The organism is Streptomyces sp. NPDC102441, assembly GCF_044765585.1.
In the GTDB taxonomy this organism is placed as follows: Bacteria; Actinomycetota; Actinomycetes; order Streptomycetales; family Streptomycetaceae; genus Streptomyces.
In genome coordinates this window covers 55,580-113,250 of the sequence record NZ_JBIWKH010000003.1, presented here as the reverse complement: position 1 = coordinate 113,250, position 57,671 = coordinate 55,580, and the positions used below count along the sequence as shown (strand labels likewise).

The 57,671-nt window shown below is 70.4% G+C and carries 47 protein-coding genes and 3 pseudogenes (1 of these 50 cut by a window edge); 36 read left to right on the top strand and 14 right to left on the bottom strand.

Translation table 11 applies throughout. The features are described 5' to 3' along the window. The 10 genes from ACIREO_RS06740 to ACIREO_RS06695 form a co-directional block, all read left to right on the top strand. On the top strand, positions 1-1,458 hold the 3' portion of the coding sequence (locus ACIREO_RS06740) for an aldehyde dehydrogenase (protein WP_404106029.1). Its footprint begins 36 nt before the window's first position; 1,458 of the gene's 1,494 nt are visible here — the last part of the coding sequence; its start codon lies beyond the left edge, outside the window; the stop codon is at positions 1,456-1,458. Positions 1,459-1,482: 24 nt separating this feature from the next. Beyond that, positions 1,483-2,694, top strand: coding sequence for a thiolase family protein (locus ACIREO_RS06735; protein WP_404106027.1), 1,212 nt, complete (start codon positions 1,483-1,485; stop codon positions 2,692-2,694). Continuing rightward, positions 2,687-3,634 (top strand): alpha/beta fold hydrolase, encoded by a 948-nt coding sequence (locus tag ACIREO_RS06730; RefSeq protein WP_404106024.1) that lies wholly within the window; start codon positions 2,687-2,689, stop codon positions 3,632-3,634. The genes ACIREO_RS06735 and ACIREO_RS06730 overlap by 8 nt, the downstream gene beginning before the upstream one ends. Then, positions 3,631-5,592 (top strand): 2-oxoacid:acceptor oxidoreductase subunit alpha, encoded by a 1,962-nt coding sequence (locus ACIREO_RS06725; protein ID WP_404106022.1) that lies wholly within the window; start codon positions 3,631-3,633, stop codon positions 5,590-5,592. The genes ACIREO_RS06730 and ACIREO_RS06725 overlap by 4 nt, the downstream gene beginning before the upstream one ends. Positions 5,593-5,614: 22 nt before the next feature. Continuing rightward, complete coding sequence (locus ACIREO_RS06720) at positions 5,615-6,676, top strand: 2-oxoacid:ferredoxin oxidoreductase subunit beta (RefSeq protein ID WP_404106020.1); 1,062 nt, start codon at positions 5,615-5,617, stop codon at positions 6,674-6,676. 14 nt (positions 6,677-6,690) lie between these two features. Beyond that, a complete protein-coding gene (locus ACIREO_RS06715; protein WP_404106018.1) occupies positions 6,691-7,281 on the top strand; it encodes a flavin reductase family protein in 591 nt (196 codons plus the stop codon). A gap of 3 nt (positions 7,282-7,284) precedes the next feature. Further along, the gene (locus ACIREO_RS06710; RefSeq protein ID WP_404106016.1) at positions 7,285-8,463 is read left to right on the top strand and encodes an acyl-CoA dehydrogenase family protein; all 1,179 of its coding nucleotides are present in this window, start codon (positions 7,285-7,287) and stop codon (positions 8,461-8,463) included. 14 nt (positions 8,464-8,477) lie between these two features. Beyond that, on the top strand, positions 8,478-9,392 hold the full coding sequence (locus tag ACIREO_RS06705) for an LLM class F420-dependent oxidoreductase (RefSeq protein ID WP_404106014.1): 915 nt from the start codon (positions 8,478-8,480) through the stop codon (positions 9,390-9,392). Positions 9,393-9,463: 71 nt separating this feature from the next. Continuing rightward, a complete protein-coding gene (locus ACIREO_RS06700) occupies positions 9,464-11,041 on the top strand; it encodes a class I adenylate-forming enzyme family protein (protein ID WP_404106011.1) in 1,578 nt (525 codons plus the stop codon). Positions 11,042-11,139: 98 nt separating this feature from the next. Then, complete coding sequence (locus tag ACIREO_RS06695; protein WP_404106008.1) at positions 11,140-12,462, top strand: TetR/AcrR family transcriptional regulator; 1,323 nt, start codon at positions 11,140-11,142, stop codon at positions 12,460-12,462. Positions 12,463-12,494: 32 nt separating this feature from the next. Here the strand turns inward: ACIREO_RS06695 and ACIREO_RS06690 are convergent, their stop codons facing one another. Beyond that, the gene (locus ACIREO_RS06690) at positions 12,495-14,633 is read right to left on the bottom strand and encodes an acyl-CoA dehydrogenase (RefSeq protein WP_404106005.1); all 2,139 of its coding nucleotides are present in this window, start codon (positions 14,631-14,633) and stop codon (positions 12,495-12,497) included. A gap of 316 nt (positions 14,634-14,949) precedes the next feature. Here ACIREO_RS06690 and ACIREO_RS06685 point away from each other — a divergent pair, with 316 nt between their 5' ends. Next, complete coding sequence (locus tag ACIREO_RS06685; RefSeq protein ID WP_404106003.1) at positions 14,950-16,335, top strand: MFS transporter; 1,386 nt, start codon at positions 14,950-14,952, stop codon at positions 16,333-16,335. 57 nt (positions 16,336-16,392) lie between these two features. Continuing rightward, positions 16,393-17,532 carry a CaiB/BaiF CoA transferase family protein gene (locus ACIREO_RS06680; protein WP_404106000.1) on the top strand — a complete coding sequence of 380 codons (1,140 nt, stop codon included), beginning with the start codon at positions 16,393-16,395 and terminating at the stop codon, positions 17,530-17,532. Between the two features lie 64 nt (positions 17,533-17,596). On the opposite strand, the gene ACIREO_RS06675 is transcribed toward ACIREO_RS06680, so the two are convergent. Beyond that, positions 17,597-18,370, bottom strand: a complete 774-nt coding sequence (locus ACIREO_RS06675) for an aldolase/citrate lyase family protein (protein WP_404105998.1) — start codon at positions 18,368-18,370, stop codon at positions 17,597-17,599. A 250-nt stretch (positions 18,371-18,620) separates the two neighbouring features. Here ACIREO_RS06675 and ACIREO_RS06670 point away from each other — a divergent pair, with 250 nt between their 5' ends. The 9 genes from ACIREO_RS06670 to ACIREO_RS06630 all read left to right on the top strand — a co-directional run bounded on the left by ACIREO_RS06670 (position 18,621) and on the right by ACIREO_RS06630 (position 26,158). Further along, the gene (locus ACIREO_RS06670) at positions 18,621-19,190 is read left to right on the top strand and encodes a DoxX family protein (RefSeq protein WP_404105995.1); all 570 of its coding nucleotides are present in this window, start codon (positions 18,621-18,623) and stop codon (positions 19,188-19,190) included. 217 nt (positions 19,191-19,407) lie between these two features. Then, on the top strand, positions 19,408-20,037 hold the full coding sequence (locus ACIREO_RS06665; RefSeq protein ID WP_404105992.1) for a TetR/AcrR family transcriptional regulator: 630 nt from the start codon (positions 19,408-19,410) through the stop codon (positions 20,035-20,037). 104 nt (positions 20,038-20,141) lie between these two features. Continuing rightward, positions 20,142-21,476, top strand: coding sequence for an SRPBCC family protein (locus tag ACIREO_RS06660; RefSeq protein WP_404105989.1), 1,335 nt, complete (start codon positions 20,142-20,144; stop codon positions 21,474-21,476). A 1-nt stretch (position 21,477) separates the two neighbouring features. Beyond that, complete coding sequence (locus tag ACIREO_RS06655; RefSeq protein WP_404105986.1) at positions 21,478-21,816, top strand: 2Fe-2S iron-sulfur cluster-binding protein; 339 nt, start codon at positions 21,478-21,480, stop codon at positions 21,814-21,816. 40 nt (positions 21,817-21,856) lie between these two features. Further along, on the top strand, positions 21,857-23,509 hold the full coding sequence (locus ACIREO_RS06650) for an FAD-binding protein (RefSeq protein ID WP_404105983.1): 1,653 nt from the start codon (positions 21,857-21,859) through the stop codon (positions 23,507-23,509). After that, complete coding sequence (locus ACIREO_RS06645) at positions 23,506-24,534, top strand: thiamine pyrophosphate-dependent dehydrogenase E1 component subunit alpha (protein WP_404105980.1); 1,029 nt, start codon at positions 23,506-23,508, stop codon at positions 24,532-24,534. Before ACIREO_RS06650 ends, ACIREO_RS06645 begins: the two co-directional genes overlap by 4 nt. Next, complete coding sequence (locus tag ACIREO_RS06640; protein WP_404105977.1) at positions 24,531-25,535, top strand: alpha-ketoacid dehydrogenase subunit beta; 1,005 nt, start codon at positions 24,531-24,533, stop codon at positions 25,533-25,535. Before ACIREO_RS06645 ends, ACIREO_RS06640 begins: the two co-directional genes overlap by 4 nt. 12 nt (positions 25,536-25,547) lie before the next feature. Then, the gene (locus ACIREO_RS06635) at positions 25,548-25,778 is read left to right on the top strand and encodes a biotin/lipoyl-containing protein (protein WP_404105974.1); all 231 of its coding nucleotides are present in this window, start codon (positions 25,548-25,550) and stop codon (positions 25,776-25,778) included. Between the two features lie 50 nt (positions 25,779-25,828). Beyond that, positions 25,829-26,158 carry a hypothetical protein gene (locus tag ACIREO_RS06630; protein ID WP_404105971.1) on the top strand — a complete coding sequence of 110 codons (330 nt, stop codon included), beginning with the start codon at positions 25,829-25,831 and terminating at the stop codon, positions 26,156-26,158. 13 nt (positions 26,159-26,171) lie between these two features. Here ACIREO_RS06630 and ACIREO_RS06625 read toward each other — a convergent pair whose 3' ends face one another. The 4 genes from ACIREO_RS06625 to ACIREO_RS06610 all read right to left on the bottom strand — a co-directional run bounded on the left by ACIREO_RS06625 (position 26,172) and on the right by ACIREO_RS06610 (position 30,618). Continuing rightward, positions 26,172-27,554, bottom strand: a complete 1,383-nt coding sequence (locus tag ACIREO_RS06625) for an amidohydrolase family protein (RefSeq protein WP_404105968.1) — start codon at positions 27,552-27,554, stop codon at positions 26,172-26,174. After that, positions 27,551-28,825 (bottom strand): CoA transferase, encoded by a 1,275-nt coding sequence (locus tag ACIREO_RS06620; RefSeq protein ID WP_404105966.1) that lies wholly within the window; start codon positions 28,823-28,825, stop codon positions 27,551-27,553. Before ACIREO_RS06620 ends, ACIREO_RS06625 begins: the two co-directional genes overlap by 4 nt. Continuing rightward, positions 28,809-29,852 carry an enoyl-CoA hydratase/isomerase family protein gene (locus tag ACIREO_RS06615; RefSeq protein WP_404105963.1) on the bottom strand — a complete coding sequence of 348 codons (1,044 nt, stop codon included), beginning with the start codon at positions 29,850-29,852 and terminating at the stop codon, positions 28,809-28,811. Before ACIREO_RS06615 ends, ACIREO_RS06620 begins: the two co-directional genes overlap by 17 nt. Positions 29,853-29,979: 127 nt before the next feature. Continuing rightward, complete coding sequence (locus ACIREO_RS06610; RefSeq protein WP_404105960.1) at positions 29,980-30,618, bottom strand: TetR family transcriptional regulator; 639 nt, start codon at positions 30,616-30,618, stop codon at positions 29,980-29,982. A gap of 160 nt (positions 30,619-30,778) precedes the next feature. Between ACIREO_RS06610 and ACIREO_RS06605 the strand changes: the two genes are divergently transcribed. Continuing rightward, positions 30,779-32,263: an aldehyde dehydrogenase family protein gene (locus ACIREO_RS06605; protein WP_404105957.1), complete on the top strand. Its 1,485-nt coding sequence runs from the start codon at positions 30,779-30,781 to the stop codon at positions 32,261-32,263. 70 nt (positions 32,264-32,333) lie between these two features. Next, the gene (locus tag ACIREO_RS06600; protein ID WP_404105955.1) at positions 32,334-33,086 is read left to right on the top strand and encodes an SDR family oxidoreductase; all 753 of its coding nucleotides are present in this window, start codon (positions 32,334-32,336) and stop codon (positions 33,084-33,086) included. A 263-nt stretch (positions 33,087-33,349) separates the two neighbouring features. Here the strand turns inward: ACIREO_RS06600 and ACIREO_RS06595 are convergent, their stop codons facing one another. After that, positions 33,350-34,825: an aldehyde dehydrogenase family protein gene (locus tag ACIREO_RS06595; RefSeq protein ID WP_404105952.1), complete on the bottom strand. Its 1,476-nt coding sequence runs from the start codon at positions 34,823-34,825 to the stop codon at positions 33,350-33,352. Between the two features lie 196 nt (positions 34,826-35,021). Beyond that, entirely contained in the window at positions 35,022-35,774 is a 753-nt protein-coding gene (locus tag ACIREO_RS06590; protein WP_404105949.1) for an SDR family oxidoreductase, read from the bottom strand. Positions 35,775-36,025: 251 nt separating this feature from the next. On the opposite strand from ACIREO_RS06590, the gene ACIREO_RS06585 reads away from it, so the two are divergent. The 6 genes and pseudogenes from ACIREO_RS06585 to ACIREO_RS06560 form a co-directional block, all read left to right on the top strand. Next, a complete protein-coding gene (locus tag ACIREO_RS06585; RefSeq protein WP_404105946.1) occupies positions 36,026-36,667 on the top strand; it encodes a TetR/AcrR family transcriptional regulator in 642 nt (213 codons plus the stop codon). Between the two features lie 17 nt (positions 36,668-36,684). After that, positions 36,685-36,815, top strand: a pseudogene (locus tag ACIREO_RS06580) (transposase); the annotation flags it as partial. Then, positions 36,769-37,194 carry a carbohydrate-binding protein gene (locus ACIREO_RS06575; protein ID WP_404106760.1) on the top strand — a complete coding sequence of 142 codons (426 nt, stop codon included), beginning with the start codon at positions 36,769-36,771 and terminating at the stop codon, positions 37,192-37,194. The pseudogene ACIREO_RS06580 and the gene ACIREO_RS06575, both read left to right, overlap by 47 nt. A 6-nt stretch (positions 37,195-37,200) precedes the next feature. Next, complete coding sequence (locus tag ACIREO_RS06570) at positions 37,201-37,428, top strand: ricin-type beta-trefoil lectin domain protein (RefSeq protein WP_404105942.1); 228 nt, start codon at positions 37,201-37,203, stop codon at positions 37,426-37,428. Positions 37,429-37,894: 466 nt separating this feature from the next. Further along, on the top strand, positions 37,895-38,488 hold the full coding sequence (locus tag ACIREO_RS06565) for an isochorismatase family protein (protein ID WP_404105939.1): 594 nt from the start codon (positions 37,895-37,897) through the stop codon (positions 38,486-38,488). A 203-nt stretch (positions 38,489-38,691) separates the two neighbouring features. Beyond that, a pseudogene (locus tag ACIREO_RS06560) lies at positions 38,692-38,904 on the top strand (discoidin domain-containing protein); the annotation flags it as partial. Between the two features lie 130 nt (positions 38,905-39,034). Here ACIREO_RS06560 and ACIREO_RS06555 read toward each other — a convergent pair. After that, positions 39,035-40,360: an ROK family protein gene (locus ACIREO_RS06555; protein WP_404105936.1), complete on the bottom strand. Its 1,326-nt coding sequence runs from the start codon at positions 40,358-40,360 to the stop codon at positions 39,035-39,037. A gap of 182 nt (positions 40,361-40,542) precedes the next feature. Between ACIREO_RS06555 and ACIREO_RS06550 the strand changes: the two genes are divergently transcribed. The 4 genes and pseudogenes from ACIREO_RS06550 to ACIREO_RS06535 all read left to right on the top strand — a co-directional run. Continuing rightward, positions 40,543-41,859 (top strand): ABC transporter substrate-binding protein, encoded by a 1,317-nt coding sequence (locus tag ACIREO_RS06550; RefSeq protein WP_404105933.1) that lies wholly within the window; start codon positions 40,543-40,545, stop codon positions 41,857-41,859. A gap of 14 nt (positions 41,860-41,873) precedes the next feature. Beyond that, positions 41,874-42,869 carry a carbohydrate ABC transporter permease gene (locus tag ACIREO_RS06545; RefSeq protein WP_404105930.1) on the top strand — a complete coding sequence of 332 codons (996 nt, stop codon included), beginning with the start codon at positions 41,874-41,876 and terminating at the stop codon, positions 42,867-42,869. Positions 42,870-42,897: 28 nt separating this feature from the next. Next, positions 42,898-43,737 carry a carbohydrate ABC transporter permease gene (locus ACIREO_RS06540; protein WP_404106759.1) on the top strand — a complete coding sequence of 280 codons (840 nt, stop codon included), beginning with the start codon at positions 42,898-42,900 and terminating at the stop codon, positions 43,735-43,737. 54 nt (positions 43,738-43,791) lie between these two features. After that, positions 43,792-43,899 (top strand): annotated as a pseudogene (locus ACIREO_RS06535) (family 1 glycosylhydrolase); the annotation flags it as partial. Positions 43,900-43,974: 75 nt separating this feature from the next. Here the strand turns inward: ACIREO_RS06535 and ACIREO_RS06530 are convergent. Genes ACIREO_RS06530 through ACIREO_RS06520 form a run of 3 tightly spaced genes read right to left on the bottom strand, consistent with a single transcriptional unit; the run spans position 43,975 to position 45,136 of the window. After that, positions 43,975-44,241 (bottom strand): DUF4235 domain-containing protein, encoded by a 267-nt coding sequence (locus ACIREO_RS06530; RefSeq protein ID WP_404105927.1) that lies wholly within the window; start codon positions 44,239-44,241, stop codon positions 43,975-43,977. Continuing rightward, positions 44,238-44,726, bottom strand: a complete 489-nt coding sequence (locus tag ACIREO_RS06525) for a DUF3618 domain-containing protein (protein ID WP_404105924.1) — start codon at positions 44,724-44,726, stop codon at positions 44,238-44,240. Before ACIREO_RS06525 ends, ACIREO_RS06530 begins: the two co-directional genes overlap by 4 nt. After that, positions 44,723-45,136, bottom strand: coding sequence for a phage holin family protein (locus ACIREO_RS06520; RefSeq protein ID WP_404105921.1), 414 nt, complete (start codon positions 45,134-45,136; stop codon positions 44,723-44,725). The genes ACIREO_RS06525 and ACIREO_RS06520 overlap by 4 nt, the downstream gene beginning before the upstream one ends. Positions 45,137-45,536: 400 nt before the next feature. On the opposite strand from ACIREO_RS06520, the gene ACIREO_RS06515 reads away from it, so the two are divergent. Beyond that, positions 45,537-48,605, top strand: a complete 3,069-nt coding sequence (locus ACIREO_RS06515; protein WP_404105919.1) for an endo-alpha-N-acetylgalactosaminidase family protein — start codon at positions 45,537-45,539, stop codon at positions 48,603-48,605. Positions 48,606-48,672: 67 nt separating this feature from the next. On the opposite strand, the gene ACIREO_RS06510 is transcribed toward ACIREO_RS06515, so the two are convergent. Next, positions 48,673-50,442: a beta-galactosidase family protein gene (locus ACIREO_RS06510; protein WP_404105916.1), complete on the bottom strand. Its 1,770-nt coding sequence runs from the start codon at positions 50,440-50,442 to the stop codon at positions 48,673-48,675. A 129-nt stretch (positions 50,443-50,571) separates the two neighbouring features. On the opposite strand from ACIREO_RS06510, the gene ACIREO_RS06505 reads away from it, so the two are divergent. Together ACIREO_RS06505 and ACIREO_RS06500 are read left to right on the top strand one after the other, a co-directional pair. Further along, on the top strand, positions 50,572-51,459 hold the full coding sequence (locus tag ACIREO_RS06505; RefSeq protein ID WP_404105914.1) for a helix-turn-helix domain-containing protein: 888 nt from the start codon (positions 50,572-50,574) through the stop codon (positions 51,457-51,459). Between the two features lie 332 nt (positions 51,460-51,791). Beyond that, a complete protein-coding gene (locus ACIREO_RS06500) occupies positions 51,792-55,739 on the top strand; it encodes a glycoside hydrolase family 2 TIM barrel-domain containing protein (protein ID WP_404105911.1) in 3,948 nt (1,315 codons plus the stop codon). A 177-nt stretch (positions 55,740-55,916) separates the two neighbouring features. On the opposite strand, the gene ACIREO_RS06495 is transcribed toward ACIREO_RS06500, so the two are convergent. After that, positions 55,917-57,644: an RICIN domain-containing protein gene (locus tag ACIREO_RS06495; protein ID WP_404105908.1), complete on the bottom strand. Its 1,728-nt coding sequence runs from the start codon at positions 57,642-57,644 to the stop codon at positions 55,917-55,919. Positions 57,645-57,671 lie beyond the last annotated feature (27 nt).

Genomic DNA, 57,671 nt, shown 5'->3' with positions numbered 1-57,671 from the left:
TACCGCCTGGTCATCGACGGACAAGACACCGACGCGGAGTCGGGCAGGACGTACCGCAGCACCGACCCGTACACCGGGCGGGAGTGGGCCGAGGTGCCCGACGGCTCGGCCGCGGACGTCGACCGCGCGGTCGCCGCCGCCCGCCGCGCTCTCGACGGTCCGTGGGGCCGGCTGACCGCCACGGCGCGCGGTCAACTGCTGTGGCGCTTCGCGGAGGTCCTCGCCGACGAGGCGGACGCGCTCGCCGAACTGGAGGTGCGCGACGGCGGGAAACTCCTGCGGGAGATGTCCGGTCAGATGGCCGGCCTCCCCTCCTACTACCGCTACTACGCAGGCCTCGCCGACAAGCTCGAGGGCTCGGTGATCCCTACCGACAAGCCCGACTACTTCGTCTACACCCGGCACGAACCTGTCGGTGTCGTCGGCGCCATCACCCCTTGGAACTCACCGCTCCTGCTGCTCACCTGGAAGCTCGCCGCGGGACTCGCCGCCGGCTGCACCTTCGTGATCAAGCCCAGTGACCACACGCCCGTCTCCACCCTGGCCTTCGCCGCGCTCTTCGAGAAGGCGGGCTTCCCGCCCGGTGTCGTGAACGTCGTCACCGGCTGGGGCCCCGAGACCGGCGCGGCCCTCGCCGCACACCCGGGCGTCGACCGGATCGCCTTCACCGGCTCCAACGTGACCGGTATCAAGGTCGGCCAGGCCGCCACCGCCAACCTCACCCGGTTCAGTCTTGAACTCGGCGGCAAGAGCGCCCAGGTGGTCTTTCCCGACGCCGACCTGGACGCGGCCGCCAACGGTGTCGTCGCCGGCGTGTTCGCCGCCACCGGCCAGACCTGTCTGGCGGGCTCCCGGCTGATCGTCCATGAGAGCGTCGCGGCCGACCTGGTCACACGCGTCACCGACCGGGCGGCGAGCATCAGACTGGGCGATCCCCGGGACCCGGCGACCGAGATGGGGCCGGTCTCCAACGAGGAGCAGTACCGCAAGGTGCTCTCCTACTTCGACGCCGCCCGCGAGGAGGGCGCCGTCGTCGCCCACGGCGCGGAACCGGCCGAGGAGCTCGGCGGCTACTTCGTCAGGCCCACCGTCCTCACCGGTGTCCGCCCCGGAATGCGCGTCGTCGAGGAGGAGGTCTTCGGGCCCGTCCTCACGGTCTCCACCTTCACCGACGAGGACGAGGCGATCGCCGCCGCCAACGGCACCCCCTACGGGCTCGCCGGCTCGGTGTGGACAAAGGACGTGCACCGCGCCCACCGCGTCGCCGCCCGGCTACGGGCCGGCACCGTCTGGGTCAACGCCTACCGCGCGGTCGCCCCCCACGTCCCGTTCGGCGGGATGGGAGCCAGCGGCATCGGCCGCGAGAACGGCATCGACGCCGTCCGGGACTTCACCGAGACCAAGGCCGTGTGGGTGGAACTCACCGGAAACACCAGGGACCCGTTCACCCTCGGCTGACGCCGACCAGCGAAGGGAATCGTAATGACGCGAGACAACGCGCACACGCCGGTGATCGTGGCCGGCGCCAGGACCGCCATCGGGCGGTCGTTCAAGGGAACCCTGCGGGAGACCACGGCGACGGAGCTCGCGGAGCCCGTGATCACGGCGGTCCTCGAACGTTCCGGACTGGCCCCGGAACTCGTCGACGACATCATCCTCGCCGAGTCCAACTACGGCGGCGGCGACATCGCGCGCCACGCCGCCGTCGCTCTCGGCCTGCCGCACATCCCCGGGCAGGCCGTCAACAGGCACTGCGCGGGCAGCCTGACCGCCCTGGGCAACGCCTCCGCAGCCATCGGCGCGGGCATGGAGCGGGCCGTGGTGGCGGGCGGCACCCAGTCGATCTCCACCGCGCCCCTGCAGTCCTTCCGTACTCCCGGCACGGTCGACGAGTACACCGATCAGTGGATGCCGCCGACCCACCCCGACACCCCCACCGCACCCAACCGGGACATGTCGATCACCGTGGGTTGGAACACCGCGCGCGAGGTGGGCATCTCCCGGGCCGAGATGGACGCCTGGGCCGTCCGCTCCCACGAGCGGGCGATCTCCGCCATCCGTTCCGGCCTCTTCGACGAGGAGATCGTCCCCGTCAGCGCCCTCCAGGGTGACGGCAGCCGCGTCGACTTCCGTGTCGACGAGTTCCCCCGGGCCGGCACCACCCTGGAGAAGCTCGCCGCACTCAAGCCCCTGCACCCCGAGATCGAGGGATTCTCCATCACCGCGGGCAACTCCAGCGGCATCAACGACGCCGCCGCCGCCCTCCTCGTGACCAGCTCCTCCCTCGTCGCCGAACAGGGCCTCACACCGCTCGCCGAGGTCCGCGCCTGGGCCACCACCGCCATCGACCCCGCACGCACCGGTATCGCTGTCCTCGACGTCATTCCCAAGGTGCTCCAGCGCGCCGGGCTGCGCATGGAGGACATCGGCCTGTGGGAGATCAACGAGGCGTTCGCCTCCGTCCCCATCGCCGCCTGCCGCAAGCTCGGCATCGACGAGGCCCTCGTCAACACCGCGGGCAGCGGATGCAGCCTCGGGCACCCCGTCGCCGCCTCCGGCGCCCGCATGATCGTGACGCTCGTCCACGAACTGCGCAGGCGCGGCGGCGGCCACGGTGTCGCGGCGATGTGCGCCGGCGGCGGTCAGGCAGGCGCCGTGCTCGTCACCGTCCCGGCGGAGGTGTCCCGTGTCTGAGAGGGAAGCCCGGTCCACCACCACCGTCCCGTCCCCGCACAGGGCCGCCTGGCCGGGGGACGGGCTGCGGATCGCCGTCGACGTCTGGTACGCCGATGAGGCGGCCGGCCCGCGCGGCGTCGTCCTGCTGTTGCACGGCGGCGGACAGACCCGGCACTCCTGGCACCGCACCGGCGAGCGGCTGGCCGCCGCCGGCTGGCACGCCGTCGCCGCCGACCTGCGCGGCCACGGCGACAGCGACTGGGACCCCGCCGGCGACTACGGCACGGACGCCCACCTGGCCGACCTCCGGTCCCTCGCCGCGCACGCCGGGAAGCACTGGCCGCGCCTTCCGCTGGTCCTCGCCGGAGCGTCCCTCGGCGGGAAGACCGCGCTCCTGGCGGCGGGTGAGGACCCGGCTCTGGCCCAGGCACTCGTGCTCGTCGACATCGCGGTCCGCGTGGAGTACGCCGGCGGCCGGCGGGTGCAGGAGTTCATGGCGGGAGCACCGGACGGATTCGGCTCCCTCGAAGAGGCCGCTGCGGCCGTCTCCGCGTATAACCCGCACCGCAGGCACACCGGTGCGCCGGACGGACTGCGCAAGAACCTCCGGGAGCGCGACGGCCGCTGGTACTGGCACTGGGACCCGGCGATGCTCGGCGGCGGCCGCGACGAGCACCAGCTGGAGCGGTTCCGCACCGAGCTGTACGAACGGGCCCGGCGCGCCGCCCTCCAGCTCACCTGCCCGCTCCTTCTGGTCCGGGGCAGACAGTCCGACGTCCTGTCCGAGGAGGGTGTCGCCGAGATGCGCGAACTCGTCGACCGGATCCGCGTCGTCGACGTCCACGACGTCGGACACATGGTCGCCGGAGACGACAACGACGTGTTCACCTCCGCCCTCGTCGGTTTCCTCGACACGGCGGTGCCTCCGCACGCCCCACAGAAAGCGCAGCGCCCATGAGCACCGATCAACAGCAGTCCGCGGCCCGGCCGGTGCGCGAACTCGACCAGGTCGTCATCCGTATCGCGGGCGACTCGGGCGACGGCATGCAGCTCGCCGGCGACCGGTTCACCGCCGAGGCGGCCGTCTTCGGCAACGACCTGGCGACCCAGCCCGACTTCCCCGCCGAAATCCGTGCCCCTCAGGGCACCCTGCCCGGCGTCTCCAGCTTCCAGATCCGCATCGCCGACCACGACATCCTGACCGCGGGCGACCGCCCCGACGTCCTCGTCGCCATGAACCCAGCCGCGCTGAAGGCCAACATCGACGCGCTGCGCGAGGGCGGCACGCTGCTCGTCAACTCCGACGAGTTCACCCGCCGCAACCTCGCCAAGGTCGGCTACGGCACGAGCCCGCTGGCCTCCCCGCAGTTCGAGCAGTTCCGCGTCCACGAGGTCCCGATGACCTCCCTGGCCGTGAAGGCGGTCGAACCCGCCGGACTCGGCAAGAAGGACGCGGGGCGCGCCAAGAACATGTTCGCCCTCGGCCTGCTGTCGTGGCTGTACGGGCGGGAACTGGCGGCCATCGAGAAGTTCCTCGGTGAGAAGTTCGCGAAGCTGCCCGCCGTCGCCCAGGGCAACGTGCTCGCTCTCAGGGCCGGCTGGAACTACGGCGAGACCACCGAGTCGTTCCCGGTGACCTTCGAGGTCGCCCCGGCGCCGTTGCCGCCCGGCGAGTACCGCCAGATCACCGGCAACACCGCGCTGGCCTACGGCCTGCTCGCCGCGGGACGGCTCGCCGGACTGGATGTGTTCTTCGGCAGCTACCCGATCACCCCGGCCTCCGACATCCTGCACGAACTGAGCAGGCACAAGGCCCAGGGTGTGCTCACCTTCCAGGCCGAGGACGAGATCGCCGCCATAGGCGCGGCCATCGGCGCCTCCTACGGCGGTGCTCTCGGCGTCACCTGCACCTCCGGGCCCGGACTGGCGCTCAAGTCGGAGGCCATCGGGCTCGCCGTAACCACCGAACTGCCCCTCGTCATCGTGTGCGTCCAGCGCGGCGGCCCCTCCACCGGACTTCCCACCAAGACCGAACAGGCCGACCTCCTCCAGGCGCTCCACGGGCGCAACGGCGAATCGCCGGTCCCGGTCGTCGCACCGCGCTCCCCGGCCGACTGCTTCGACGCCGCCGTCGAGGCCGCCCGGATCGCCGTCACCTACCGCACCCCGGTGCTCCTGCTCTCCGACGGCGCGCTCGCCAACGGATCGGAGCCGTGGAGGATCCCGGACCTCGACACCCTGGAGCCGATCGACCCCGACTTCGCGCAGGCCGGCGAAGGGCCGCACCTGCCGTACGCCCGCGACCCACGCACGCTCGCCCGGGACTGGGCCCTGCCCGGCACCCCCGGACTCGCCCACCGCATCGGCGGCCTGGAGAAGTCCAACGGCGCGGGCAACATCTCCTACGCCCCCGCCAACCACGAGCTGATGACCCGGCTACGCCGCGCCAAGGTCGACGGCATCGCCACGGACGACCTGGAGGTGGACGACTTGGACAAGGCGGCCGACCTGCTGGTCATCGGCTGGGGCAGCTCCTACGGACCCATCGCCGAGGCAGTCCGCCGGTCACGTGTGCAAGGCCGCCCCGTGGCCCACGCACAGCTGCGCGCCCTCAACCCGTTCCCCGACAACCTCGGCGAGGTGCTGGCTTCCTACCGCCGGGTCATCGTGCCGGAGATGAACCTCGGACAGTTGTCACTGCTGCTCAAGGCCGCCTACCCGGCGGACATCCAGCCGCTCACCAAGGTCTCCGGGATGGCTTTCCTCGCGGACGAGGTCCACCACGCCCTGCTCCAGGAGTTCGACGGCACACTCGCCGCCACCGAGCGGGCCAGGACCGCCACCGCCCGGGCCGGAGCCGCCCACAGAAAGGTCCGTGCGGACGACGACACCACCCCACCCTCCGACGCGGCCTGAGACCCATAGGAAAGGAACCACCATGGCGTCCATCGTGGACGGGTACACCCCGCCGCTCGGCGCGCTCGACCTGGTGCCGAAGACGGACCGTACCCTCAAGCCCGCCGACTTCACCTCCGACCAGGAGGTCCGCTGGTGCCCGGGCTGCGGCGACTACGCGATCCTCGCGACCGTCCGCGCCCTGCTGCCGAAGCTGCAACTTCCGCCGGAGAACATCGTTTTCCTCTCCGGCATCGGCTGCTCCTCGCGATTCCCGTACTACCTGGACACCTACGGGTTCCACTCCATCCACGGGCGCGCCCCGACCCTCGCCACCGGACTCAGCATCGCCCGCCCCGACCTGTCGGTCTGGACGGTGACCGGCGACGGCGACGCCCTGTCCATCGGCGGCAACCACCTCATCCACACCCTGCGCCGCAACGTCAACACCCGCATTCTGCTGTTCAACAACAGGATCTACGGGCTGACCAAGGGCCAGTACTCGCCGACCTCCGAGACCGGCAAGATCACCAAGTCGACGCCGATGGGCTCCGTCGACACACCGTTCAACACCCTGTCGCTGGCGCTCGGCGCGGAGGCCACCTTCGTCGCCCGCGCCCTGGACTCCGACCGGGCCGGCCTCACCGAGGTCCTCGACGCCGCCGCCCGACACCGCGGAACCGCGTTCGTGGAGATACTCCAGGACTGCCCGATCTTCAACGACGGCTCCTTCGACATCCTGCGCAAGGACGGCGCGGAGAGCCATCTGGTCCGGCTGCGCCACGGTGAGCCGATCGTGTTCGGTGCGGACGGCGAACGATGCGTCGTGCGGGAGGCGTTCGGACTGACCACCGCCCGCACCGCCGACGTCGCACCCGGCGACATCGTGGTGCACGACGCCCACGCCGAGGACCCCGGGTACGCCCACGCCCTGTCCCGGCTCTCCGGGCAGGACCTGCGGAACACCGTGACCGGCGTCATACGGGCGGTCAGCCGCCCCGTCTACGACGACCAGGTGCGCGCCCAGCGCGACCGGGCCGCCGAGGGCGACGTTCCCTCGCTGCAGCAGACCCTGCGCGGCGCGAACACCTGGACCGTCTCATGAAGGAGTCACCCACCATGGATCTCGATCTCGACGTGGCGAACAATGTGCTGTCAGGGCTGCGGCCCTTCCCGGTGGCGGTCACCACGGTCGACGGCGGCTTCGCCAACGGCCTGATGTCACTGTCGGCGGGCGCCGCGAGCATCATCCCGGAAGCCCCGCGCGCCACCATCAGCCTCACCAAGTACAACAAGACCCATGACATGGTGGCCAGCTCCGGCATCTTCGTCATGCATCTGCTGACCGCGGAGGAGGAACACCTCGACGCCTCCCTGCACATCCTGCGGACGCTCGGGGGCAGCTCGGGCCGCGACGGCGACAAGATGGGCACGCTGCGTACCCGGACCGGCACCACCGGAGCCCCCGTGCTGCTGGACGCGCACAGCTATGTCGAGGCACGGGTCTGCGCGAGCCTCGACATCCAGGAGTCCACGGTGTTCGTCGGCGACGTGGTCGCGGCCGGCACTCTGCACGGCGGCGAGCGGCTGCGAGTCGGGCCCGCGTGGGGCCGGCTGCCCAAGGAGTGGATCGAGCAGTACGAGACCAACCACGTACCGCAGCTGGAAAGCGCGCGCAGCCACCGGTTCGCCCACACCGAGGCGGGCTGAACCATGGGCGCACCGTCGGGAACGGCCGAGGAGACCGGGGCCTGGGAGCTGCCGGCCGAACTGCGGCTGCTGCGGGACACCGTCCGCGCCTTCATGGACGGCGAGGTCCGGCCTCTGGAGGAGACCCTGCCGCACGACGCGGTGGGGCTCGCCCGGCCGGAACTCACCGCTCTGCAGAAGAAGGCCCGCGACCTCGGCCTGTGGGCGTTGCAGACTCCTGCCGAGTCCGGGGGCGCCGGACTCGGTGTGCTCGGGCAGGTGGTGGTGGCCGAGGAGGCCGCCAAGTGCCGGATGGGAGCCTTCTTCCCGGCGCTCGGCGCCTTCGGGGGCAATCCGCCCGCCGTCATGTTCCACGCGACCCCGGAGCAGTTCGACCGGTTCGCCCGGCCCGTCGTCGAGGGCACGGCCTCCAAGGCGTACACGGCCATCAGCGAGGCGTCGGGCGGCTCCGACCCGGCCCGTGCCATTCGCCTGAAGGCCGTACGCGACGGTGACCACTACGTCCTGGACGGCGCCAAGACGTGGATCAGCCACGCGCGGGACGCCGACTGGGGGGCCGTCTACGCACGCACCGGGCCCGGACGCGGCGGCATCTCCTGCTTCGTCGTGGAGAAGGGGACCCCCGGCGTGTCGTTCCGGCCGATCCCGGTCATGGCGTCGTTCGCGCCGTACGAGGTGCACTTCGACGGGGTGCGCGTCCCGGCGGACCACCGCATCGGCGAGGAGGGCCAGGGATTCGCCCTCGCGGGGGAGTTCCTGGTGCACGGCAGGATCCTCTACGCGGCCGGGCCCATCGGCATCGCCCAGACCGCTCTGGACATGACCGTCCGATGGGCGAAGGACCGCGAGGTGTTCGGCGGACGCCTCGCTGACAAGCAGGGCATCCAGTGGATGCTCGTGGACTGTGAGATCGAGCTGAGGGCGGCGCGGCTGCTGATGTACCAGGCCGCCTGGAACGCCGACCTCGGCAAGAACGTCAAGGTCGACGCGTCGATCAGCAAGATGACCGGCACCGAGACCGCATGCCGGGTTCTCGACCGTTGCATCCAGGTGCACGGCGCCCTCGGCATGGCGACCGAACTTCCCCTGGAACGCTGGTTCCGGGACCTCCGGGTGAAGCGGCTGGGAGAGGGGGCCACCGAGGTGCAGCGGGTGGTCGTCGCCCGGTCGCTCTTCGGCTGACAGGAGAACGAGACATGGCACTCAAGTTCAACCTGATGTTCCCCATGCGGGCGGTCAAGCACTATTCGCGGTGGATCGAGGGCAACAGCCTCACCACGGTCGCGCGGGTGGTGGAGGACGCCGGCTTCGACGCGCTCTCCATGAGCGAGCACCCCTACCCCGACAAGGAGTGGCTCGCGGACGGCGGGCACCACGCCTTCGACCCCTTCGTGTCGCTGAGCATGATCGCCGCGGCCACCGAACGGCTGCGGGTCATCACCTACGTGATGGTCGCCGGCTATCGCAGCCCCTACCTCGCGGCGAAAGCTGCGGCGAGCCTGGACCTGCTCTCCGGCGGCAGACTGACCCTCGGCATGGCCGCGGGATACCTGCACAAGGAGTTCGATGCCCTCGGCGCCGACTTCGCCGACCGCGGCCGGCTCTTCGACGAGGCGATCGCCGCGATGCGGGCCACCTGGGCGGGCCGGGACCACGCGGGTGAGCGGTTCGGGATCACCGGCCACGAAGCGTTGCCTGCGCCTCTGACCCCTGGAGGGCCACCGATCTGGATCGGAGGCAACAGCGCGGCCGCCCGGCGCCGTGCTGCGGAGGCCGACGGCTGGATGCCGATGGCGCAGTCCGAGGCCATGGCCAAGATCACGCGCACTCCGTCGCTCACCGACCCCGCGGCCCTGCGAGAGCTGATCTCCGGAGTCAACCGCCGCCGGGCCGAAGCAGGCCGGCCTCCGGCGGACGTGTCCTTCGTCCCGTTCGAGAAGGACCTGCTGCGCGACGGCGACACCGGCCCATTCCGTTCCGCGCTGGCACCCTGCCTGGACTCGTACGAGGAGGCGGGTGTCACCTGGATCACCGTCGAACCCGCCAGCCGCAGCTTCTCGGCGTTCGTCAAGGATGTGACCGGCCTCGCCGAGCTGCTGCCGTCCCGCTGAGGACGCCTGGCCGTCCGCTGCACATATTTCGACCCCGTTCCTCCCGCGAGCCGCCACGGAGGCGATCCACGATGACCCGGCACCTCACGACACCACGCCCGCCACATCCGCAGGGCGACGCCTTTCCCGACGCCACGGCGGTCTGGGACCTGGTGTGCCGCCGCGCCGACGCCACGCCCGACGCCCCCCTCGTCGTCGACCAGGACCGGCGGCGCATGACCTTCGGCCAGTACCGCACGGCCGCCGAACGCGTCGCCGCGGGCCTCGCGGCCCGCGGCGTACGGGCCGGGGACGTGGTGTCCTGGCAGCTGCCCAGCCGTATCGACACGATGCTGCTGACCGCTGCCCTCGCCCGCCTCGGCGCGGTGCAGAATCCGCTCGTCCCCATGTTGCGGGAATCCGATGTGGAGTTCATCTGCCGGCAGGCGGGCACCCGGCTGCTCATCGTGCCCGAGGAGTTCCGCGGCTTCGGTCACGGGGCGATGGCCGACGCCGTAGCCGGCCGTATCGACGGCCTCGACGTCCTGCGCACCGATGGGGGACTGCCCGACGGCGACCCGTCCGGACTGCCCGCCGGTCTCGGACCTGAGGTCCGCTGGCTCTTCTACACCTCGGGCACCACCTCCGAGCCCAAGGGCGCCCGCCACTTCGACGGCGGGCTCCTGGACGCCGCACGGACCTTCTGCGCGGCGCTCGAACCGCAGCCGGACGACATCGTGGCCTGTCTCGCCCCCATGGCACACGTCGGGGGAGTGCTCCACATCCTCGCGGCGCTGCTGTCGGGGGCGAGCATGGTCGTCAGCGACGTCTTCGACCCCGCGGCGACCGCCCGGCTGCTGAGCGAGGAGAAGGTCACCCTGGGCGGATCGGGTGTCCCCTTCATCCGGGCCTTCCTCCAGGTGCAGCGGGCGGCGGGCCCGGACACCCGGCTCTTCCCGCACGCCAAGGGCTGGCTGGTCGGCGGCGCCTCGCGCACCCCCTCCTTCCACGCCCAGGTGCGGGACGAGCTGGGCGGTGTCGGGTTGGTGTCCGGCTACGGACTCACCGAGTGTCCCTTCCTCAGCTGGGGCCGTCTCGACGACGACGACCACCGTCACGCCACGGCGGACGGCCGTCCGGGACCCGGTGCCGAGATCCAGGTGATCCGCGCCGACGGAAGCCCGGCAGGCCCCGGAGAGCCCGGAGAGCTGCGGGTCAGGGCACGGCAGCTGATGGCCGGATACGTGGACTCCGCGCTGGACGCCGAGGCCTTCGACGGGGCGGGCCGCTTCCGCACCGGCGACCTCGCGGTGCTCGACGAGCAGGGCTACGTCACCATCACCGGCCGTATCAAGGACGTCGTCATCCGCAACATGGAGAACATCTCCGCCCGAGAGGTGGAGGAGGCTCTCGACGGCTGTCCCGGCCTGGCCGACGTCGCGGTCATCGCGGTGCCCGACGAGGCGACCGGAGAGCGGGTCTGCGTCGTCGCCGTCGTGGAGAAGGCGGGAGAGGTACCGGACCTGGCCGATATGTGCGAACATCTGCTCTCCTGCGGACTGAACAAACGCAAGCTCCCCGAGCGGCTGGAATTCGTCGACGAGCTGCCGCGCAACGCGATGGGGAAAGTGATGAAGAACGTCCTGCGTGAACGCTTCGCCGATGGCTGATCTGATCCAAGAGTCACCTTTTTGAAGATCGTGTTACCTGTAACGCCAACGGTCCATATGGCCGATCACATGGGTAGCAGCGTCGTACACTGACGTCTGTGTCATCAGATGAAACGCTTCGCAGAGCCAGCTACGGCCCCAACAGTCCGCAGATCGGGCGTAAGGGGGCCCGCACTCGCCAGCGCATCATCGACGAGACGCTCCTGCTTTTCGAGGACAAGGGTTTCCACGAGACGCTCGTCGACGAGATCGCCGAACGGGCGGGGGTGTCGCGGGCGACGCTCTACCAGTACTTCGCGAGCAAGGACGAGATCTTCCAGGAGCTGATGGAGGAGTGCGGCGCGGCGTTGCAGCGCGTCGTGCGCAGACTCGGCCCCCTCGGCCCGACGGAGCAGGGCTTCGACAACCTGCACTGGTGGCTGGGGGAGTGGGCCTGGGTCTTCACCAAGTACGCCACGATGTTCGCGCAGTGGGAGCGGGTGGCGACCGTGAGCGCCGGCGTCCGCCCGCAGGTGGAGACCTTCTCCGACATCTACTCCCACCGCGTGGCCAAGCGACTGACCGACGCGGGGGTGACCGGTGTCGACCTGGTCGACGTGGGCACCATCCTGCTGGTCGCTGTGCATCGCTTCAACTACTACCGCTACCGCGGCGCGGTCCCCGGCCTGACCGATCAGCAGCTGCTGGACGGACTCGCCATCCACGTGCAGCTGGCGCTCTTCCCCGAGACTCCGGCGGCGGTCTTCGGCTCCATCGATCTGGACGTCGGCGAGAGCGTGGGCGTCGTCAGCTGGCCCGGCCCGTACACGCCGGAGTTCCCTGACCGGTTCGCCGGGCTCAGTGTCCGGGCCCGTGGCACGGTGGAGCGACTCCTCGGCGCGGCCTGCCGGGTGTTCGGCGAGTACGGCTACCACATGGCGACCGTCGACGACGTGGTGCGGGAAGCCGGCGTGGCCAGGGGCACCTTCTACAAGTACTTCACCGACAAGTCCGACGCGCTGTCCGCAATCGCGGAGGAGGCGTGGGGCGTCCTGCCGCCCCTGGTCGAGGAGTTCGCCGCACTGAGCCCCGGCGACCACGGGGCCCTCCTGGAGTGGATGGGCAGGTACGACCACACCCGTGTCCGCTACATCGGCCTGCTGCGGGTCTGGCTGGAGGACCAGCCGCTCGACGATCAGGTGCGGGCCATCGGCGCCGAGATCGGGCGCAGAGCGGGGCTGGCCTTCGCGACGGTTCTGAACGTGGCCGAGCGGGACCATCCCTTCAACACGACCACGGGTGTCCTGCTCCTGCACGCCCTGCTCGAACGCAGCCTGGACGGGCTGACCGACGAGACCACGCCGGAACGTCGGCGGGAGGTCGTCGAGCTGCTGACCTGGCTCATCGAACGCGGACTGCTGAACGGGCACAGGCAGGGCTGAGGTTCTGCCCCGCCCGTGCCCCGGAAGAGCTCTCAGTACCGCTCGCGCGGCAGCCGCAGTACCCGCTCGGCGATCTGGTTGCGGCTGATCTCCGACGTACCACCGCCGATGGACAGGCCCCTGCTGTAGAGCAGGTTGTGCACCACCTCGGGCTCGCCGCCGCCCACGGCGGCGGGACCCGCGAGGGCGAGGGCCAGTTCGGTGATCCGCTGGGCGTGCTCGGCGGACAGGAGTTTGCCGACATTCCCGTCGGTGCCGTTCTTGAGCCCGGACACCAGGGTCTGCGCGTGCTTCAGGTTGAGCAGGGCCATGGCCTCCTCCTCGGCGATCAGCTCGCCCACCCGCTGCCACAGCGGCCCGCCCGTGGCCCCGTGCCGCTGTGACAGGGCAGCCAGCGCGGCGGCGTCCAGCGAGGTGCCCCCGAGGCCGGTGCCGATGCTCACGCGCTCGTTGCCGATGGTTGCCCGGGCAACGGCCCAGCCCGCGCCCGCCTCGCCCACCACATCCTCGTCGGGCACGAACACGTCGTCGAGAAACACCTCGTTGAACACACACCCGCCGGTCAGATCACGCACGGGCCGGACCAGGACACCGGGTGCGGCGAGGTCGACGACCATCATCGACACCCCGGCGTGCTTGGGCGCGTCCGGGTCCGTGCGCACCGTGAGCAGCCCGCGGTGGCTGCGGTGCGCGTCGCTCGTCCAGGTCTTCTGCCCGTCGACCAGCCAGCCCCCGTCCGTCCGTCGTGCCCGGGTCCGCAGAGAGGCCGCGTCGGAGCCGGCGCCCGGCTCGCTGAACAGCTGGCAGAAGCGCAGCTCCTCGCGCAGGGCGGGCCGCACCCAGCGTTCCAGCTGGCCGGGCGTGCCGTGCTGGATCAGAGTCGGCAGGATCCAGCTGCCGATACCGAGGTCCGGGCGGCGCACCCCGGGCAGCTCCTCCTCGATGACCAGCTGTTCCACGGGCCCGGCGTCCCGGCCGAAGGGCTTCGGCCAGTGCGGCACGGCGTACCCGGACTCGACGAGGGCGGCCGGCCGCTCGGGCGCCGGGAGTTCCTCCAGCCGTGCGCGGAAGGAGCGCGCCGCCTCGCGGAAGCCCGTCTCCTCCGCCGGAAGGTCGAGGGCGGGCAGTTCGCCGACACCGTCCGGGCTCGTACCGGCCACCTCGGCCGCCGCGCCGCCGCCGAACAGGGTGACGAGGGCGAGGGCCCGCTTGAGGAAGAGGTGGGATTCGTGTTCCCAGGTGTACCCGAGGGCGCCGTGGATCTGGATGCCGAGCTGGGCGCAGCGCACGGCAGCGGGCAGTGCCTGGGCGGCGGCCACCCCGGCGGACCGCTCCGCCCGGGAATCGTGGCGGCCGACGGCTCCCCAGGCGGCCGCTGTCGCCAGCTCGGCGTCCACGAGCATGTTCGCGCAGTGGTGCTTGATGGCCTGGAAGGACCCGACGGGCCGGCCGAACTGCTGCCGGGCGAGTGCGTGGTCGCGGGCGCGCAGCGTACAGGCGTCGGCGATCCCGCCGGCCTCCGCGGCCGCCAGCGCGCGGGCCGCCGCCAGCGCGACGGGCCGCGCGCCGGGCAGCACACCGGCGTCGTCGACGGCGACGTCGGTGCATCGCACCGTGGCGACGCGGTGAGCGGGGTCGAGGTCGGAGCCCGTGGTGAGGACGAGGCCGCGGGCGTTGTGTTCCAGCACGAGGAGGTCGTCGCCGGAGGCGAGGAGCAGCAGGCCGGCCACGGGGGCGCCGAGCACTGCGGGCACCTCGCCGTCGGCATGCCCGCCTTCGTGGGTGAGGCCGTCGGCGAGTCCGACGGCGGCGACCAGGGCGCCGGAGGCGAGTGCCGGAAGCCATCGCCGACGCTGTTCGGCGGTGCCGGCCCGGGCGATGACGGCCGAAGCGACGACGGTGGGCAGGAAGGGCCCGGGGGCGACAACCCGCCCGAACTCCTCCAGTACGACGGCCGTTTCGGCGAGGCCGAAGCCCTGACCTCCGTATTCCTCGGGCAGGTGCAGCCCCAGCCAGCCCAGATCGTCGAGTTCCGGCCAGTAGGAGGGCAGCGTCTCCCGCTCGGCGTCCGCCGCGGTCCGTGCGAGGGCCGTACCGCCCCTGGCCTCCAGGAACGAGCGGGCGACGGCCGCCAAGCTCTGGTGGTCCGCGTTGGCTGCAAGCGTTGCCATGGAGTCTCCCGCTGTGTCGGTGCGCTGGAGATCGAGAATATCTGACGCTTCCGTCATTAGAAATAGATTGTGCCGCACCTGATAGATCAGTCGCTGACCGGGCAGTTCTTCGTGGGGTGCAGAGGGTTGTCAGCGTCCCGATGCTCAGTTACGTTTCTCGCGCTTCGCCAATCTGTCGCTCTGTATCCCAATCGCCCCGGAGTGGCCGACCGTAGGACTCCGGTGGCAGGCGCCGCGGTCGGAGCCATCTCCGTGTTCCCCGGGCAGCGCATCAGGACCTCTCTCTCCCGCCGCGTCCAGCAGGAATGGAACGAGAATGACGTCGACACCCGAAGTCACCCCCAGCGTCTCCCCGCCTCCGCCTCCGCTCCGAGAGATGATCGGCGCCCGTCTCGACCGACTTCCGCATGGCCGGTTCCGCACCCTGGTCATCGTCTGCTCGTGTATCGCCTTCGTCTTCGAGATCGGCGACCAGGGCGCGATGGGAATCACCGCGAGCACGATCAGGGAGCACTTCGGCACGAATCTCACCGGAGTGGCGTTCGCCGTCTCCTCGATGTACCTCGGCCTGCTGGTCGGCTCCCTGGTGGCGGGCCAGGGCGACCGGTTCGGCCGACGTGCAATGCTGAGCTGGGGGATGGGGGCGATGGCGGTCTTCTCCGGCCTCAGTGCCGCGTCCACCGGCCTGGTCATGTTCGTGGGTATGCGGCTTCTCGCCGGCATCGGGCTCGGAGTCACCTACATCACCTTGATCGTTTACATCTCCGAGGTGATACCCGCCCGGCGGCGTGCCATGGTGATCGGGATGGGCGTCGGCTGCGGCACCGTGGGGAACATCGGACTCACCCACCTGGGAGAGAGCGTGGTGCCAGGGAGTGAGAACGGCTGGCGTCTCATCTTCCTCATGGGGCTGATCGGCCTGGCCGCGGTCCCTCTGTTCCGCAAGCTTCCCGAGTCCCCGCGCTGGCTGTCCGCGCAGGGCAGGGATGACGAGGCCGACGCGATCGTACGGAAGCTGGAGGACGAGGCGGAGGCCCGGCGTGGCGCCCCGCTCCCGCCGCCCGTGCTTCCCGTGAAGGCCCGGAAGGCCGCCGTCGCCCCGGCCGGCGGCACCGGATCGCTCTTCCGGGGCAAGCTGCTGGTCTCCGTGGTGATGTCCGTGGTCGTCTGGGTCGGCTTCTCCGTCGGCCAGCAGCTGATGAACACCTGGAGCCCGATCGTCCTCAACCTGCGGGGATTCACCGTCGGGGAGTCGCTCTCCATGCAGTCCATGGTCCTCATCGGCGCGCTGCTCGGCTCGGTGCTCGCGATGCTGATCGGCGACCGCCTGCCCCGCCGGGCCGGGATCATCGTCTTCGCCTCCGTCGCGGCCGTGTCCATCGCCGTGTTCGGGCTGTCGGGCAACCACACCGTCATCGTTCTCGCCGGCGCGACCGTGCAGTTCACCGTGGGTATCAACACCGCTCTGGTCAACACCTTCGTCGCCGAGTGTTTCCCGACGCCTCTGCGCGCCCGGGGCACCGGCTTCGGTTACTCCGTGGGCCGGATGACCAACGTCCTGGCCCCTTTCACCATCGCGGCGGTCCTGGAGGCGCTCGGCTACAAGTCGGTGGCCTGGGGCGGATTCCTGGCCTGGGGAGTGATCGCGGTGGTGGTGCTCGTCCTCGGCGGACGCCGTCGGCATGCGCCGCAGGACGCCTGACGGCAGTCCCTCAGGCAGACCCGAAAACGTACTGTTCAGCACTTGCAAGGAGTCATCATGCCCGGTCCCCTGCGGGGAACACGCCTCGTCGAATTCGCCGGCCTGGGGCCGGGCCCCTTCGCCGGCCTGCTCCTGGCCGATCTGGGAGCCGAGATCATCAGGATCGACCGGATACCCCTTCCGGGGGCGTCCGGCGACACCGCCCTCAACCCCGTGCAGCGCGGCCGCAGTTCGGTGGCCGTCGATCTCAAGAACCCGAAGGCCGTCGAAGCGGTCCTGCGCCTGATCGCCTCGTCCGACGCCCTGATCGAGGGCTTCCGGCCCGGTGTGATGGAGCGCCTCGGAATCGGCCCCGAGGTGTGTCTCGCCCGGCAGCCCGCCCTCGTCTACGGCAGGGCGACCGGGTGGGGGCAGAGCGGACCCCAGGCCCATCTCGCCGGCCACGACATCAACTACCTCGCCCTGTCCGGGGCGCTCGACCCCATCGGCCGGCGGGACTCGGGCCCCGTGCCCCCGGTCAACCTCCTCGGTGACTACGGCGCCGGCGGCCTCTACCTCGCCCTCGGCGTTGTCGCCGCCCTGCTGGAAGCCCGAGGCTCCGGGCAGGGCCAGGTCGTCGACGCGGCGATCGTCGACGGGGCGGCGCACATGACGACCACGCTCCAGTGGAAGCGCTCCATCGGCACCTGGAACACTGAGCGGGGCACCAACACCCTCGACACCGGAGCGCACTTCTACGACGTCTACGAGACCGCCGACGGCCGACACGTGTCGATCGGAGCGCTCGAACCGCAGTTCTACGCGCGACTGCGGGACGTCATGGAACTCACCGGACCCGAGTGGGACGACCCGCGCGACGAGACGCGCTGGCCGGAACTGAGCGCGCGGATGGCGGAGTTGTTCCGGACCGGGACCCGGGACGAGTGGTGTGCCCGGTTCGCCGGCCACGACGCCTGTTTCGCACCGGTCCTGACCCTCGACGAGGCCCCGGCGCACGAGCACAACGTCGCCCGGAACACCTTCGGGGAGCGGGACGGCGTGGTACAGCCGAACCCCGCGCCGCGGCTGTCCAGGACTCCCGGCGAGATCGGCTGCCCGCCGCCGGCGGCGGGGGCCGATACGGAGGCGGTGCTGAGCGCGGCCGGATTCGGTGCCGAGGAGATCGCCGCGTTGCGCAAGGAGGGTGCGGTGCAGTGAGCGGTGGGCCGCACCCGCCTCACCGGACGGGTGCGGCCCACCACGCGGGATCCCGGGGCCCATGTCAGGACTCGGACGTGCACCCGTAACGGAGAGCCAGATCCTCACTGCCCCGGGCCAGCAGGGTCACGTCGGCTCCCACCAGGACGAAGCGGGCTCCGGCGGTGATGTAGCGACGGGCGAAGACCTCGTTGAAGGCATTGACCCCGGCGGCCGTCCCGCACGAGGTGATCACGCCGAGCGCCTTCTCGACGGTCTCCACCACCTCCGGATGCTGGGGTGCGCCCAGGTGCCCCATCGATGCCGCCAGGTCGGCCGGCCCGATGAACACGGCATCGACCCCCGGAACCGTGGCGATCTCCGGCAACTGCCTTATGCCTTCGGACGATTCGACCTGCACGGTCACGGTCACCTGCTCGTCGGCCGTCGTGAGGTAGTCGGTGTCCCGGTTCCACCGGGAGGCTCGGGCCAAGGCGCTGCCCACGCCGCGGATCCCTGCCGGGGGGTAACGGGTGGCGGACACGATGGCGGCGGCCTCATCGGCCGACTCCACCATGGGCACCATCAGGTTGCGCACGCCGATGTCCAGCAGTCGCTTGATGCCGGCGGGGTCCGCGTCGACGGGCCGGACGACGACCTCGGGCGGAGAGCCGGCCACCGCCTGCAACTGCGCCAGCGTGGAGCGCAGATCGTTGGGGACGTGCTCCATGTCCAGCATCAGCCAGTCCAGTCCGGCGCCCGCGCAGATCTCCGCGACGTACGGATCGCCGGTGGCGAGCCACATGCCTATTTGCGGCCGGTCGGCACAGAGTAGGGCGGCCCAACGGCTGGAGGTCATCGTGGTTCCTTTCGAGGCCCCTGGCTGTACCAGCGACTGACATCCATGTCACTGTAGTCGGGGAGGTGTGAGTCGGTGAGACTGTGGAAGTCTGCCCGCACTGCTCAGGGGAATGCAAGATTTCTGACAGGAACGTTCATTACGTGAAAAGGTTGGGTCGCTGGAGCGGTGGCCGCGGCCTTGTGCGAACCCAAGGGCTCGCCGGACCCGGACCGCGTCTCCCCTGATGTCGAGAGGAACTGAACCGATCATGGCTGTATCTGGTACTCCGGACAGTGCGTCCGATGGTGCGCGGGACGCCGCTGCGCTCGTTCTGCGGAGTGTTCTCGGGCCGATGCTCATCGCCCACGGCTGGAACAAGGCCGCCGGAGCGGGTGGGCTCGACGGTACTGCCGGATGGTTCCGCAGTCTGGGGCTCGAACCCGCCCACGTGCACGCCCGGATGGCGGCCGGCACCGAACTCGCGGCCGGCGCGGCTCTGACCGTGGGGGCGGGCGGGTCGCTCCCCGCCGCGGCGGCCGTCGGTCTGATGGCTGTGGCGGCGCGAACGGACCACCGGGGCAAGGGATTCTTCGTGTTCAAGGGCGGCTGGGAGTACACCGGCGTGGTCGCCGGTGCGTCCGTGGCTCTGGCGGCGCTGGGCAGTGGCCGCTGGTCCGTCGACCGGCTGTTCGGGCGTGGAGGCCGCGGCGGAACACGCTCCGCACTGACCGCCCTGGGCCTCGGCGGCGCCGCCGCCGCGGTGCTGCTCGCCGCCTGCTACCGGCCGGTGGCCGAGGACGCGGAGGTCGACGCCGCCACCGAGACGGGGGAGGCCTGAGCGGCTGCCGCTCTCTTCTCCGGCTGCCCGCTCCCCGCCCGTACCGTCTCCAGGCGTGACCGGACCTGTGGCCCCTCCGGCGGACGCGTACCTCGACCCGGTCTGACCGGAGCCCGCGGCGGCTCCGGCGGCCCGGTGCGGCCCCCCATGATCGTCGCCCCGCCGGAACGGCGTGGGACGATGGCTCCGGGACGGGGTACAGGGAAGGGCGGAAGTGATGGTGCAGGCAGCCCGGCGGGGGCGCCCCACGGGGGCGGACGGCGAGCAGACACGGCGCCGCATCATGGGCGAGGCGATGGACTATGTCGCCGAGGTCGGGTACGGCCACGCGACCATGAAGGCGATCGCGGAACGCGCCGGTCTGACGAGTGCTGCCATCTATCGGTACTTCCCTGCCAAACAGCAACTGGTGAGCACCATCCTCGCGGAGATGGTCGATGTGGTCATCGGTCGTCTGGACAGGGCGACCCATATCCCGGGCACGCTGCAGGACCGCTTCATCGCCCTGCTGGAGGAGTCACTCGACTGTGTCCGCGACTACCCGGCGGCGGCGAGGCTGAGCGAGGCCGCACGGGTGGAGTCGGGGCGGATTCCGGAGTTTCAGGAGGTCCTCGACGGCCGGCTGCGGGCGGAGGAGAAGCTGTACGAGCGGCTCATCGACGATGCGATCCGCCGGGGTGAGCTTCCCGCGGGCACGGACCGGCAGGCGATCAGCGACATGCTCACCTCCATCACCTGGGGCCTGACGCACCTCTCCGCGCTCGTGCCCCGCGCGCGCCACGCGGCCGCGATCCGCCAGGTGGAGGAGCTGCTCGCGAGCGGGTCCGTGCTGTCCCGGCGCGGCTGAGGTCCTCGGCGATTCAGTGGTGCACATCTCTTGACCGGCACCCGCATGCTTCTTAATGTAATCAACCAGTTAATTACTTACGTTGCGCCAAAGGAGGCAGCGACGTGTCACCCGATCATGACCTTGAGGCTGTGGCCTCACATCCGCACGCGATAGTCGACCCGAAGCGGGTCCCCGCCCAGCGCTACTACTCCGCCGAGTTCGCCCGGCTGGAGAAGGAGAAGCTGTGGCCGCACGTCTGGCAGGTCGCCTGTCGGCTCGAAGACATCCCCGAGACCGGGGACTACATCGAATACGAAATCAACGACGAGTCGGTTCTGGTCATCCGGGAGTCCGAGGACTCGATCAAGGCGTACTACAACGCCTGTCGGCACCGTGCCACCGCACTCGGCAACGGTGCCGGAACCTTCCACGGCGGACAGATCGTCTGCCCTTACCACGGCTGGCGCTGGAACCTCGACGGCTCCAACTCCTACGTCTACGCCTCCAAGCGCGGATTCACCCCCGCCTGCCTGGACAAGGACAACCTGCGGCTGCGCGAATGCCTGACCGGCACGTGGGGAGGCATGGTCTTCATCAACATGGACCTGCAGGCGTCGCCGCTGGAGGAGTACCTGGGCGGAATCAAGAAGGTACTGGACCCGGTCGGCTTCGACCGCATGCGCGTGCGCTGGTGGCGCCATGTGATCCTGCCCTGCAACTGGAAGATGGCGCAGGAGGCGTTCCTGGAGGCCTACCACGTCATGCAGGCCCACCCCTCGCTCTCCATGGGGGCGGCCGACGACGACTACGACCTCGACGCGTTCGCCGGCGACTTCGAGTGCTTCGAAGAGGGCCACGCCCACATGCGCCACTCGTCCAGCGGGGACATCCCTGTCAAGGGGATGACCAAGGCGGAGTACTTCATCCAGTACAACAACGCCCTGTACTTCGGCACCGACGCCTTCACGACGGAGCGGGAGATGTTCGTCCAGCAGGGTCTGCTGGAGAAGGACATCCCCGATGACGAGTTCCCCGCGAAGTTCTTCGAGGCGCTCTACGCGTACGCCCAGGGGGCGGGCATCCCGTTGCCGCCGCCCGCCACGGACACCACCGGGTACGGGCACATCTTCCCGAACCTGACGTTCCTGCCGGGGTACGGCACCAACATCATCTATCGGTCGCGGCCGAACGGCGACGACCCGGAGAGCTGCGTCTTCGAGGTCTGGGCGGTGCAGATCCCCGGCGCCGACTCGGGCGAACCCGAGCGTCCCGAGCTGGAGGGGCCTGTTCCGGTCGAGGAGTGGCCGCAGATCTTCCAGGAGGACTTCCAGAACGTCATCGGCCAGCAGAAGGGTGTGCGCGGCTCCGGCATCGACGAGCTGATCATGTCCGGGCCGTACGAGGCGATGATCATCAACAGCCATCGCACCATCGACCGCCACCTCGGCGGGAAATGACGTGGACGCACGCGTACGCGTCGAGCCCGCGGGGGTCGAACTCACTCCGCGGGCCGGCGAGACCGTCTTCGAGGCGGCCCTGCGGGCGGGGCTTTCCTGGCCGACCATCTGCTACGGCCAGGCCCGCTGCACCGCCTGCGCACTCAAGGTGACCGACGGGCACCCGGTGACGGACCCGCCCGGTCCCGAAGAACAAGGCGTCCTGAAACAGTTGGCCCAGCGGCGCCGGGGATCCGTCCGCCACACGCGGCTGGCCTGCCGGCTCACCGTGACCGGCCAGGTCACCGTCGAGAAGAACGGCGTCAAACCGGCGGACGAGAGTGCCCCGGATCCCCACTGACCGGCGGTGTCACCGCCGACGTAATCCAAGGACCACACCCATGGCACAACAGCCCAACCGGGTGCCGGCGGCCGAGACCTACGACGTGATCGTCGTCGGTTTCGGCGGCGCCGGCGCCTGTGCCGCCATCGCGGCGGCGGAGGCGGGAGCCTCCGTTCTCGTTCTGGAACGCTCCTACGGGGGCGGCTCCACCGCCCATTCCGGCGGTGTCGTCTACGCGGGCGGCGGCACCGACGTCCAGCGGGAGGCGGGAGTCCCCGACTCTCCCGACGAGATGTTCGCCTACCTGAAGCACGAGGCCCAGGGCGTCGTCTCGGACGAGACTCTGCGGTCCTTCGTCGAGGGAAGCCCCCGGATGATCGACTGGCTGCGGGAGCAGGACCTCACCTTCCAGGGCAGTCTCTGCGACTACAAGACGTCGTACCCGACCAACCGCCACTACCTCTACTACTCCGGCAACGAACTGACCGCGGAGGCCCGGGCGGTGGCCGAACCCGCGGCCCGCGGCCACCGGGTCCACGCCAAGAACTTCACCGGCGCGGTCTTCTTCGCGCGGCTGCGCGACTCGGCGATCCGCAAGGGCGTCACCGTACGCCCGCTGGCCGACGTGCGCCGGCTCCTCATCGAGGACGGCCACGTCGTCGGTGTGGAGTACGAGGCTCCGGAAAAGGGCCGGGGACCGGGCCGCTGGCACGAGAAACTCGCCGAAGTGGCCGGGAAGATGACCATCTACTACCGGCCGGCGGGCGACCGGCTGAGCCGTCTCTCCGACGTCGCCCGGCGACGCCACACCCAGGTGTACCGGGCCCGGGCCCGCGGCGGCGTCGTACTGGCCACCGGAGGCTTCGGCTTCGACAAGGAAATGATCCGGCAGCACGCACCGCGTTACGCCGGTCTGAACGCGCTCGGCCCCGGCGGCGAGAACGGCTCCGCGGTGAAGCTCGGGTCCCAGGCCGGGGCCGCCACCGGCCGGATGGACTCGATATCGGGCTGGCGCTTCATAGCACCGCCGTCGGCCTTCATGGAGACCATCGTCGTGGACGGTGACGGCCGACGGTTCGCCAACGAGCAGCTCTACGGTGCGACGATGACCAAGCCGCTCATGGAGGAGCGCGGCGGACGTGGCTTCGTCATCGCCGACGCAGCCACCTGGCGCAAGGCGCGGGCCCAGATCCGCACCCAGGCCGCCTTTTTCCAGGTTCCCCAACTCGCTTATGTGTTCAGCCGGTTCGGGCACCGTAAGGCGGACACGCTGGAGCGGCTCGCCCGCATCTGCCGGATCGACCCCGCCGGGCTCATAGGGGCAGCCGCCGAACACGACGCGGCCATCGCCGCCGGTGAACCGGACGCCCACGGCAAGAGCGACGAATTCCGTCACGCGCTGGGAGCCGGGCCGTACTACGCCGTGGATATCTCCCCGGTCGCTTCCCGCGTCTTCTACCCGCTCCCCTTCATCACCCTCGGCGGGCTCGTCGTGGACGAGCGGACCGGCGAGACGGTCCACGAGGGCGGAGCGCCCGTCTCCGGCCTCTACGCGGCGGGCCGGGCCGCGGTCGGGATCTGCAGCAACAGCTATGTATCGGGCCTGTCCCTGGCCGACGCCGTCTTCTCGGGACGACGCGCCGGCGACCACGCGGCCCGCGCCGCCCGTTCCGCGGCGGCAGCCGGGGGACAGAAGGAGGAAACCCCGTGACCGCACTACCACCCGAGCCGGACGCGAAGATCCTGCTCGACCTCTTCACCAACGCCACCCGGATCAAGCTCTTCGACGAGAAGTACCTCTCGCTGATGAAGGCGGGGCAGATCGGCGGCATGTACTACTCGCCACGCGGTCAGGAGTTCGCGGCCGTGTCCGTGGCCCAGCACCTGCGGCGCGACGACTACGTCGTCACCATCTACCGCGGGTTGCACGACCAGATCGCCAAGGGGGTCCCGATGCGTGAGCTGTGGGCCGAATACCTGGGCAAGGCCGCCGGCACCTGCAAGGGCAAGGGCGGGCCCATGCACGTCACGTCGCCCGAGCACGGCCTCATGGTCACCACCGGCGTCGTCGGTTCCGGCATCCCGATCGCCAACGGGCTCGCGCTTTCGTCGCAGTTGCGCGGCACCGACCAGGTGGCGGTGACCAACTTCGGTGACGGCGCCACCAACATCGGGGCGTTCCACGAGGCGCTCAACCTCGCCTCGGTGTGGAAGCTCCCCGTCGTCTTCGTCTGCCAGAACAACCAGTTCGCCGAGTACACGCCGCTGCGCGAGGGCACCTCGGTGGAACGGATCGCCGATCGCGCCGTCGCCTACGGCATGCCCGGCGAGACCGTGGACGGCAACGACCCGGTCGCCATGTGGCAGGCCGCGGGGCGGGCCGTCGAGCGGGCCCGGCGGGGTGAGGGGCCCACCCTGCTGGAGGCGAACACCTTCCGCTTCAACGGGCACCTGATCGGCGACCAGCAGAAGTACATGCCCAAGGAACTCCTGCGCGCGGCGATCGAGGCCGACCCGGTGCCGCGCTTCCGCGCCAGGCTGATCGCCGACGGGACGGCCACCGAGGCCGAGCTGGCCGCCATCGAGGAACAGGCCGCTGAGGAGGTCGCGGATGCCGCGGCGTTCGCCCTGGCCGCCGAGTATCCCGACACCGCCGAACTCACCACGGACGTGTACTCCACCTCTTCAGCGGCAGGCTCCGCCTCGCCCCGTTCCCCGGAAGCAGCTGCCCGATGACGGTCACTCAGCCCAAGACCCGCACCATGGGCCAGGTGCAGGCCATCAACGAGGCCCTGGATGTCGCACTCGGCGCGGACCCCTCGGTCTTCCTGCTCGGCGAGGACATCCAGGAACCCAGCGGCGGCGGATTCGGCGTTCACAAGGGCCTGGGCAACAAGTACGGCACCGCACGGGTCCGCCACACCCCGATCTCGGAGCAGGCCATCATGGGCGCGGCGGTCGGCGCCGCGATCTCCGGGATGCGGCCGGTCGCCGAGATCATGCTGATGAACTTCATCCACGTCGCCGCGGACCAGCTCATCAACCACGCCGCCAAACTGCGCTACATGTCCGGGGGACGCACACCCGTTCCGCTCACCGTACGCACCACCACCGGTACCGGCGGCGGGTTCGGCGCCCAGCACTCCGACATGCTGGAGGCCACCCTGGTGCACGCCGCCGGGCTGAAGGTCGTCGTGCCCAGTAACCCGGCGGACGCCAAGGGGCTGTTGCTGTCCTGCATCTTCGACGACGACCCGTGCGTTTTCGTCGAGATGAGCCAGCTGTACTTCGCCGCCAAGGGAGAGGTCCCGGAAGGGGATTACCGCATCCCGCTCGGCAAGGCCCGCATCGCCCGCGCCGGCTCGGACATCACACTGCTCACCTATGGACGGCAGGTCGGGGAGTGCCTGGCGGTCGCCGAGACACTGGCGGCCGACGGCATCGACGCCGAGGTGGTGGATCTGCGCACCCTCAACCCGCTGGACACCGAGACCGTACTCGGCTCGGTCGCCAGGACGAAGCGCGCGGTGGTCGTGCACGAGGCCGTGCGCCGCAACGGCTTCGGCGCCGAACTCGCCGCGATCATCCAGGAGGAGCTGTTCGGCGAACTGGCCGGGCCGGTACTCCGGGTAACCGCGCCGGACACCCCCGTGCCGTACGCGAAGTCACTGGAGGACGCGTTCCTCCCCGGAGCGGTTCGTATCGAGGCCGCGGCCCGCAGCCTCACCAAGTCCTAGAAAGCAGCGCACATGAGTCACGAACTGCACATCCCCCAGCTCGGGGTGACGATGACCGAGGGCGAGATCACCGAGTGGACGGTGAGCTCCGGGGACACCGTGGAAGAGGGGCAGGTGTTGTACGTCCTGGCCACCGACAAGACGGAGACCGAGATCGAGGCCCCGGCCTCCGGCACCGTCGAGATCATCGGAAAGACTGAGGAGACCTACGCGGTAGGCACCCTGATCGGCCGGATCGCCTGACGATGTGCCGGAGCCGTCGTGTGCGGCACCCGGCTGGGAGGAGACCATTCATGGCCAAGGGCCTGCTGTACGTGGAGTCATGGCCGAGCGCACCCGAGCGCGAGGCCGAGTACCACGCCTGGTACGAAGAGATTCATCTGCCCGAAGTGGTCGCTCTGGAGGGCTTCGTGTCGGCGCGGCGGCTCGCTCCCCTCGACGGGGCCGGACCGTTCGTCGCCCTGTACGAGATGGAGGCGGACGACCTGCGGGCTGCCGTCGACGGGCTTCAGGAGGCCGTGCTGAGAGGTGACCTGCGGATGTCGGACGCCCTGCGGACCGATCCCATGCCGGTGATGCGCCTCATGGAGGTCACCGCGGTGCACGAGCCCACCGGGCGCTGACCCCTGAGGTCGGTCAGTGCGGGTGGACGACCCGTCCGTTCCGCAGGACCAGAGCGACCTGTCGCGCCGCGGGCTCGGCCAGGGCTTCGCGGAGGGGGACGGACAGCAGACACAGATCGGCGCGGAGGCCCGGTGCGACATGTCGCACCGGGCCTCCGGGGTCATGCGGAGACGACAGGAACCCGTCCAGTGCGATGCGGGGGGCGACCCGTTCGGCGGGAGAGACGATCCGGCCCGACGGCGTGCAGCGGGAGCTCGCAGCGGCCATCGAGGCCCACGGGTCCGGGTCGCCGTACGGGGCGTCGCTGGATGCCGCCACCGGGATGCCGTGCGCGAGCAGCGAGGCGTACGGGTAGAGGTGGGCACGGTCCGCAGGATCGACGTCGCGGAGGTAGTCGTCGCCCCTGGCGGTGAGGAGCGTGGGCTGGGTGACGACACGCACCCCGCAGTCGGCCAGCATCGGATACACCTCGGGCGGCACCACGGCAGCGTGCTCGATCCGGTCGCCGGCGTACGGGCCGGCCGACCGGAGCGCCACGAGGGTCAGAATCAGGGACTCCCGGGTCACGCAGTGCACGGCCACCGGCCGGCCGGACCGGTGGGTGGACTCGATCTGTTCGGCGAGTGCGTCCAGAGCGGGCAGGTCGTGGTCCCGCAGATGAATCTTGTGGGGCGTGCCACCGTCGGCCGCCCCCATGAGGTGGAGGGACTGGGGGAGCGCGCCGGAGGCGTCCGCGTCGCGCAGCAGCTTCAGCGCACCCGTGTCGAGATCGGGGGTCGCATCGGTGACGCCGGTGATGCCGTAGGAGGCGAGCCGGTCGCCCACCGGCCGGAGGTCGGGTGGTGCGGTCGGCAGGGCGGGGCGCAGCCGGGTGCCGTACCGCCAGAGCCGCCCGGTGGGGGCTCCGGAGGCGTCGCGTTCGACGTCGGGGGAGTCGTCCAGTACATGGGCGACTCGTCGCAGCGCAGGTGAGTTGAGGATCCACAGGGCTCCGCCGCGGTGCTGGATCCTGACCGGGTGGTCCGGGACCAGCCGGTCCAGCAGGTGCCGGTCCGGGAGGCCGGCGACCGATTCGGCGTAGTCGGTGCCGCGCAGCCAGCCGCCCGGTGGGAGGCCCTGGACCGCTGCCCGCAGGGTGGTGGCGAGTGTGTCGAGGCAGGTGACGGCCGGCGGTCCGCAGCCGACCGAGCCCGCGCGGGCGGCCAGCGCGAGCAGGTGGATGTGGTGGTCGTGCAGTCCGGGCAACAGCGCCCCGCCCCGGGCATCATGGACCTCCTCCCCGTCCCGGGGCCGCAGCCGTGGGCTCACCTCGGCGATGTGTGTTCCCCGGACGCGGACGTCGCGGAGCGCCCCGTCGAGTTCCACCCGCGCGATGAGCATCCCGGTGCCGGTCATTCCGCGTGTCCCAGGTACGCGGCATTGTCCGCGCCGAGTGCGCGCGCCGGGCCGTGTGGGCTACGGGCGCGGGGGGCGTGTACGGGAAAGCGGGCGTGCTCGGTCTCCACCTGCCAGGTGCCGTCGGGGCGCCGGCTGACATCGTGCGGTTCGGGGCCGGGCGCGGCGGCTGCCGAGAGAGCGACCTCCCGCATCGCGAGGTCGATGAGCCGGCCGTGGCCCTCGCCCAGGGCGGCGGCGGTGGCAGCCGCTGCGGCCACTCCGGTCAGGGGGTCGGCCAGGGCGTCCCCACAGGGCAGCGGCTCGCCGGTCGCCGGGTCGTGGACGACCAGTCCCGCGGCGGCAGCCACGTCGTCGCCGAAGCCGACCCGCTCCGACCAGGGCCCGGTGCGGCCGTACGCCGTGATGCTGGTCCAGACCGTACCCCGGGCGACGGTCTCCTCCGCGAACACGCCCATCCTGCGCAGGGCGCGTGGGCGGGACGACTCAAGGACCACATCGGCCTGCTCGACCAGCCGCAGCAACGCGTCCCGGCCCCGGGGCGAGGCCAGGTCCAGACAGACCGAAGCGTGTCCGGCGTGCAGCAGGTCGTAGAAGCCGCGGGCGCCCGAGCGGGCGCCGTCGGGGCGGTCCGGGCTCTCGACCTTGACGACCCGGGCGCCCGCGAGACCCAGGAGATGCGCACACAAGGGGCCCGCCCACAGGGCGCTGAGATCGACGACGAGAGGTGGCCGACCGGTGTCGCGCCGTGGCGCGCCCGTCACCGTGGGGAGGGCGGAGCGGTGAGCCGCTTGCTCGTCCCTGGCTGCGCCCGGTGTCTCCGGTATCGAGGCAGCCGGGATTCCGAGGAGTTGAGCGCGGCTCACGGCATCCGCGGCCCGCTCCTCTGCGGCCCAGGCGGCGACCGCTGTCCAGGGATCACCGGCGTCTTCGGCCTCGACCAGTGCGGGAATCAGTTCGAGGTCCGTCGGGCGGGCCAGCGATACGCCGATCGGGCCGTCCACGCAGGACAGGATCCGGAAGGCACCGCCGGCCGACCAGGGTGCGCGGGGCACGAAGCCGGCCAGTGCGGCCCGTTCGCCGAGCAGTGCGTGCCCTGGCAGCCGGGCGGGATCCAGCCCGGTGTCGGCCGCGAACGCGGCCACAGCCCGCCGCACGGCACCGGCCGGATCGCCCGGCGAGGCCAGCGGTGGTCCGTCGGGCCGGCCGGTCAGTGCCATGCCGCCGCAGGCGGCCCAGCCTGCGAGTGGGCCGTCAGCCGTGGTCGGCAAGGTGATCCACCAGTCCCCAGTCCCGTGCCGTCTCCGCGTCCACGCGATGGCCGGTCAGCGCCAGCCAGGCGGTGCGCCAGCGACCGATCCGGTGGTTGATGCTGACCGTGCCGCCCGCTCCGGGTATCAATCCCATGGACACCTCGGGGAGTTGGAAGAAGGAATCCGGATGGGCGGTGACCCGCGCGGCGAACGCCGGCACCTCGATCCCGGCGCCGACGCACGCCCCGTGCAGCCGCGCGTGCACCCTTTCGCGGCAGCGGTCGACAGCTGCGCCCGCGCTCTGCCGCAGCCGCAGGACATGTGCGGTTGCCGGGTCGGACGCGGTGCCGAACTCGTCCAGGTCGCCGCCGCTGCAGAAGGAGGGGCCACGCCCGCGGAGTTCGACGGTGGTGACCGTGTCGTCCAGCCGGGCGATCTCCAGCGCCTCCACGAGGCCGTCGCGCAGCGCGGCACTGAACGCGTTGTGCCGCTGAGGCCGGTTGAGCTCGATCCGCAACAGTCCGCCGTCGCGGTGGACGAGGACGGGGTCGGTGGCCGGGGGAACGGGGCGCCGGGGCCGGGCGGTCCGCCAGGCGGCGAACTCGGGACCGGCCAGTAGCGTCGAATACGCGGCGGACTCTGCGGCCAGCCCCTCGGAGACCGGCAGTCGCTCGGTCACCCGCAGGAGCCCGGCCAGAGTCAGGGCGGCGAGCGGGGCACCCCGTACGGCCTGTGACACATGGTCGGCGGCGGCGTCCGCGTCGGCGACGGGCACATAGGCCCGGGGGTCGGCTCCCTGAGGTGCGGACCCTTCCAGCAGGGTGCAGTCGAGCGTAGGGAGCAGAGCGACGGCCGGGGCGGGGAGCGGCCCCCGGCCGACGCCCACCAGGATCCGGCCGTTGTGGCTGAGCTCGCGCACCTGGCCGAGCGCCCCTGGGTCATCCAGCTCGATCAGGGCGAGCGCGTTCTCCGGGCTGCCCTCCGCGTCCAGGCTCAACGGGGCCAGGCCGGTCGCCCGCTTCGCGTCCCCCGGTCCGCAGTTCACATGTCCTCCTGGACGGAGTTTCCGCCGTCGGTCGTAGGTGCTGCCGCAAGCCAAACAATTGTCTCTTCGAGCACACGCAGGAATTCAGCCCCTGGCGGTGGCCCCGCGCGTGAGCGGGTCGGACCGCTCACGAGGCGAGGGAGCCGTCTCCCTCGAAGCCCTCCGCCACGATCGAGAGGGCTTCCTGAAGCACCTCGGCACCGCTGCGCGGCGAGGACCCCTCGCTCTGCCACGCGTACTCCTCCATGGCGGTGCGCAGGGCCAGGACGGCCATCCCGGCTTGCAGGCGGCTGCGCAGATCCTGAGGCGAGGCGCCGCGACGTTCGGCGATGACCTCCGCGAGCCGCCGTTCGATGTCGTGGTGCACCTGGAGCCAGACAGCTCGCAGCTCCGCGCTGTCCCTGGCCTGGCGGACCAGGGTGAGCATCGTGGAGGTCTCGGACCACGTCGTGCTGTTGTGCACGGAGGCCCGCCCCAGGGCTTCGAGGAGCGGTTCCCCGGCGGGGCGGTCGCGGAAGTGGTCGATGGTCTGGTCGAGTCCGGCCGCGAGCAGCGGGGCGGCGGCCTGCTCCTTGGTGGCGAAGTACCGCCAGAAAGTACGGGTCGAGATGCCCGCGGTGCGGGCGATCTCCTCGGCGGAGACGCCGTCGGAGCCGTGCTCGACGAAGAGCCGGACCGCTTCGCGGGTGATCTCGCGTCGGGTGTCGGCCTTACGCCGTTCGGCGAGGGGGAGCCGCGCCGTCCCGTTCGCTGCGTGCTCCGGCATTGGAATCACCGCTCGCTCTCTGCTGGATGCGCGGGCTCGGGTCGTGAGTCCCTGATCAGTGTAGCGACTGGGGCGCGATGCGTCGTGGTGGCACATCGCGACACGGAGGCGTACTGTGCCATTCGGTAGCGACTCGAGTCGCACACAGAGGAGGTCGCCCATGCCATCGAACTGGCAGCATTCAGAACTTTTCATCGACGGCGCCTGGCGCCGCACGGCGCGTGAGCGCACCGAGACGGTGATCAATCCGGCCACCGAGGAACCCGTCGGCAGCGCCCCGGTGGGGGAGGAGCCGGACGTGAGCCTGGCTCTCGCGGCGGCCCGACGCGCCTTCGACGAGGGGCCCTGGCCGCGCCTGAGCGGTGCGGACCGTTCTCTCCTGCTGGGTCGTTTCCACGATGCGCTGGTGGCCAGGGCCGAGGAGATCGTGGCCGTCTCCGTGGCCGAGAGCGGGCCGACGCGCCCCGTGGCGCGGTTCATGCACGTCAACACGGCACTGCCGGTGGCCCGCTACTACGCGGACCTCGCGGCCTCGGCGCCGAGGAGTGAGTCCCTGCCGCACAGCGTCCTGCCCGCGCCCGGAGGAGCGAGTCTGCTCGCGGGGCAGGTCAAGGCGTATGACGCCGTCGGGGTCGTCAGCGCCATCACCCCGTTCAACGTCCCGTTCTTCATGAACGTGGTCAAGGTGTTCCCGGCGCTCGCGGCCGGCAACACCGTCGTGCTGAAGCCCTCCCCGTTCACTCCGCTCTCCGCGTTCCTGCTGGCCGAGGCGGCGGCGGAGGCCGAACTGCCTCCAGGTGTCCTCAATCTCGTCACAGGCGGCAACGAGGTCGGCACGGCACTGACCACCGATCCCCGCGTCGATCTCGTGACCTTCACCGGCTCCGACGCGGTGGGCGCGAAGATCATGGCGCAAGCTGCCTCGACGCTGAAGCGGGTCACGCTGGAGCTGGGCGGGAAATCCGCACTCATCGTGCGGGAGGACGCCGACCTGGCCGCCGCGATCGGCTCCGCCGTGGGCGGGATCAGCACGTTCAGCGGGCAGGCGTGCGCACTCGCCACCCGGCACCTGGTGCACAACTCGGTGCGGGAGCAGTACGTCGCCGGGTTCACCGAGGCGCTCAAGCGGCTCACGCTGGGCGACCCGGCGGAGGACGGTGTCACCATGGGCCCGCTCATCCATGCCGCCCAGCGCGAGCGGGTCGAGCGGTATGTGCGGGCCGGGCTCGACGGCGGCGCCGAACTGGTGGCGGGCGGCGGCAGGCCCGCACACCTGGAGCGTGGCTTCTTCTTCGAGCCGACCGTGTTCGACAACGTCGACAACCGTTCGGTGATCGCGCAGGAGGAGATCTTCGGCCCGGTCATCTGCGTCATCGGCTTCGACTCGGACGACGAGGCCGTGAGCCTGGCCAACGACTCCGCATACGGCCTCGGAGGCGGCATCCTCTCGCGCGACACCGGCCGAGCCTTCGAGATGGCCCGGCGCGTCAGGACCGGCCAGATCAGCATCAACGGCGGCGTGGGCGGACTCACTCCGGTCGCGCCCTTCGGCGGCTACGGACGCTCCGGCATCGGGCGCGAACTCGGCATCGAGGGACTGCGCGAGTACCAGGAGACGAAGGTCATCAGCTTCAAGGCCGGCTGACGACGCCTCCGACCGCGGCCACCACATGGCCCCGAACAGCACAGACATACAGAGAAACGAGCACCAGATCATGGATCACAGCAAGCACGTCGCCGTCATCACCGGAGCCGGCCAGGGAATCGGCCGCACCTACGCCACCGCGCTCGCCGAGGACGGGGCGACAGTCGTCGTCGCCGACCTCAACCTGGAGGCCGCCCAGCAGACCGTGAAGATCATCGGCGAGCAGGGCGGAAAGGCTCTCGCGATCCGGGTCGACGTCAGCGACAAGGAGAGCACTCTCGCTCTCGCGGAGACCGTGAAGCAGCAGCTGGGCACGGCCCACATCCTCGTCAACAACGCGGCGATATACCACTCGATGCGCACCGACGGCCAGCTCACGGTGGACATCGACTACTGGCGCAAGGTCATGGCTGTCAACGTGGACGGGGCGCTGCTGATGACGCAGGCTTTCGCACCTCTGCTCATCGACGCCGGCTGGGGCCGCGTGATCAACCAGACCTCCATGGGCGCCTACTTGGGCATGGGCGGTCACTACAACGTCAGCAAGCTGGCGACCATCGGCGTCACCCAGGGCTTCGCCTTCGAGCTGGGCCGGCACGACATCACGGTCAACGCGATCGCGCCGGGAGTCATCATGACGGACGCGACCAAGAGCGTCGCCTCGGAAGGGCTGTACCGGATGACGGAGGCGGGCGCGGCCATCAAGAAGCAGGGCACCCCGCAGGACCTCGTAGGCACGCTGCGGTTCCTCATCAGCGACGCGGCGGCCTGGATGACCGGCCAGACGCTGCTGGTCGACGGCGGCTTCACCAAGCGCATCTGATCCGCTCGACCACGCGCGCCGTGGTGGAGGGGGCACTGCTCCACCTGCGGAGAGACGGGCCCTACAGGTCGCGAGGAACGTGACGTCGAGTCTGCCCGGTGCTCGCACCGGGCAGATCCACGCGCCTGCCCTGCCGGCCGGGAGGCCAAGAGGCGCCAGTGCCGGCTGCCATGACGAAGCCGCGGGCGCACACGGTCGCACTCCTGGCCGCGGGCGGGGTATCGCGGCGGTGCCCCGCCCGGCCTGCCGTCGTCCGGTAGGGCTCAGCCGGTGCTGACGCCCCAGGTCACAGCCTTGCTGAGCAGGAACTCCTCCAGGCCGTGCACGCCCCACTCGCGGCCCAGGCCGCTGTGCTTGTAGCCGCCGAACGGCGCCCCGAAGTTCATCGCCAGGCTGCCTCCGTTGACGGAGACACTGCCGGTGCGCAGGCGCTTGGCCACTTCGAAGGCGCGGGCCGGGCTCGCCGACCACACTCCGCCGCCGAGCCCGAATTCGCTGTCGTTGGCGATCCGCACCGCGTCCGCGTCGTCCTTGAAGGGGATCACGACGCCGACCGGCCCGAAGAACTCCTCCTGGGCGATCCGCATGGCGTTGTCGACCCCGGCGAACAGGGTGGGCTCCATGAAGTAGCCGCGTTCGAGCCCGGCAGGCCGCCCACCGCCGCACACCAGCTCAGCCCCCTCGGAGACGCCCGCCGCGATGAGCGACTCGACCTTCGCACGCTGGGCTTCGCTGATCAGCGGGCCCATGGTGACGGCGGGATCGCGGGGGTCGCCGACCTTGATGTCCGCGAGGGCCCGCGCCATCGCGGACACTGTCTCTTCGTAGCGCGACTCGTGGACGAGGGTGCGGGTCAGGAGGGCGCAGCCCTGCCCGGCGTGCGTGACCACCCCCGCTACGGCGCTGGGTACCGCGCGGCTGAGGTCAGCGTCCTCCAGAACGATGTTGGCGGACTTTCCGCCGAGTTCCAGGACCACCTTCTTGAGGGAGTCCGCGGCCTGTCCGTAGACCTGCCGTCCCACTGCGTCGGATCCGGTGAAGCTGACCATGTCGACCAGGGGGCTCGTGGACAGTTCCTGGCCGGCCTCCAGGTCACCGGTGATGATGTTGAGCACGCCGGCGGGCAGCCCGGCCTCCTCGGCGAACCGGCCGAGGATCAGTGCCTCCAGCGGAGTGGTGGGGGCCGGCTTGAGGACGGTGGTACAACCCGCGGCCAGCGCGGGCGCGATCTTGAACAGGTTGAGGAACAACGGGAAGTTGTAGGCGGAGATGAGGCTCGCGACCCCGATCGGCTCCTTGAGGATCACGCCCTGCCCGATCTGGTCCCCGGCGAAGGCCGGCGGGAGGGGCTCGGAGAACGCGAAGGTGGGCAGCACGCGCTCGACGGTGTCGCGGAAAGCGCCGAGCGGGATACCGACCTGGAGGGTCTGGGCGAGAGCCTGGGTGGTGCCGGCCTCCGCGATGTTGAGGTCGGTGAGTTCGTTCGAGGCCGCCTCCATCAGCTCGGCCATGCGCAGCAGGATCGCGCCGCGCTCTTTCGGGGACATCCGGGGCCAGGGGCCGTCGTCGAACGCCTTGCGAGCCGCGGCCACGGCCCGCTGCGCGTCGCGACGCGTGGCCTGCGGAACGGTCGCGATGACCTGCTCGGTGGCCGGGTTGAGCACATCGAGGGACTGCTCACCCGAGCCGTCCTCCCAGGTGCCGTCGATGAACAGACCGTAACGGTGCTTCTCGGTCATTGCTCCGCCTCCTGCGGCGGGCCGCTCAGCGGCCCGAAGGGTGTGGCCCGGCGCTGTGCGGGCCGGGTGGGAGGTGGCCCGGCCGGTGGCCTGCCACATGGTTCGGGGCGTCGCCCGGTGGAGAGCGGGGCGCCGCCGTACCGATCCGGGGCGCGTGGCCCCGCGCCCGGCCCCGGGCCGGGCGTCATGCTCGGGATCAGAAGCGTTTGATGACGCCGCCGTCGACGATGAGTGTCTGCCCGGTCATCCACGAGGCCTGGTCTCCGGTGAGGAAGCGCAGCGCGCCGATCAGGTCCTCGGGCGTCGCCTCGTGCTTGAGCGGGACAGCCGCGGCCAACTGGTCGAGCATGCCCTGATCGACGGTGACGCGGGTGGCCTCCGTCATGATGACGCCGGGTGCGATGGCGTTGACGGTGATGCCGTGCTTGCCGAGTTCACCGGCGAAGCCCTGGGTGACCCCGATGAGGGCGAGCTTGCTGACGCCGTAGTGGCCACCGCCGCCGAGGTAGGCGGCCGAGGAGGTCTGGTTGACGATCCGGCCCCAGCCGGACTCGATGAGCTGAGGAGCGAAGGCCTGCGTCATGAGCAGCGCACCGTCCACGTTCACCGACATGACCTTGCGCCAGTACTCGATGTCGACCGTCAACTGGCCGTCGGAGCGCATCGAGTGGTAGATCGCCGCGTTGTTCACGAGGATGTTCGTCGCGCCGAACTCCTTGCGTACACGCTCGGCGAGGGCCAGCGTGCTTTCCTTGCTGCTGACGTCGACACTCGCTGCGACTGCCTTGCCCCCGGCCTCGTTGATCAGGGCGGCGGTCTCCTCGGCGGCCTCCCGGTTGAGGTCGGCGGCAACGACGGTGGCCTTGTCCTCGGCCAGTGCCTGGGCGTACGCGCGGCCTATGCCCTGCGCGGCTCCGGTGACGACGGCGATGTGACCGCTGTGGTCCATGAGGTTGCTCCCTTGCTGGTTCCGGCGGCGCCCTGAGGCGTCCTGCACACTGCGGCGCTCCGCCTCGCGGAACCGGAATCCCTCGCGGGCCCGGAACACGCCGCTGTCGTGACCCTACGGCTTAATTTGCACGCTGCGCAATATATGCGCATGATGCAAATAATGTGGCTCGCGAGATGGGAGAATGGTCCGCACGCCCCGTTCCGGACGACTGCCGGGGGCGCGATGGGGAGCGGAAAGGGAAGCGGCCAATGGCGGCGCAGCAGGATGGGAACACCCGAGGCAGGCCACCGCTGTCGGAGCGGAAACGGGAACAGACCCGCAGGGAGCTGGCCGACGCGGCGGCCTTTCTGTTCCTGGAGCGAGGTGTCGCGCAGACCTCTGTTCAGGACATCGCTGCGGCGGTCGGGGTCTCTCCCCGCACGTTCTGGCACTACTTCTCCGTCAAGGAGGAGGCAGTCGCTCCCCTGCTGCTCGACGCCCTGAGTGGTGTGAGTGAGGCGGTGGAGAGCTACCCCGCCGAGGAGTCTCTTCTGGAGGCCGTGGGGCAGGCCGCCATCCGCAACGGGAAGTCTCCCGACATCCCGGTTCTCGTGAAACTGCTCAGGCTGAGCCGCACGGCGCCCGGGCTGCACCGCATCTGGCTCCAGGTCAACAATGAGCTGGAGGAACGTATGGTCGGTGCCATCGCCCGGCGGGCCGGCGCCGACCCCGCCAGCCTGTCCGTCCGGCTGGGTGCTGCGATGGCGACCGCCGCGATCCGCATCACGGCCGAGGACTTCGCCTGGCACGGAGACGAGGACCATGCAATCCCGGACGAGGCTCTGCGTCTACTCGCGGCGGGTCTCGTCGCCGTCCCGCCCTCATGGGGCGGAGCTGCGGACGGAAAGTGACGCGTGAGAGTGGCCCGAGCGAGGTCTCCCGGATCTGCGCGGACCTGGACGAACAGCTGGACGCCTTCCGGACCCTCCGCTGGACCACATCCGTTTCCCCTATCTGTTCCTCGACGCCACCCACGTCAAGGCCCGCGTCGACCACCGCGGGCGATGACCGCCCGCTCACGGTCGAACTGCCCGACGGCTCACCGACCGGCGCGCTGATCGCCACGGTGCCGGTCCTGAGCGCCGGTGACTGGGACAACTGCCAGAGCACGCCGGCGGTCGACGTCACCAGGCCCGGCGGGACGACCGAGCTCTACCTGGTCTTCAAGACCGCGCCGGCCGGCTCGTACGACATCGACTCGATGACCTTCGTCGGGAAAGGCGTCGGTCGGGGCGGCCCGGCCCCGGCACAGATCGCCGGCATCGGCGGAAAGTGTGTCGACGTCAACGGCCGGAGTGCGACGAACGGCGCCAAGGCCCAGTTGTGGGGCTGCAACGGCGGTGACAACCAGAAGTGGCAGGCCGACGGCGCCACATAGCGGTCGATGGGCAAGTGCCTCGATGTGGACGCCGCGTCCACGGCCGATGGGACGAAGATCCAGCTGTGGGACTGTCACGGCGGCACCAACCAGGACTGGTCCGTTCAGTCGGACGGCACCATCCGTAACCGCGGCGTCTGCCTGGACACGGCCGGTGGCAGTGGGACGGACGGAACCCAGCTGGTCATCAACCGGTGTGATGGACGTGCGTCGCAGAAGTGGACGGTGGCATGACCGGTCAGGGCTGATCGACCGGCGCGGAACGGGGGCCGACCTTCAGCGGGGCTGATCGAATGGTGACGGGAGAGTCTGACAGCGGTGCCCGATGCGCGCCCGGATACCCCACCGATGGGGACGTGGCCGCCGCCGGGTGATCACGTTGCCAGGGTCGTAGCCCTGTAACCGACCGGCCGCATCCAGATCAGCACGATGGTGGTGGGGTAGTGGGCAACTCCAGGCATTACCGAGCCCATCGCACCCGCCGTGAGCCCGACAGGTGCCCGCGAATCGTTCCTGCGGTGAACGTCTGCGTCCGTGCGGGTGAGAGACGGCCGTTGGGATGAGCCGGTGATGTGACGGCTGGTAGAACACGGGAGGATGCCGCCGCGGTCGCCGTACCACCGCGTTCCGTGCCCGGGGCCGTGAGATTTCTTGGTAGTTCTGACCGCTGTTCCCAGACGTTGGTGAAGGGGGCTCGTCAATGAGCCGAGGCTTGATCGTCGTAGACGTGCAGAACGACTTCTGTGAAGGAGGCAGCGTTCCCGTCGCAGGCGGCGCGCAGATCGCGACGAAGATCGCCGACCTGGTGGAGCAGAGCGCGGGCCGGGACTACCAGTACGTCGTGGCCACCCGCGACCACCACATCGACCCGGGAAATCACTTCTCGGAGAACCCGGACTTCAAGGACAGCTTTCCCGTGCACTGCGTGGCCGGGGACGAGGGCGGGGAGTTCCACCCGCACTTCGCTCCCGCCGCCACCGGCGGCAAGGTCGACGCCGTCTTCTTCAAGGGCGCCCACAGCTCCTCCAAGAGCGGCTTCGAAGGCGCCGACGAGCAGGGCACGTCCCTGGCGGACTGGCTGCGGGCCCGTGGAGTGGAGGACGTCGACGTGGTGGGCATCGCCACTGACCACTGCGTGCGCGCCACCGCGCTGGACGCGGTGAAGGCCGGTTTCCGCGCGCACGTACGCCTGGACTACTCCGTCGGCGTCGCCCCCGACACGACCGCTTCGACCTTGGACGACTTCCGTGAGGCGGGCATCGTCGTATCCGGAGAAGCCCCCGTGCCGCAGTAGCGCTTCACAGCAGACCATCCGTGGTGGGTGCGAACGGCCGTTCGTACCCCCCCCTCGGTGGCCTCACAAGTCCGGGCACCAACGGCGGTCCTCTGCCACCGCCGCACCGGCGGTTCACGACTGGGGACATCAGTGCAGCGATTGGTCGGGCGCAGCGAAACGCCAGGCATGGAAGGGCACGGTCAGGCCCGATCGCGTGGGGGCAGCTGGTCTGGGACCCCGCTTACGCAGAGTCCTACGACGTGCAGGTCTCCGACGACGGCACCAACTGGCGCACGGTCCACACGACCAGGTCGGGCAACGGGGACATCGACACGATCGACGCCTCCATCACCGCCCGGCACGTACGGCTCCAGCTGAAGGCCCGGGGTACGGCCTGGGGCGACTCGCTGCACGAGTTCGGTGTCTACAGCTGAGCGAAGCGAAGTGAGCCGCATGTCCGGCAGGGCCCGACCGTCGCCGCCACGGGTCGGTCGGGCCCTGCCCGCGCCTGTGAGCGCCCGCCGCAGCGGCAGTGCTCACTCAGGGCGGGGACGGCGGTGCGTCTCATCTGTGCGCGGCCCGGTCCCGCAGAGTCGTCTGCCACATCGGGGTCTGCTCCTCGGGGCCTGCCTCCTCCTGCCGACCGCCGCGCTCGAAGAAGTCGGCGAGCGGCAGGGCGGCCGCTCCCACGGTGACCGCGTCCGGCCCCAGGGTGCCCAGGCCGATGTGTACGTGCGAGGCCGGGTACGCGAGGGCGTACGAGGTCGCGTGGGCCCGCACCGAATCCAGGAAACGGGTACCGAGCTGGAGCCCCGCCCACCCCCCGACGAGGATGCGCTCGGGCTGGAAGAGGTTGATCAGGTCGGAGAAGCCCGCGCCGAGGTATTCCGCTGTCTCCTCCAGGACGGCCAGGGCCGTGGTGTCCGAGTCCGGCCCGGCAACGTCGCCCTGCCCTGCCGGATAGGCCGCGGCGAGCATCGCCGTCAGCGCGGTCTCCTCGTCGACGTCCGCGAGAGGTTCCCCTCCCGCCTCCCGCCAGCGCTCCAGCAGCGCCTCGGCGCCCGCGTAGGCCTCCAGGCAGCCGAGCGAGCCGCAGCGGCAGCGCCGGCCACGCACGCGCACGGTCAGATGCCCCCACTCGACGGCCCGGCCCGGGCTCATGTCGTCGGTGACCACGCAGGCGCCCACACCGGAACCGAACAGCACGACCACGGCGCTCTGCGCCCCGCGCCCGGCACCGAACCACATCTCGGCCTGACCCAGGGTCTTGGCGCCGTTGTCGATGTAATACAGCACGTTCGCGGGGAGCGGCACCGACTCACGCAGCAGCCGCTCCAGCGGTACCGCGTCCCAGCCGATGGTCTGGCCGTGCACGACGGCGCCGTCCTCGGGCGTCCGGGAGACGATGCCCGGTACGCCGACGCCGACGCCGAGGAGCTGATCGGCTGCGATCTCCGCACGGTCCAGGACCTCGGTGATGCCCTCCCGCACATGTCCCACCACGACACCGACGTCGTAGCGGTCGACGCGCCGGGGCCCGTCGAGCGACAAGGGCTTCTCGACGCGTGCCAGCTCGGTGAGAGCGAGATCGAAGAGTTCGACTCTCACGCGTGTCTCGCCGATGTCGACACCGATCATGTAGCGGCTCTGGGGCCGGATGCGCAGAAGGGTGCGAGGGCGCCCTCCTGCGGAGTCGACGCTGCCGGCCTCCTCGACCAGCCCCTCTGCGACCAGTTCGGCCACCACGTTGCTCACGGATCCGGAACTCAGACCGGTGGGCGGGCCGAGCGAGAAGCGGCTCAACGGGCCATCGAAATACAGACGTTGCAATACGGCGGTGCGGTTCTCGCGCCGCAGGTCACGCACCGTCCGGCCGCTGCGTACTTTCACCCTGCCCCCTCTTCTTGAAGCTCACCCACGCAACATACCGCCGTGACACCCCTTGACGCGACCTTCACTTGCGGTTTAACTCACACCCTAAATTAAGCCCTGTGGGTTTGAGGTCGAACGTGGACGTCACGCCGGCCCGGCCCACGTCGGACATTCATCACTTCTGAAAGGCCCCTGGAGTCATGCGCAGAATCCGAGCCGCGGCCGTCGGCGCCGTCACCCTCTCGCTCGTACTCACCGTGGCTGCCTGTGGGGGCGGTTCGTCGGGGGCGGGCGGGTCCAACGAGCAGCCGAAGACGCTCACCTACTGGGCCTCGAACCAGGGCGCCAGCCTCGAGGTGGACAAGAAGGTCCTCCAGCCCGAGCTGGACAAGTTCGAGAAGGAGACCGGCATCAAGGTCAAGCTGGAGGTGGTGCCCTGGGGTGATCTGCTGAACCGCATCCTCACCGCCACCACCTCCGGACAGGGGCCGGACGTCCTGAACATCGGAAACACCTGGAGCGCCTCGCTGCAGGCCACCGGTGCGCTGCTGCCCTGGGACGAGAAGAACTTCGAGGCGATTGGCGGCAGGGACCGATTCGTCGAGTCCTCCCTCGGCTCGACCGGCGTCCAGGGCAAGGACCCGGCCGCCGTGCCGCTGTACTCCATGGCCTACGCGCTCTACTACAACAAGAAGATGTTCGCCGACGCCGGCATACCGAAGCCGCCGACGACGTGGGACGAGGTGACCGAGGCCGGGAAGAAGCTGTCCAAGGACGGCAAGTGGGGACTCGGCGCGGAAGGCTCCAACCTCTCCAACAACATCCACCAGGTCTTCGTCCTCGCGAAGCAGCACGGGGCCGACTTCTTCACCGCCGACGGCAAGGCGGACTTCACGTCCGACGGGGCGGTTGCGGCCGTCAAGCAGTACGTCGACCTCATGGCCCAGGACAAGATCGTCGCGCCGGGCAACGCCGAGTACGCGCAGAACCAGTCCCTGAGCGACTTCGCGAAGGACAAGACGGCGATGGTGCTGTGGCAGACCGCGGCCGCCACCTTCGAGTCCCAGGGGATGAAGAAGGACGAGTGGGGAATCGTGCCCGCCCCGGTCCAGTCGGGCAAGCCCGGCGCGGGCAAGGGCACCAACTCCATGGTCGCCGGCATCAACATGGCCGTCTTCAACAACACCAAGAACGTCGACGGCGCCAAGAAGTTCGTGAAGTTCATGACCAGCGACGAGGAGCAGACGGTCCTCAACACGTCCTACGGCTCCATTCCGCCGGTCAAGGCCGCCCAGGAGGGCGACGCGTTCCACACCTTCGCGCTGTCGCCCCTGCGCGAGACCCTCGCCACCAGCGCCACGGCTCTGCCCCAGGTCGCCGAGGAGTCGCAGTTCGAGACAGTCGTCGGCACGGCGGTCAAGGAGCTCTTCGCCGACGCGGCCGCCGGCCGTCCGGTGACGACCGAATCGGTCAAGGCGAAGCTCGAAAAGGCCCAGCAGCAGATGCCCAAGAAGTGAGCACGGACACCACCATGACCACAACCGCCGCCACCGTTCCCGGCGAGCGGACAGCAGAGAAGAACAACCCCGGAGCGGCGCCGCGCAGACGCCGCTCCGGGCGGCTGCGCAAGATCGGCCTGCCCTACCTGCTGCTGCTCCCCGCCCTCCTCCTCGAGCTGCTGGTCCACCTGGTGCCGATGATCATCGGCATCGTCGTCAGCTTCCGGCAGCTCACCCAGTTCTATATCCGTGACTGGGCCACCGCGCCGTGGGCCGGTCTCGACAACTACGCCGTCTCGGTCGACTTCGACGCCCCGGTGGGCGAGGCGCTGGTGCAGTCGTTCCTGACGACCTGCCTGTTCACCGTGGTGTCTGTGGGGCTGTGCTGGTTCCTCGGAACCGCCGCAGCGGTCTTCATGCAGGAGACCTTCCGCGGCAGAGGCTTCCTGCGCACGCTCTTCCTCGTGCCGTACGCCCTGCCCGTCTACGCCGCAGTCATCACCTGGGCGTTCATGTTCCAGCGCGACAACGGCATCATCAACCACGTCATCCACGACCAGCTCGGCCTCACGGACAGCCCGCCGTTCTGGCTCATCGGCGACAACGCCTTCGTCACGCTGCTCGTCGTCTCGGTGTGGAAGGGCTGGCCCTTCGCCTTCCTCATCATGATGGCCGGCCTCCAGAACGTTCCCCGGGACATCTACGAAGCGGCGGCGCTCGACGGCGCCGGGGTGTGGCAGCAGATCCGCCGCATCACCCTGCCGTCACTGAGGCCCGTCAACCAGGTCCTCGTACTCGTGCTGTTCCTCTGGACCTTCAACGACTTCAACACGCCGTTCGTCCTGTTCGGCAAGTCGGCCCCGGCATCGGCGGACCTGATCTCCATCCACATCTACCAGTCGTCCTTCCAGACCTGGAACTTCGGCACGGGCTCCGCGATGTCGGTCCTGCTGCTGTTGTTCCTGCTTGTCGTGACCGGCCTCTACCTCCTGTTCACGTCCCGAGGAAAGCAGGCCACCGATGCCTAGGACCGCACAGCGCCAAGCCCCTTCCCCGATGGCGCCCCCGCAGTCGTTCCTGTGGGCGCGGCGGGTCTTCCTCACGCTTCTCACCGTCTTCGTGGTCCTGCCGGTGTTCGTGATGGTCACCAGCTCTCTCAAGCCGCTGGAAGACGTGACCGGGAAGTTCCAGTGGATTCCCTCGGGCCTTACCATCAGTCCCTACTTCGATATCTGGGACACGGTCCCCCTCGCCGACTACTTCATGAACTCCCTGATCGTCGCCGGGGCGGCGACCGTCTGCTCCGTGGTGATCGCGGTGTTCGCGGCCTACGCCGTCAGCCGCTACAACTTCCGCGGCAAGCGCGTGTTCACGGTGACCGTCCTCTCGACGCAGATGTTCCCCGGCATCCTCTTCCTGCTGCCGCTGTTCCTCATCTACGTGAACATCGGCAACGCCACGGGCATCGCCCTGTTCGGGTCGCGGATCGGCCTTATCATCACGTACCTCACCTTCTCCCTCCCCTTCTCCATCTGGATGCTGATCGGATACTTCGACTCGGTGCCCAGGGATCTGGACGAGGCGGCCAAGGTGGACGGCTGCGGCCCGTTCGGCGCACTGTTCCGGGTCATCGTCCCCGCGGCCATTCCCGGCATCGTCGCCGTCGCCGTGTACGCGTTCATGACCGCCTGGGGCGAAGTCCTCTTCGCCTCCGTCATGACCAACGAAACCACCCGCACCCTGGCCGTCGGCCTGCAGGGCTACTCCACGCAGAACGACGTGTACTGGAACCAGGTCATGGCAGCCTCCCTCGTGGTGAGCCTGCCCGTCGTGGCCGGTTTCCTGCTCCTCCAGCGCTACCTCGTCGCCGGCCTCACCGCCGGCGCCGTCAAGTAGCCGCACCCACTGACGGCTTCGCCCCTCACCTGTTCGACGTCTGCGAGGTACCTTGTGACCGCATCGACAGATCTTGCCGCCTTCCCCCGTGATTTCGTCTGGGGCACGGCCACGGCCGCGTACCAGATCGAAGGCGGCGTCGCCGAGGACGGCCGGTCGCCGATCAGCAACGGGGCCGCCCTTCTTCTCGGCCCCGCCCTCGCGGTGCTGACGGCTACCCAGTTGCCCCCGGGCGGGTCAGCCCGGCCAGACGCCCGTCAGACGACGCGTTGCCACGGCGCCCGAGCGGTCGACGGCCGCCTTGACCACTGCGAAGATTGCGCCCTGGAGAGCGGCGGCGAGCAGGATCTGCTGCCAGGACCGGTGCTCGTCCGTGGCATCGGGTGCGTCGCCCTCACCCTCGATGATCTTCCATGTCTGCTTGAACGCGGCACCCGCGAGCATGCCGCTAGCAGCACCGAGGGCCATACCGACCGGCTTGTAGGCGATCCTGGACACGTTCATCGGCGTCCCCGACGGTGGCGCACCAGCAGGACAGCGGCGAGCAGCGCACCACCCGCGAGAAGCGGGTTGCGGTTGGCGCGTGCGAACGACGTCGCCCGGCCTGCCTTTTCGAGCAGCGGGTCGGGGGCCCTGTCCGCCGCGTACTGTCCAGCCCGGGTGGCGGTCTCCCGTACGTAGGACGCGGCCTCGGCCGCCTTCTCCAGGACGGGATCGGGCGTCCTGTCCTGGACGAGGCGCGTGGCCTGCTCCGCCTTCCCGCGGACCTGTTCGGCCACCAGGGCAGCCTTCTCCGCGGCCTGTTCCTTCGCGGCGGCGGACTTCTCCTTCGCCTGTGCCTTGACGTCGGTCTTGGCGGCCAGGGCCTCGACGGTCCTCCCGAGTTCGTCGCGGGTGCGCTCGACCTGCTCGCGCAGCTCCTCGGAGTCGGAGGCGTCGGAGGCTTCGGGGACGGGGGTCCCTATGTTGGTCCGGGATTTCTTGCTCATCGGTGTGCCTTTCCCTTGATCTGGGCCACATCGGCCTTGACGCTGTCGACGGTCTGCTCCGGCGCGGGGGAGCCGGTCTCGGTGATCTGCTTCTTTCCGGCCAGGGCGGCCACGGCTGCGACCGCCGCCAGCACTGCCGTGACGATGAGGGCTGCCGCCCACAGCGGCAGCACCAGTGCGAGAGCCGCGATGCAGGTCGCGACCAGCGCCTGGGCCGCCAGGATGCCGGTGAGGCCCGCGGCGCCGAGGAGGCCGCCGCCCTTCCCGTAGCGCTTGCCCTTCTGACTCATCTCCGCCCGGGCCAGCTGCATCTCCTCGCGGACCAGCTCCGAAATCTGCTGCGAGGCGCGCGAGACCAGGACACCCAACGAGTCGTCGGTGGTGTCGGTCTGCCGCTCTGCCGTGCTCATGGCCAGGTCACCTTGCCTTCCTCGATCTGTCGGAAACATCGGCTGCCGCGGGACGTCGTTCGTCCGGTGAGGCGGGACCGGTGGGCCTCGTAGTGCTGGTCGAGGGCCGTCAGCGCGAGTCGGCTGCCCCTGGGGGGACGGTGAGTGGCCTCGAAACGAGCCAGTCATGACGGAACCTCCTGGTTGAGCCGTGTATGCGGACGTCTCGGCTCGACTACCCCGCAACTGCCCCAGCACCCGTCCCGCCGGTAAGGGCGTCATAGGCGCGGGGCGCCGACGGCGTCCGGACCTGACCGCACGCGTTAGTCCAACACCCGTCCCTCCTTTGTCCATGGGCGCGTCCACTCCGAGCAGCGCATCTTGGCGTGCACAGATGCCGTCCAGCGTCAGGAGAGCGAGCATGCACGCACAAGACCCCGGACCGAGCCGCAGGACCGTGGTGGCCGCCACCGCGCTGGCGGGGGCCGGACTGGCCCTCGCGGGCCCGGGCACCGCGCTCGCGGCGCAGCGGGAGACCGTGCTGCGCTCCCGCGAACTGGAGGTGCGTGTCGATCCGGACTTCCCGCGCATCGTCTCGTACACCGACCGCGCCGACGGGGCCGTCCTGCACGGCCAGGAGGACCCGGTCACCTCCGTGCTGATCGACGGCACCGCCCGTACCCCACGGGTGACCTCGCGCCCCGGTCGCGACCGGGCCTCGTACACCCTCGCCTTCGACGGCGGCACGGAGATCCGGGCCGAGATCCGTGTCACCGGCCGCCGGGTGGACTGGCGGGTCACCAGGATCACCGACACACCGGCCCTGCGCGTCGGCACGCTCCAGATCCCGGAGCTGGCGTTCCTGTCAGTACGCAGCGACCAGCCGGGCGCCGCTCTCCTCGCGGCTCAGATCCAGCTCGACAAGGCCGGGAGCGGCGACACGCTGGTCGAGCTCACGCCCGGTACGGCGGCCGACGCCGCGCCGACGGGCTGTGCGTACGCCGTCGTCTCCCACGACCGGCTCGGCGGCGCCCTGGAGACCAACACCACGTACGACAAGCCCGACAGCGCGCCCGGCGCCACCTGGGAGAACGGGCGGCTGTGGCGACAGACCGTCAGGAAGGACGGATACGTCAAGGCACAGCTCGCCTGCGGCCAGTGGACGCACCGTGCCGCGACCGCGCCCCTGGACGCCACCGAGCCCCTTCCCCAAGCCACCGTGATCATCACCGGTGACCGTAACGCCGACGGAGTGGTGGACTGGCAGGACGCCGCCATCGCCTTCCGCGACATCATGACCGACCCGCTGGGCGCCGACGAACAGCATCTGCGCGTCGTCCCGCACATCCCGTTCAACTTCGCCGGCCAGGCCACCAACCCGTTCCTCGTGACGCTCGACAACGTCAAGCGGATCTCCCTCGCGACGGACGGCCTGCGCCAGTACACGCTCCTCAAGGGCTACCAGTCGGAGGGCCACGACTCCGCCCACCCCGACTACGCGGGCAACCACAACGAGCGCGCGGGCGGCCTCGGGGACCTCAACACGCTCGTACGCGAGGGACGCGGATGGGGGAGCGACTTCGGCGTCCATGTGAACGCCACCGAGTCGTACCCCGTCGCGAACGCGTTCTCCGAGACGCTCGTCGACAAGAACAACGAACAGTGGGACTGGCTCGACCAGAGCTACCGCATCGACCAGCGGCGCGATCTCGTCTCAGGCGACATCATCAAGCGTTTCCAGGACCTCAGGGACGAGACCGACCCCGCCCTGAACATGCTCTACATCGACGTGTTCCGCGAATCCGGCTGGACCTCCGACCGGCTCCAGCGGGCACTGCGCGAACAGGGCTGGCAGGTCACCACCGAGTGGGGACACGGCCTCGAACGCTCCTCCCTGTGGTCCCACTGGGCCACGGAGACCGACTACGGCGCCGACACGTCCCGGGGCGTCAACTCCCAGCTGATCCGCTTCATCCGCAACCACCAGAAGGACGTCTTCGCCGACAAGTGGCCGACGCTCCTCGGGATACCGCGCACCGGCAACTTCGAGGGCTGGGTCGGCAAGACCGACTGGAACACCTTCTACCAGCAGATCTGGACCGACAGCCTGCCCGCCAAGTACCTCCAGGCATACCCCGTCAGAACCTGGGGCGCCCACGAGATCACCTTCTTCGGCCAGACGAAGACGTCCGTGGACGACACCGACGGCAGCCGCCGCATCACCACGGACGGCAGAGTCGTGTACGAAGGGGGGCGCTACCTGCTGCCCTGGGAGCCGCGCGAAGCCACCGACCCGCACCGGCTTTACCACTACAACCCGGAGGGCGGCAGCAGCACCTGGCTGCTGCCGCGCGGCTGGGCCGGCCGGTCGCGGGTCGCCGTCTACCGGCTCACCGACCAGGGGCGGGAGTACGTCCGCGAGGTGCCGGTCCGCTCGGGCCGCGTCACCATCGAGGCCGAGGCGAAGCAGCCGTACGTCGTCCACCGCACCCGGATGCCCGCGCCCCCGGACCCGGAGTGGGGGCAGGCGACGCCGCTCCACGACCCGGGCTTCAACTCCGGCTCTCTGGACGGCTGGACCGTCAGCGGCCCGGCGTCGGTGGAGCTGAGCGCCCTCGGCGACTACGAACTGGTCGTCGGCGCCGGTCCGGCGGCGGCCGCCGGCCAGCGGCTCGCCCGCCTCGCACCGGGCAGCTACGCCGCCTCCGTACAGGTGGAGGTCGGGAAGGAAGCGGGGGAGAGGCGGCGGGCCGCGCTCACCGTGCGCACCGCCGACGGAACCACCGCCGAGAACTGGACGGACTCCTCGACCGCCGTCAATCTCGTCGCGGCGGACCGCAAGCACGACACCCGCTTCCAGCGCATGTTCACGTACTTCACCGTGCCGGACGGCGGCGGGCCCGTGGACCTCACCCTGCGCGCCGAAGCCGGGAACTCCAGGGTCCGCTTCGACAACGTGCGGGTCGTCGCCGCGCAGCGCACCACCAGGGCCGGAACGGTGGCCTTCGAGGACTTCCAGCACGTGCCCCAGGGCTGGGGCGTCTTCGTCAAGGGCGACGCGGGCGGTACGACCGACCCGCGCACCCACATCGCGCAGCGGCACGCCCCGTTCACCCAGCGGGGCTGGAACGGCAAAGCGATCGACGACATCGTCGACGGGACCCAGTCGCTCAAGTCGCGCGGCGAGAACGACGGCCTGGTCCACCGCACCGTGCAGCACACCGTCCGCTTCGAGGCGGGGAGGCGCTACCGAGTGACCTTCCGTTACGAGAACGAGAAGGCGGAACAGTACGCGTGGATCACCGGGGTGGACGCACCGGCCTCCCGCGAGCTCGACCGCAGGGACCTTCCCGTCGCCACCTCGCCGGCCGTGATGAGTTACGAATTCACCGCGCCGGCCGAGGGCGAGACCTGGGTCGGTCTGCGCAGGACCGGCGACGACGGGACGGCGGAGTTCGTCCTCGACTCCTTCGAAGTGCGCGAGGTATGACGCGCAGCTGACGCCACGGAAGGCCGGCCCCGACAGTGGACCGGCCCTCCGTGGCTTCCTGGCACCGTCAGTCGACGGGCAGCTGACGTTCGCCCGAGCGCTCCAGTTCCAGGACCCACACCTCGTTCACGCCCTCGCGCAGTACGGTCCCGGGCACGTACAGGGACTCCTGGGGCCCCACGCTCCAGTAGCGCCCCAGGCAGAAGCCGTTCACCCACACGAAGCCACGCTCCCACCCCGGCAGCGCGATCCCGGCGTCACCCGCCCCCCGCACGTCGAACGTGCCCCGGAACAGCCCAGGGGCGCCCGCCTCCGGAGAACGGAACGGAACCCCTCCGAGCGGCCCCTCGCCCTCGAACGCGTCCAGGGCGAGCCCCCGCGCCCGCACACCGTGCAGATACTGCCGCTCGTGCAGGACGCCCCCCGTGATTCCCTTCGGCTCGCCGAGTCGAGGCCCGTAGTTGACCCGCCCCAGCGACTCCACCCACAGCTCCACCGCCGCAGGTCCCGCGACCGGCTCGTCCAGCGCCGTGTACGAGCCGGCCTCGGCCGGACCGCCGCCCAGCACCCCCGCCCGCACCCCGTCGACGTACACCACCGCACGGTCCCGCAGCCCGGTCACACCCAGCGGGTACGGCGGACGCGGCCCCGGCACCTCGACCCGGTAGCGGACCACCCCCCGGTCCACCCCCAGCTCCTCGAAGGACGGGGGCGCCGCCCACTCGGCCTCCGGGCCGCCAAGGGTGTCCATGACCTCACTCAGCGGCGCCCACTCCACGAGCTCCGCGCACACCGGACCGGCCAGGGCGGCCGGCGGAGGCGGCACATCGGGAAGCGGGGCACCATCCTGCTGGTGGGGCGCGAGGAGGTCCCGGAACAGCCAGAACTTCTCCGTGGGACGGCCGTACTCGTCGATGGGAGCGTCGTAGTCGTACGACGTCACGGTCGGCTGGAGCTCCCCGCCGTGCATTTCCCCGGCACGGTTCGCCCCAGACCAGCCGCCGAAGTTCGTACCGCCGTGCGCCATGTAGATGTTGACGGACGCGCCGCACCGAAGGATCTCCTCCAACGCCGAAGCCGCGTCGGCGGGATCCCGTACGACCGGCTCCGCACCCCAGTGCCCGAACCATCCGCACCAGAACTCCATGCACATCAGCGGCCCGTCCGGACGGTGCCGCCGCAGTGTCTCGAAGCCCTCCCGGGCCCCCGAACCGAAGTTCGCCGTCGCCAGGACCCCGGGCACCGACCCACCCGTCAGCATGTGGTCCTCCGGCCCGTCGGAGGTGCACAGCGGCACGGTCACGCCGACCCCGCGCAACAGCTCCGCGAGACGGCCCAGATAGACCTGGTCGGAGCCGTAACTGCCGTACTCGTTCTCCACCTGCACCATGATCACCGGGCCGCCCCGGTCGATCTGCCGCCGCACCACCTGCGGCAGCAGTCGCCGGAACCACCGCTCCACCTGCCCGAGGTACTCCGGATCGCGGGTCCGCACCCGGGTGCCCAGCGTCCCTGTCAGCCAGTGGGGCAGACCGCCGTTCTCCCACTCCGCGCAGATGTACGGACCGGGCCGCACGATGGCCCACAGCCCGGCAGCCCCCGCCGCGTCCAGGAACCGTCCCAGCGCCTCCACGTCGCGGTGGCGCCCCTCCTGCGGCTCGTGGAGGTTCCACGGGACGTACGTCTCCACACAGTTCAGCCCCATGGCACGCAGCATGGCCAGCCGGTGCCCCCACTGGCCCTCGTGCACCCGGAAATAGTGCAGAGCGCCCGACAACAGGCGTACGGGCCGCCCGGCCAGCTCGAAATCCCGCTCGCCCACCGTGAACTCAGCCATCGTCCCCGCCTCTCGTTCCACCACCGCCCCACCTCACCCCCTGGCGGCGGAGCGGTCCATGGACAAAGATCAGCACTGTTTGGACGCAACGGAACACCGACCGACCGGGCGGGGAGGACACGAAAGCGGATGTACCACACCTGGATGCGCTATTTCACGCCCAGCCCCACCCACCACAAGCTGGGGCTGGTATGCCTCGGAGTCGGCCTCCAGCACGGCACCCTGCCGACCGTCGGCCCCCGCACCCTCGACCACCACGTCGCCGTCGTCATCAGCGCGGGCAGCGGCTGGTACCGCCGCCCCGACGGCGGGCACACCCCCGTGACCGCCCCCGCGCTGATCTGGCTCGTACCGGGCATCCCGCATCACTACGGTCCCGATCCCGCCACCGGTTGGGACGAGAGCTTCGTCGACTTCACAGGGCCGGCCACCGCCCCGTACACCGAGCTCGGCTACATCGAGCCCGACCGCCCGGTCGTCCCCCTCGCGGACACCGGGTCCGCCCGCGCCGCCGTGAGCCGCATCGCCCGCGCGGCCCGCCTCGGCAACCCTCTCCTCGAAGTCGAGACCGGCGCCGCCGTGCACGAACTCCTCGTCGCCCTGCGCCGCGCCCGCGCCGACGTCGGAGCAGACGGAGACCCCGTGCTCCACGCCCTCGCCCGCGACGCCTTCCAGCCACTGTCCGTCGCCGAGCACGCCTCCCGTCATGGAATGACCCCGGCCGAACTGCGCAACGCCGTGCGCCGCAGCGCCGGATGCAGCCCCAAGGACTACCTCCTCGGCATCCGCCTCGGCAGGGCCAAGGAACTCCTCGCCACCACCGAGCTCCCCGTGGCCGCCGTCGCCCGCCGCGTCGGCTACGACGACGCGGCCTACTTCTCCCGGCTCTTCACCCGCCGGGTGGGCACGGCCCCCGTCCGCTTCCGCGACCAGCAGGGCCGGGCTGTCCCCGGCGGCTGGAGCAACCGGATCCCGGATCCCGGACACCCCCCGACCATCGCCTCCCCGACGGCTTGAGCGGCGATGACCGCTCGTGCGCGCCCGTTGACACCTCTCACCACCCGTCACTAGCGTCACGGCAGGATTTCGGACGCCCGACGAGATTTCGAACGTGACGAAGAGGCAACTTCCCCCGCGAGGAGCCGCATCGACATGACGACCAGCAGTGCTACGCACGACGGCGGCGGACTCCGCCGGGCCCGCGAAGGCGGCCACCGGAGCAGGTCCGGGCCCTGAGGTCACCTTCGGCACGCCGGCCACATCGAACACACCGCACGGAACTCGACACGCCTTCGTGCGGTGCGCCGCACGGGCGCACCGCACACGGCCATTCCTAGGGGTCCACTGCCATGCAGCACTCGTCTTCCCCCCACCAGCCGCCCCGCCCGCACCGGAGCGTCAGCCGTCGCCGGCTCCTGGAGGGCGGAGCCGCCGGCTTCGGCGCGCTCGCCCTCTCCACCCTCCCGGCCGTCCTGCCCACGGGTGCGGTCGCGCGCGCCGACTCCGATCCCGCGGGCCCGCCGGCCAACGGCTACCCGGAGTGGAACAACAACATCGCGGTCTGCGACGTCGGTTCGGAGCCTCCGCACACCACGCTCATGCCGTACGCGGACGTCGGCCAGGCCCTCGCCTGCGACCGGACACGCTCCCCGTGGCGGCTCGATCTCGACGGCACGTGGAAGTTCGCCTACGCCGACCGCCCCGACGACCGCGACCCCGACTTCCACCGGACCGACCTCGACGACCACTCCTGGGACACCGTTCCCGTGCCGTCCTGCTGGCAGCTGCACGGTTACGACTTCCCGATCTACACCAACATCACCTATCCCTGGGCGGGCCCCAACGGTCTGGGCGAGGAAGCACAGCCGCCCTTCGCGCCCACCCGCTACAACCCCGTCGGCCAGTACCGCCGCACCTTCACCGTTCCGCGGGGGTGGGCGGGGCGCCGGGTGTTCCTGCACTTCGAGGGGGTGAAGTCCGCACACTACGTATGGATCAACGGCAAGCCGGTGGGCTACCGCGAGGACTCCTACACCTCCGCCGAGTACGACATCACCCCGCACCTCCAGCAGGGCCGCAACCAGATCGCCGTGGAGGTCTACCGCTACTCCGACGGTGACTGGATGGAGGACCAGGACATGATCCGGCTGAGCGGGATCTTCCGCTCGGTCCACCTCTTCTCCACCCCCGCCGTCCACCTGCGGGACTTCAAGCTCGACACCCCGCTCAGCGACGGCTACACAGCCGCACAGCTGTCCGTCACCGCCTCGGTGCGCGCGTACGGCGACGCACCGGGGAAGGCCACGTACACCGTCGAGACCCAGCTCTACGACGCCGACGGGCATCCGGTCTGGTCCCGCCCGCTGCGGCAGCCCGCCGACCTCGGCTCCGCCCCGGCCGGACAGGACGTGAGCGTGCAGTCCGCCAAGGCCGTGCCGAGGCCGGAACTGTGGTCCGCCGAGCACCCGAACCTCTACACCGCCGTGCTGCGGTTGCGTGACCCGGCGGGCAGGGTGACCGAGACGCTGTCGCACCGGGTGGGCTTCCGGGAGTTCGCGCTGAAGGACGGGCTGATGCGCATCAACGGCAAGCCCGTCTCCCTGCGCGGCACGAACCGGCACGAGATGCACCCCGAGCGGGGCATGGCGCTGACCCGCGAGGACATGGTCACGGACATCGAGACCGTCAAACGGCTGAACATGAACAGCGTCCGCACCTCGCACTACCCGAACAACCCGCTGTGGCTGGAGCTGGCCGACGAGTACGGGCTTTACCTGGTGGGCGAGACCAACCTGGAGAGCCACGGCATCCGCGACACCTACCCGGGGGACCACGCCGACTGGTCCGAGGTGTGTGTGGGCCGCGCCAGGAACATGGTCCACCGCGACAAGAACCACGTCTCCGCCGTCATCTGGTCCCTCGGCAACGAGGCCGGCACCGGCTCCACCTTCGTCGCCATGCACGACTGGATCCGTTCCTACGACCCCACGCGGGTCATCCAGTACGAGGGTGACGACCGGCCGGGCATCAGCGACATCCGCTCGGAGATGTACACCAGGCCCGCCCAGGTCCAGGAACGTGCCGAGGACTCCACCGACACCCGGCCGTTCGTCCTGATCGAGTACTCCCACGCGATGGGCAACTCCAGCGGCAACTTCAAGAAGTACTGGGACATCATCCGCCGCTTCGACGTCCTGCAGGGCGGCTGGATCTGGGACTTCGCCGACCAGGCACTCACCTGGCCCACGCCGTCACGCAAGCTGTTCACGGAAGCCGGCCCCGGTGCGGTGAACGGGGAGATCCTCGCCGCAGCCGGCACCTTCGACCGGGACAAGGGTGTGTACGGGGGCACTGTCTTCGCCCCCGACGCAGGCCTCGACATCACGGGCTCGCTGACCCTGGAGGCCTGGGTCACGCAGAGGGCCACCGGCCTTCATCAGCCCTTCCTCGCCAAGGGCGACACCCAGTACGCGCTCAAGACGACGGACAGCAGTCTGGAGTTCTTCATCCACTCGGGCGGCAGCTGGACCACAGCGAGCTGGGCGCTGCCGGAGGACTGGACCGGCACCGAGCACCACATTGCCGGGGTCTACGACGCGACGGCGGCCACGCTGACCCTCTACGTCGACGGTGAGGCCAAGGCCACGAAAGCCGCGCCCGAGCCGCCCGGCAGCAACACCGCACCGTTCTCGCTCGCCACCGACGCGGAGAACCCGGCACGGGAGTTCAGCGGGACGATCCGGCGGGCGCGCGTCTACGACCGCGCTCTGACCGCGTCCGAGCTAGCCTCCGGATCCCGGGGCCCCGGCGACGACGGCGTGCGCTTCTGGTTCGACGCCGCCACCGTCAACTTCAAGGAACGCAAGCCCTCCGAGCGGACGTTCCTCGCCTACGGCGGCGACTGGGGCGACAGCCCCAACGACGGCAACTTCTCGGGCGACGGCATCGTCACCGCCGACCGCGGGCACACCGGCAAGGCCACGGAGATCAAGCAGATCCACCAGGCGATCAACGTGACGGCCGACGACGGCGACGCGTCCTCCGGACGGATCACCGTGACCAACGAGTACCTCTTCACCAACCTGCGTGATTTCCACGGGGGCTGGGCGCTGGTGGCCGACGGCGAGGAGGTGCAGCGCGGAAAGCTCACCCGCGCCCAGCTGGACGTCGCGCCCCTGGCCGGCAAGACCATCACCGTCCCCTTCACACTGCCCGACGACCCGGCGCCGGGAGCTGAGTACTTCCTCCAGCTGTCGTTCACCACCAAGGAGCCCACCAAGTGGGCGAAGGCCGGATTCGAGGTGGCCAGGCAACAGCTCGCCGTCGACGCCGGCAGCCCGGCGGTGACGCCCCGGCCGCTGGACTCCGTACCGGCGCTCAGCCACCAGGACGGCGAGGGCTCCGTGACGGTGACGGGGGAGGGCTTCTCCGTCACCGTCGACAAGGGCAGCGGTGTCATCACCTCCTACGAGGCGGGCGGCGACCAGCTGATCACCTCGGGGCCCGCCCCGAACTTCTGGCGTGCCCCCACCGACAACGACGCCGGCAACGGACAGCCCGGACGGAACGCCACCTGGCGCCACGCCGGCAGCGGCCGCGAGGTGACGGGAGTGGAGGTGCGCGAGCTGGGTGACCGCGCCGTCGAGATCACCGTCAGCGGCACCCTGCCCACCTCGACGGAGTCCACGTACACCACGACGTACACGGTCTTCGGCAACGCCGAGATCAAGGTCGACAACACCCTGCACCCGGGCGCGGCCGGACTCCCGTACATCCCGGAGGTCGGCACCCTGCTCCTCCTCCCCGGCCGTCTGGACCACGTGCGTTACTACGGCCGCGGCCCGGACGAGAACTACTGGGACCGCAACAACGGTACCGACGTGGGCGTCCACTCCTTCGACGTCCCCGGGAAGCGGACCCCCTATCTCCGCCCGCAGGAGAACGGCAACCGGACGGACACGCGGTGGGTGGCGCTGACGGACGCCGGCGGCACGGGGCTGCTCGCGTCCGGCGAGCCGCTGATCGAGTTCAACGCCTCGCACTTCACTCCGGAGGACCTGTCGGCAGGCGTACGCCACGACTACCAGCTGACGCCCCGGGAGGAGGTCGTCCTCCGGCTGAACCACCGGCAGATGGGGGTGGGCGGTGACGACAGCTGGGGTGCCCCCACGCACGACGAGTACAAACTGTTCGCGGACCAGGACTACTCGTACACCTACCGGCTGCGTCCGCTGACCGATCCCGACGGCGCGGCGGCGGCGTCGCGCCGGCCGACGGCGACGGAGTTCTCCGCATAGCGCGGCGACGGTCGGGGAGCCCTGTCACCGGGCCTCCCCGTCCTCCGGGCACGGGGTGAACCGGACTCGGGCACGACGGCCCGCCAGGTGTGCCTGGCGGACCGTCAGTCACGCATCATCGAGGTGAGTTCAGGCGCCCCGGGGGAACGGAGGACAGGCATCCGGCTCCGGCAGGCCTCAGGCCCGCTGCAGCTGCCAGATCTGCGGCTGGAGGCCGTTGCACGTCCACTGCTGGACGTTGGCGCCCGGCGTCCGGGAGCCCTCGGCCACATCGAGGCACTGGCCGCTGGACCGGGAGACGAGCCGGTAGTAACCGCGGCCGACGTTCTCCGCACGCCAGTCCTGGGCCGGCGCGGCGTTGCAGGACCACTGCCGGACGTTCGCACCGGGCGTGGCGGAGCCGTTCTCCACATCCAGGCAGTGGCCGCTGTCGCGGCCTGTGAGGGTGAAGTGGCCGCCGCCCCGGGCGCGGAGCGTCCAGTCCTGCGGGCCCAGCCCGTTGCAGGTCCACTGCTGAACGTTGCCGCCCGGCGCACGGGAGTCCGCCGCCACGTCGAGGCAGTGCCCGCTGCCGGCGTTCCGCAGCCGGTAGGGCGCCCCGTCCACCACCCCGGCCGCGTCACCGCTGCCGGTGGCGGAGCCGGTCGCGACGTACGGCCGGCACACCGAGCCGTCGAAGTCGGTGGCGATCTGCAGCAGACTCCTCCCGTCGGCGGACGGAAGCAGCGGGGAACTGTAGTTCTGGCAGTAGTTCACCGCGGGATCGGTGACCCGCACGGGCGACTCGATCTCGTACCAGGGGCCGCTGCCGTTCTCCGTGTTGACGAGAACGGTACGGCCGCTGTCCGCCGAGGGGGTGCCGTCCCGGTTGAGCAGCCGCTGGCCCACCAGCAGGATCCGGCCGTTCGGCGCTCCGTCAGGTGACGGAGCCCACGCGATGGTCGGTGCGGCCCGGAAGTACTTGCCGTCGACCGTCTCCGGACGGTTGCCCAGTGCCGTCGGGGCACCCCAGTCCCACCCGTCCGCCGACGTCCGGAAGTGCACCACGCACTGGTACTGGCCGCCGGGGTTGCAGATCTCGAAGCTCATGAAATACGTGCCGTTCGGCAGCTTGCGCACCACCGGCATGCCCGGCCGGTCCGGGGCCCAGCCGCTGGCCACGGTGTCGTGGTGGCCCTGCCAGGTGACGCCGTCGTAGCTGCGTGACGCCACCAGCTTCTGACTGTGGGCGGGATCCGTCTCGTCGGCGTAATGGCAGACGAGCGCGCCATCGGCGGCAATGGAGAACTCCGGTTCCCACAGGCCGCCGGTGCCGTTCGCGGTGGCACAGGCGGAGAGGTAGGACCAGGTCCTGCCCACGTCGTCGCTGCGCCAGATGCGCAGCGCCATACGCCGGTCCTGCTCGTCCTGGCCCGCGGACGAGGCCCACAGCAGCGTGCCCGTCGCCAGGGACCCCACCTGGCGCGGCAGCTCGAACAGGGTCGCACAGCAGAGCCCTTGGCCCGCTGCGGACTCGGGGTCGGCGACCCGGCCGACCTCGTGGAAGGTCGTGCCGCCGTCGGTGCTCTCGTGGATGGCGCCGATGCCGTTGTTGCCGTCGAAGGTGACGACGCTCGCCAGCACACGTCCGTCGGCCGCCCCGCTGTGGGCGAGACGGATGGCGCGGGGATACAGACCCGTACCGTCGCCCAGGGGTGTGCCCGTGGCGGCCACGGCGGTGGGAGAGGCGGTGGCCGCAGGGGAAGTGCCCGCCGTGGACGGCGCCGCGAGGGCCAGCAGCAGGCTCAACGCCCCCGCGACGCACAGCAGAAGTCGATGAACGGCGGCCCGGGGGCGGGGCGACGCCGCGCCGGGGGACCGGCTGTTACCTGGCGAGGTGTGGGGGTGAGGTCGTGGTCCGCGCATGCGCATCTGGGTTCCTCTCCACTGGTG

Coding starts and splice junctions, on each gene's coding strand:
- ACIREO_RS06735 (WP_404106027.1), top strand. CDS start 1,483: ATGACGCGAGACAACGCGCACACGCCGGTGATCGTGGCCGGCGCCAGG.
- ACIREO_RS06725 (WP_404106022.1), top strand. CDS start 3,631: ATGAGCACCGATCAACAGCAGTCCGCGGCCCGGCCGGTGCGCGAACTC.
- ACIREO_RS06720 (WP_404106020.1), top strand. CDS start 5,615: ATGGCGTCCATCGTGGACGGGTACACCCCGCCGCTCGGCGCGCTCGAC.
- ACIREO_RS06715 (WP_404106018.1), top strand. CDS start 6,691: ATGGATCTCGATCTCGACGTGGCGAACAATGTGCTGTCAGGGCTGCGG.
- ACIREO_RS06710 (WP_404106016.1), top strand. CDS start 7,285: ATGGGCGCACCGTCGGGAACGGCCGAGGAGACCGGGGCCTGGGAGCTG.
- ACIREO_RS06705 (WP_404106014.1), top strand. CDS start 8,478: ATGGCACTCAAGTTCAACCTGATGTTCCCCATGCGGGCGGTCAAGCAC.
- ACIREO_RS06700 (WP_404106011.1), top strand. CDS start 9,464: ATGACCCGGCACCTCACGACACCACGCCCGCCACATCCGCAGGGCGAC.
- ACIREO_RS06690 (WP_404106005.1), bottom strand. CDS start 14,633: ATGGCAACGCTTGCAGCCAACGCGGACCACCAGAGCTTGGCGGCCGTC.
- ACIREO_RS06685 (WP_404106003.1), top strand. CDS start 14,950: ATGACGTCGACACCCGAAGTCACCCCCAGCGTCTCCCCGCCTCCGCCT.
- ACIREO_RS06680 (WP_404106000.1), top strand. CDS start 16,393: ATGCCCGGTCCCCTGCGGGGAACACGCCTCGTCGAATTCGCCGGCCTG.
- ACIREO_RS06675 (WP_404105998.1), bottom strand. CDS start 18,370: ATGACCTCCAGCCGTTGGGCCGCCCTACTCTGTGCCGACCGGCCGCAA.
- ACIREO_RS06670 (WP_404105995.1), top strand. CDS start 18,621: ATGGCTGTATCTGGTACTCCGGACAGTGCGTCCGATGGTGCGCGGGAC.
- ACIREO_RS06665 (WP_404105992.1), top strand. CDS start 19,408: ATGGTGCAGGCAGCCCGGCGGGGGCGCCCCACGGGGGCGGACGGCGAG.
- ACIREO_RS06650 (WP_404105983.1), top strand. CDS start 21,857: ATGGCACAACAGCCCAACCGGGTGCCGGCGGCCGAGACCTACGACGTG.
- ACIREO_RS06640 (WP_404105977.1), top strand. CDS start 24,531: ATGACGGTCACTCAGCCCAAGACCCGCACCATGGGCCAGGTGCAGGCC.
- ACIREO_RS06635 (WP_404105974.1), top strand. CDS start 25,548: ATGAGTCACGAACTGCACATCCCCCAGCTCGGGGTGACGATGACCGAG.
- ACIREO_RS06630 (WP_404105971.1), top strand. CDS start 25,829: ATGGCCAAGGGCCTGCTGTACGTGGAGTCATGGCCGAGCGCACCCGAG.
- ACIREO_RS06625 (WP_404105968.1), bottom strand. CDS start 27,554: ATGACCGGCACCGGGATGCTCATCGCGCGGGTGGAACTCGACGGGGCG.
- ACIREO_RS06610 (WP_404105960.1), bottom strand. CDS start 30,618: ATGCCGGAGCACGCAGCGAACGGGACGGCGCGGCTCCCCCTCGCCGAA.
- ACIREO_RS06605 (WP_404105957.1), top strand. CDS start 30,779: ATGCCATCGAACTGGCAGCATTCAGAACTTTTCATCGACGGCGCCTGG.
- ACIREO_RS06600 (WP_404105955.1), top strand. CDS start 32,334: ATGGATCACAGCAAGCACGTCGCCGTCATCACCGGAGCCGGCCAGGGA.
- ACIREO_RS06595 (WP_404105952.1), bottom strand. CDS start 34,825: ATGACCGAGAAGCACCGTTACGGTCTGTTCATCGACGGCACCTGGGAG.
- ACIREO_RS06590 (WP_404105949.1), bottom strand. CDS start 35,774: ATGGACCACAGCGGTCACATCGCCGTCGTCACCGGAGCCGCGCAGGGC.
- ACIREO_RS06585 (WP_404105946.1), top strand. CDS start 36,026: ATGGCGGCGCAGCAGGATGGGAACACCCGAGGCAGGCCACCGCTGTCG.
- ACIREO_RS06570 (WP_404105942.1), top strand. CDS start 37,201: ATGGGCAAGTGCCTCGATGTGGACGCCGCGTCCACGGCCGATGGGACG.
- ACIREO_RS06565 (WP_404105939.1), top strand. CDS start 37,895: ATGAGCCGAGGCTTGATCGTCGTAGACGTGCAGAACGACTTCTGTGAA.
- ACIREO_RS06550 (WP_404105933.1), top strand. CDS start 40,543: ATGCGCAGAATCCGAGCCGCGGCCGTCGGCGCCGTCACCCTCTCGCTC.
- ACIREO_RS06545 (WP_404105930.1), top strand. CDS start 41,874: ATGACCACAACCGCCGCCACCGTTCCCGGCGAGCGGACAGCAGAGAAG.
- ACIREO_RS06540 (WP_404106759.1), top strand. CDS start 42,898: ATGGCGCCCCCGCAGTCGTTCCTGTGGGCGCGGCGGGTCTTCCTCACG.
- ACIREO_RS06530 (WP_404105927.1), bottom strand. CDS start 44,241: ATGAACGTGTCCAGGATCGCCTACAAGCCGGTCGGTATGGCCCTCGGT.
- ACIREO_RS06525 (WP_404105924.1), bottom strand. CDS start 44,726: ATGAGCAAGAAATCCCGGACCAACATAGGGACCCCCGTCCCCGAAGCC.
- ACIREO_RS06520 (WP_404105921.1), bottom strand. CDS start 45,136: ATGAGCACGGCAGAGCGGCAGACCGACACCACCGACGACTCGTTGGGT.
- ACIREO_RS06515 (WP_404105919.1), top strand. CDS start 45,537: ATGCACGCACAAGACCCCGGACCGAGCCGCAGGACCGTGGTGGCCGCC.
- ACIREO_RS06510 (WP_404105916.1), bottom strand. CDS start 50,442: ATGGCTGAGTTCACGGTGGGCGAGCGGGATTTCGAGCTGGCCGGGCGG.
- ACIREO_RS06505 (WP_404105914.1), top strand. CDS start 50,572: ATGTACCACACCTGGATGCGCTATTTCACGCCCAGCCCCACCCACCAC.
- ACIREO_RS06500 (WP_404105911.1), top strand. CDS start 51,792: ATGCAGCACTCGTCTTCCCCCCACCAGCCGCCCCGCCCGCACCGGAGC.
- ACIREO_RS06495 (WP_404105908.1), bottom strand. CDS start 57,644: ATGCGCGGACCACGACCTCACCCCCACACCTCGCCAGGTAACAGCCGG.